This window comes from Bradyrhizobium sp. RDI18 (assembly GCF_043203335.1).
Lineage (GTDB): Bacteria > Pseudomonadota > Alphaproteobacteria > Rhizobiales > Xanthobacteraceae > Bradyrhizobium > Bradyrhizobium retamae.
In genome coordinates this window covers 1-46,413 of the sequence record NZ_JBICRN010000002.1, presented here as the reverse complement: position 1 = coordinate 46,413, position 46,413 = coordinate 1, and the positions used below count along the sequence as shown (strand labels likewise).

45 protein-coding genes and 9 pseudogenes are annotated in these 46,413 nt (G+C 58.4%); 28 read left to right on the top strand and 26 right to left on the bottom strand.

Going from position 1 to position 46,413, the window contains the following annotated elements; genetic code table 11:
- Window positions 1–824 precede the first annotated feature (824 nt).
- From ACFXS9_RS00585 to ACFXS9_RS00565, 5 genes and pseudogenes are all read left to right on the top strand, one after another.
- On the top strand, window positions 825–1,250 hold the full coding sequence (locus ACFXS9_RS00585; RefSeq protein ID WP_392683936.1) for an alpha/beta fold hydrolase: 426 nt from the start codon (window positions 825–827) through the stop codon (window positions 1,248–1,250).
- Window positions 1,251–2,664: 1,414 nt separating this feature from the next.
- On the top strand, window positions 2,665–2,913 hold the full coding sequence (locus ACFXS9_RS00580) for a hypothetical protein (protein ID WP_392683933.1): 249 nt from the start codon (window positions 2,665–2,667) through the stop codon (window positions 2,911–2,913).
- Window positions 2,914–3,047: 134 nt separating this feature from the next.
- Window positions 3,048–3,440 carry a hypothetical protein gene (locus tag ACFXS9_RS00575; protein WP_392683930.1) on the top strand — a complete coding sequence of 131 codons (393 nt, stop codon included), beginning with the start codon at window positions 3,048–3,050 and terminating at the stop codon, window positions 3,438–3,440.
- Window positions 3,441–3,686: 246 nt separating this feature from the next.
- The gene (locus tag ACFXS9_RS00570; protein ID WP_392683927.1) at window positions 3,687–3,878 is read left to right on the top strand and encodes a hypothetical protein; all 192 of its coding nucleotides are present in this window, start codon (window positions 3,687–3,689) and stop codon (window positions 3,876–3,878) included.
- A gap of 404 nt (window positions 3,879–4,282) precedes the next feature.
- Window positions 4,283–5,724: pseudogene (locus tag ACFXS9_RS00565) on the top strand (acetamidase/formamidase family protein).
- A 750-nt stretch (window positions 5,725–6,474) separates the two neighbouring features.
- Here the strand turns inward: ACFXS9_RS00565 and ACFXS9_RS00560 are convergent.
- From ACFXS9_RS00560 to ACFXS9_RS00550, 3 genes and pseudogenes are all read right to left on the bottom strand, one after another.
- On the bottom strand, window positions 6,475–6,774 hold the full coding sequence (locus ACFXS9_RS00560) for a VOC family protein (RefSeq protein ID WP_392683924.1): 300 nt from the start codon (window positions 6,772–6,774) through the stop codon (window positions 6,475–6,477).
- A 400-nt stretch (window positions 6,775–7,174) separates the two neighbouring features.
- Window positions 7,175–7,986, bottom strand: a pseudogene (locus tag ACFXS9_RS00555) (nickel-binding protein).
- A 1,299-nt stretch (window positions 7,987–9,285) separates the two neighbouring features.
- Complete coding sequence (locus tag ACFXS9_RS00550; protein WP_392683922.1) at window positions 9,286–9,534, bottom strand: hypothetical protein; 249 nt, start codon at window positions 9,532–9,534, stop codon at window positions 9,286–9,288.
- Between the two features lie 1,127 nt (window positions 9,535–10,661).
- Here ACFXS9_RS00550 and ACFXS9_RS00545 point away from each other — a divergent pair.
- The 8 genes and pseudogenes from ACFXS9_RS00545 to ACFXS9_RS00510 all read left to right on the top strand — a co-directional run.
- Complete coding sequence (locus tag ACFXS9_RS00545) at window positions 10,662–11,342, top strand: hypothetical protein (protein WP_392683960.1); 681 nt, start codon at window positions 10,662–10,664, stop codon at window positions 11,340–11,342.
- A complete protein-coding gene (locus tag ACFXS9_RS00540) occupies window positions 11,233–11,469 on the top strand; it encodes a HAMP domain-containing protein (RefSeq protein WP_392683951.1) in 237 nt (78 codons plus the stop codon). The genes ACFXS9_RS00545 and ACFXS9_RS00540 overlap by 110 nt, the downstream gene beginning before the upstream one ends.
- The gene (locus tag ACFXS9_RS00535) at window positions 11,424–11,591 is read left to right on the top strand and encodes a hypothetical protein (protein WP_392683957.1); all 168 of its coding nucleotides are present in this window, start codon (window positions 11,424–11,426) and stop codon (window positions 11,589–11,591) included. Before ACFXS9_RS00540 ends, ACFXS9_RS00535 begins: the two co-directional genes overlap by 46 nt.
- Before the next feature lie 311 nt (window positions 11,592–11,902).
- A complete protein-coding gene (locus ACFXS9_RS00530) occupies window positions 11,903–12,190 on the top strand; it encodes a hypothetical protein (protein ID WP_392683919.1) in 288 nt (95 codons plus the stop codon).
- Window positions 12,190–12,462, top strand: a complete 273-nt coding sequence (locus ACFXS9_RS00525; RefSeq protein ID WP_392683916.1) for a GAF domain-containing protein — start codon at window positions 12,190–12,192, stop codon at window positions 12,460–12,462. Before ACFXS9_RS00530 ends, ACFXS9_RS00525 begins: the two co-directional genes overlap by 1 nt.
- A 78-nt stretch (window positions 12,463–12,540) precedes the next feature.
- Window positions 12,541–12,819: a sensor histidine kinase gene (locus tag ACFXS9_RS00520; RefSeq protein ID WP_392683948.1), complete on the top strand. Its 279-nt coding sequence runs from the start codon at window positions 12,541–12,543 to the stop codon at window positions 12,817–12,819.
- Between the two features lie 48 nt (window positions 12,820–12,867).
- Window positions 12,868–13,353, top strand: a complete 486-nt coding sequence (locus tag ACFXS9_RS00515; protein WP_392683913.1) for an ATP-binding protein — start codon at window positions 12,868–12,870, stop codon at window positions 13,351–13,353.
- A 202-nt stretch (window positions 13,354–13,555) separates the two neighbouring features.
- Window positions 13,556–13,882, top strand: a pseudogene (locus ACFXS9_RS00510) (response regulator); the annotation flags it as partial.
- 100 nt (window positions 13,883–13,982) lie between these two features.
- Here ACFXS9_RS00510 and ACFXS9_RS00505 read toward each other — a convergent pair.
- From ACFXS9_RS00505 to ACFXS9_RS00470, 8 genes are all read right to left on the bottom strand, one after another.
- Window positions 13,983–14,183: a hypothetical protein gene (locus ACFXS9_RS00505; protein WP_392683954.1), complete on the bottom strand. Its 201-nt coding sequence runs from the start codon at window positions 14,181–14,183 to the stop codon at window positions 13,983–13,985.
- Window positions 14,184–14,912: 729 nt separating this feature from the next.
- A complete protein-coding gene (locus ACFXS9_RS00500; RefSeq protein WP_392683945.1) occupies window positions 14,913–15,056 on the bottom strand; it encodes an ABC transporter substrate binding protein in 144 nt (47 codons plus the stop codon).
- A gap of 1 nt (window position 15,057) precedes the next feature.
- On the bottom strand, window positions 15,058–15,756 hold the full coding sequence (locus ACFXS9_RS00495; RefSeq protein WP_392683910.1) for an ABC transporter substrate binding protein: 699 nt from the start codon (window positions 15,754–15,756) through the stop codon (window positions 15,058–15,060).
- A 445-nt stretch (window positions 15,757–16,201) separates the two neighbouring features.
- Entirely contained in the window at window positions 16,202–16,714 is a 513-nt protein-coding gene (locus ACFXS9_RS00490; protein WP_392683908.1) for a hypothetical protein, read from the bottom strand.
- Window positions 16,715–16,749: 35 nt separating this feature from the next.
- A complete protein-coding gene (locus ACFXS9_RS00485) occupies window positions 16,750–17,106 on the bottom strand; it encodes a hypothetical protein (protein ID WP_392683906.1) in 357 nt (118 codons plus the stop codon).
- Window positions 17,107–17,613: 507 nt separating this feature from the next.
- Window positions 17,614–18,153 (bottom strand): hypothetical protein, encoded by a 540-nt coding sequence (locus ACFXS9_RS00480; protein ID WP_392683903.1) that lies wholly within the window; start codon window positions 18,151–18,153, stop codon window positions 17,614–17,616.
- Window positions 18,154–18,215: 62 nt separating this feature from the next.
- Window positions 18,216–18,344: a hypothetical protein gene (locus tag ACFXS9_RS00475; protein WP_392683901.1), complete on the bottom strand. Its 129-nt coding sequence runs from the start codon at window positions 18,342–18,344 to the stop codon at window positions 18,216–18,218.
- A gap of 570 nt (window positions 18,345–18,914) precedes the next feature.
- Window positions 18,915–19,388 (bottom strand): hypothetical protein, encoded by a 474-nt coding sequence (locus ACFXS9_RS00470; protein WP_392683898.1) that lies wholly within the window; start codon window positions 19,386–19,388, stop codon window positions 18,915–18,917.
- 636 nt (window positions 19,389–20,024) lie between these two features.
- On the opposite strand from ACFXS9_RS00470, the gene ACFXS9_RS00465 reads away from it, so the two are divergent.
- The 3 genes from ACFXS9_RS00465 to ACFXS9_RS00455 all read left to right on the top strand — a co-directional run bounded on the left by ACFXS9_RS00465 (window position 20,025) and on the right by ACFXS9_RS00455 (window position 23,588).
- On the top strand, window positions 20,025–20,306 hold the full coding sequence (locus ACFXS9_RS00465; RefSeq protein WP_392683895.1) for a hypothetical protein: 282 nt from the start codon (window positions 20,025–20,027) through the stop codon (window positions 20,304–20,306).
- Window positions 20,307–22,292: 1,986 nt separating this feature from the next.
- Complete coding sequence (locus tag ACFXS9_RS00460) at window positions 22,293–22,433, top strand: hypothetical protein (protein WP_392683892.1); 141 nt, start codon at window positions 22,293–22,295, stop codon at window positions 22,431–22,433.
- 456 nt (window positions 22,434–22,889) lie between these two features.
- Window positions 22,890–23,588, top strand: a complete 699-nt coding sequence (locus ACFXS9_RS00455; protein ID WP_392683889.1) for a hypothetical protein — start codon at window positions 22,890–22,892, stop codon at window positions 23,586–23,588.
- A 766-nt stretch (window positions 23,589–24,354) separates the two neighbouring features.
- Here ACFXS9_RS00455 and ACFXS9_RS00450 read toward each other — a convergent pair.
- Window positions 24,355–24,813: an ABC transporter substrate binding protein gene (locus tag ACFXS9_RS00450; protein WP_392683942.1), complete on the bottom strand. Its 459-nt coding sequence runs from the start codon at window positions 24,811–24,813 to the stop codon at window positions 24,355–24,357.
- Between the two features lie 749 nt (window positions 24,814–25,562).
- Here ACFXS9_RS00450 and ACFXS9_RS00445 point away from each other — a divergent pair.
- Window positions 25,563–25,826: a hypothetical protein gene (locus ACFXS9_RS00445; protein ID WP_392683886.1), complete on the top strand. Its 264-nt coding sequence runs from the start codon at window positions 25,563–25,565 to the stop codon at window positions 25,824–25,826.
- Window positions 25,827–26,425: 599 nt separating this feature from the next.
- Here the strand turns inward: ACFXS9_RS00445 and ACFXS9_RS00440 are convergent.
- Both ACFXS9_RS00440 and ACFXS9_RS00435 read right to left on the bottom strand, forming a co-directional pair.
- A pseudogene (locus tag ACFXS9_RS00440) lies at window positions 26,426–26,693 on the bottom strand (ferritin-like domain-containing protein); the annotation flags it as partial.
- Between the two features lie 1,033 nt (window positions 26,694–27,726).
- The gene (locus tag ACFXS9_RS00435; RefSeq protein ID WP_392683883.1) at window positions 27,727–27,984 is read right to left on the bottom strand and encodes a hypothetical protein; all 258 of its coding nucleotides are present in this window, start codon (window positions 27,982–27,984) and stop codon (window positions 27,727–27,729) included.
- A 95-nt stretch (window positions 27,985–28,079) separates the two neighbouring features.
- On the opposite strand from ACFXS9_RS00435, the pseudogene rpoH reads away from it, so the two are divergent.
- Window positions 28,080–28,982: pseudogene (rpoH, locus tag ACFXS9_RS00430) on the top strand (RNA polymerase sigma factor RpoH).
- A gap of 101 nt (window positions 28,983–29,083) precedes the next feature.
- Window positions 29,084–29,398, top strand: coding sequence for a hypothetical protein (locus tag ACFXS9_RS00425; protein WP_392683881.1), 315 nt, complete (start codon window positions 29,084–29,086; stop codon window positions 29,396–29,398).
- Window positions 29,399–29,639: 241 nt separating this feature from the next.
- Here the strand turns inward: ACFXS9_RS00425 and ACFXS9_RS00420 are convergent.
- Window positions 29,640–29,886 (bottom strand): annotated as a pseudogene (locus tag ACFXS9_RS00420) (hypothetical protein).
- Between the two features lie 446 nt (window positions 29,887–30,332).
- Between ACFXS9_RS00420 and ACFXS9_RS00415 the strand changes: the two are divergent.
- The 7 genes from ACFXS9_RS00415 (at window position 30,333) to ACFXS9_RS00385 (ending at window position 33,476) form a co-directional block, all read left to right on the top strand.
- On the top strand, window positions 30,333–30,584 hold the full coding sequence (locus tag ACFXS9_RS00415; protein WP_057902425.1) for a DUF1488 family protein: 252 nt from the start codon (window positions 30,333–30,335) through the stop codon (window positions 30,582–30,584).
- 237 nt (window positions 30,585–30,821) lie between these two features.
- The gene (locus tag ACFXS9_RS00410) at window positions 30,822–30,962 is read left to right on the top strand and encodes a hypothetical protein (RefSeq protein ID WP_392683877.1); all 141 of its coding nucleotides are present in this window, start codon (window positions 30,822–30,824) and stop codon (window positions 30,960–30,962) included.
- Window positions 30,963–30,966: 4 nt separating this feature from the next.
- A complete protein-coding gene (locus ACFXS9_RS00405; protein WP_392683939.1) occupies window positions 30,967–31,185 on the top strand; it encodes a VOC family protein in 219 nt (72 codons plus the stop codon).
- A gap of 184 nt (window positions 31,186–31,369) precedes the next feature.
- Window positions 31,370–32,020: a cupin domain-containing protein gene (locus ACFXS9_RS00400; RefSeq protein WP_392683874.1), complete on the top strand. Its 651-nt coding sequence runs from the start codon at window positions 31,370–31,372 to the stop codon at window positions 32,018–32,020.
- Window positions 32,021–32,195: 175 nt separating this feature from the next.
- Window positions 32,196–32,408, top strand: a complete 213-nt coding sequence (locus tag ACFXS9_RS00395; protein ID WP_392683871.1) for a hypothetical protein — start codon at window positions 32,196–32,198, stop codon at window positions 32,406–32,408.
- 188 nt (window positions 32,409–32,596) lie between these two features.
- Window positions 32,597–33,268, top strand: a complete 672-nt coding sequence (locus ACFXS9_RS00390) for a hypothetical protein (protein WP_392683868.1) — start codon at window positions 32,597–32,599, stop codon at window positions 33,266–33,268.
- Complete coding sequence (locus ACFXS9_RS00385) at window positions 33,237–33,476, top strand: hypothetical protein (protein WP_392683865.1); 240 nt, start codon at window positions 33,237–33,239, stop codon at window positions 33,474–33,476. Before ACFXS9_RS00390 ends, ACFXS9_RS00385 begins: the two co-directional genes overlap by 32 nt.
- 264 nt (window positions 33,477–33,740) lie before the next feature.
- Here ACFXS9_RS00385 and ACFXS9_RS00380 read toward each other — a convergent pair whose 3' ends face one another.
- The 3 genes from ACFXS9_RS00380 to ACFXS9_RS00370 form a co-directional block, all read right to left on the bottom strand.
- The gene (locus tag ACFXS9_RS00380; RefSeq protein ID WP_392683862.1) at window positions 33,741–34,034 is read right to left on the bottom strand and encodes a sensor histidine kinase; all 294 of its coding nucleotides are present in this window, start codon (window positions 34,032–34,034) and stop codon (window positions 33,741–33,743) included.
- On the bottom strand, window positions 33,949–34,539 hold the full coding sequence (locus ACFXS9_RS00375; protein ID WP_392683859.1) for a histidine kinase dimerization/phospho-acceptor domain-containing protein: 591 nt from the start codon (window positions 34,537–34,539) through the stop codon (window positions 33,949–33,951). The genes ACFXS9_RS00380 and ACFXS9_RS00375 overlap by 86 nt, the downstream gene beginning before the upstream one ends.
- Window positions 34,540–34,780: 241 nt before the next feature.
- Window positions 34,781–35,173, bottom strand: a complete 393-nt coding sequence (locus tag ACFXS9_RS00370; protein WP_392683856.1) for a hypothetical protein — start codon at window positions 35,171–35,173, stop codon at window positions 34,781–34,783.
- A gap of 1,747 nt (window positions 35,174–36,920) precedes the next feature.
- On the opposite strand from ACFXS9_RS00370, the gene ACFXS9_RS00365 reads away from it, so the two are divergent.
- Window positions 36,921–37,589: a DNA-binding response regulator gene (locus ACFXS9_RS00365; protein ID WP_392683853.1), complete on the top strand. Its 669-nt coding sequence runs from the start codon at window positions 36,921–36,923 to the stop codon at window positions 37,587–37,589.
- A 132-nt stretch (window positions 37,590–37,721) separates the two neighbouring features.
- On the opposite strand, the gene ACFXS9_RS00360 is transcribed toward ACFXS9_RS00365, so the two are convergent.
- The 4 genes and pseudogenes from ACFXS9_RS00360 to ACFXS9_RS00345 all read right to left on the bottom strand — a co-directional run bounded on the left by ACFXS9_RS00360 (window position 37,722) and on the right by ACFXS9_RS00345 (window position 39,997).
- Window positions 37,722–38,306: a hypothetical protein gene (locus ACFXS9_RS00360; protein ID WP_392683850.1), complete on the bottom strand. Its 585-nt coding sequence runs from the start codon at window positions 38,304–38,306 to the stop codon at window positions 37,722–37,724.
- Window positions 38,285–38,812, bottom strand: coding sequence for an alpha/beta fold hydrolase (locus tag ACFXS9_RS00355; RefSeq protein WP_392683847.1), 528 nt, complete (start codon window positions 38,810–38,812; stop codon window positions 38,285–38,287). The genes ACFXS9_RS00360 and ACFXS9_RS00355 overlap by 22 nt, the downstream gene beginning before the upstream one ends.
- A gap of 91 nt (window positions 38,813–38,903) precedes the next feature.
- Window positions 38,904–38,957 (bottom strand): annotated as a pseudogene (locus ACFXS9_RS00350) (hypothetical protein); the annotation flags it as partial.
- A 743-nt stretch (window positions 38,958–39,700) separates the two neighbouring features.
- Window positions 39,701–39,997 carry a hypothetical protein gene (locus tag ACFXS9_RS00345; RefSeq protein ID WP_392683844.1) on the bottom strand — a complete coding sequence of 99 codons (297 nt, stop codon included), beginning with the start codon at window positions 39,995–39,997 and terminating at the stop codon, window positions 39,701–39,703.
- Window positions 39,998–40,549: 552 nt separating this feature from the next.
- Between ACFXS9_RS00345 and ACFXS9_RS00340 the strand changes: the two genes are divergently transcribed.
- Window positions 40,550–41,023: a hypothetical protein gene (locus ACFXS9_RS00340; RefSeq protein WP_392683841.1), complete on the top strand. Its 474-nt coding sequence runs from the start codon at window positions 40,550–40,552 to the stop codon at window positions 41,021–41,023.
- Between the two features lie 1,121 nt (window positions 41,024–42,144).
- On the opposite strand, the pseudogene ACFXS9_RS00335 reads toward ACFXS9_RS00340, so the two are convergent.
- From ACFXS9_RS00335 to ACFXS9_RS00320, 4 genes and pseudogenes are all read right to left on the bottom strand, one after another.
- A pseudogene (locus ACFXS9_RS00335) lies at window positions 42,145–42,953 on the bottom strand (nickel-binding protein).
- 1,080 nt (window positions 42,954–44,033) lie between these two features.
- Complete coding sequence (locus ACFXS9_RS00330; RefSeq protein WP_392683838.1) at window positions 44,034–44,150, bottom strand: BBE domain-containing protein; 117 nt, start codon at window positions 44,148–44,150, stop codon at window positions 44,034–44,036.
- 223 nt (window positions 44,151–44,373) lie between these two features.
- A complete protein-coding gene (locus tag ACFXS9_RS00325) occupies window positions 44,374–44,775 on the bottom strand; it encodes a hypothetical protein (RefSeq protein ID WP_392683835.1) in 402 nt (133 codons plus the stop codon).
- Between the two features lie 89 nt (window positions 44,776–44,864).
- A pseudogene (locus ACFXS9_RS00320) lies at window positions 44,865–45,288 on the bottom strand (FAD-binding oxidoreductase).
- Window positions 45,289–46,413 lie beyond the last annotated feature (1,125 nt).

Genomic DNA, 46,413 nt, shown 5'->3' with positions numbered 1-46,413 from the left:
GAGGACTAAACCGCTCGCGCGGTAGGACGCTGCGGCAGACGCCACGGCGAAGCAATAGGCGACAAGGCATCCGGACGAGCGGGGCAATTGCCCGTTGCGCGCGATGATCCCATGATTGAAGACGTGCTACTCTTGAGTTCGTGGCGGAGCACCAACCATTGCACAAGAGCCAACTCGAACCCCGGGCACTCTCGATCGCGATTGTGCGCACTGTCGCGCTAATTGCACCCAGTCCAGGATCTCGATGCAAGCAGAATTACAAATGCGGTGATGCTCTTGACGAGCAGCTCGAAACAGTTTCGGCTCACATAGCTCCGGGCTTTCCAGGTCGCGAGAGATTAGTTTGCCTCCGCGATCCAAACATCGGTGAACTCACGTCTAGATTGTGTGGTGTGTTATTTTTGCTACGGCCAAGCCATTGAAAGTACGGATGCCACGGAACATTAAATCCCCATGGGCGATCTTCCTGATCGTCTGAAGGTTGTTTGCGGGTGCGCCGCGACTTAGCTCGCGCACGCGGCACCATCCTACGTCCCCCCAGCGCGGTTTCCTCCTTTGGAGGCTTTCGGACGCCGGCCGCCGAACTCGCGGCGCCGTCCTTCAAGCGGCCGGCATCCGAAACCCTTCACACACCCGGACATCACTCAATTATCGCGTGCTGTCATCAAGTTGACTAACGAGACGTTGAACCCAAGTTCGCCCAGCTAGACCTACTCTCAAAGGGGATCAAAGGCAGGCGATCCGCGAACATGAGCTTTGTGAGGAGCCAACCTAAGCTGCTGAGGTGCCTGATCAAAATGATCCGAGCACAAAAGGAGACTGCAATGTTCCGCCTCCTCGTTAGTCTTGCCGCAGCCTCGTGTATTTTGGTCGAGGTCACCGCCGCCCATGCAGACGACATAAAGCGCGTCTCTGCGAACGGGACTGAGCTTTCCTACGTGGAAGTTGGCCAGGGCGAACCGGTCATATTTGTTCACGGCGGCCTTCAGGATTACCGCATGTGGCTGGCGCATCTTCCAAAATTCGCCGAGCGCTACCGCGCAATAGCCTACAGCCGCCGCAACCACTTTCCAGGCGAGGCAAGCCCCGAGGGGACGCCGTATGGAGCCGCGGATGCGCATGCCGAGGATCTTGCCGTTTTTGTACGGGTCTTAGGCTTGTCAAAAAGTGGCCGTCGTTGCGCATTTCGTCGGGCGCGCATACCGCGCTGTTTTTTGCCGCCGCACATCCAGAAATGGTGGTCAGCCTGATGCTGAATGAACCGCCCGCGACCGGACCTTTGGCCGCATCCCTGGTACCGCCGATATGTTGAAGAGTGTCGGCATGGCGCCGGCGAGAGAAGTTCAAGGCAGGCGACGCCGGCGCTGGGATACCGCTGTTCGTGAACGCAGTCGCCGGCCCGGGCGGTTATGAACGTCGCTCCGATGCCGACAAAAAGATGAACTGGACAATGCGGCATCCCATCAGGCCGATGCAACGACGAAGCGCCTGAGGCCGGTTTTCACGTGCGATATGGCCAAGGCGATCGTTGCGCCGAGTATTATCCAACGGAGAGTCCAAAATTTTTCCATTTAATTGTCGACCAGTTAGAGGTATGCCTGCCAAATCGCGAGAGGATTGTCACGCCAAAGTTCGCATACCGTGCCTGCCGAAGCTCCTGACGCTTACGATCAGGCTGTCCCCGCCGTTTCTGAGCAAACATTGACGCCGGTCTGCGTTGGGTCAAATTCGGAAGTCCGGGTGTCTTCAACTCGGCACTCCGCTTGACCCCTCAAGAACAGACATCATCAGTCGGGTCCATCCATCAGGTCCGAAAAGTGCCAGGAGCGGGCATTCAGTTCACCGCGCGGATGGCTAGCTCCGCCTGCGGGCCCTGCGGCGGCTCAGATTGTTGCCGGATTGGTATCGTACTTGGATATTCGCGATGAGCCTGCCAGCGGCGAGCGGCTGCAAGTCCGCCTCCAGTGCGTCAGCAATCTCCTGGCATAGACCTCCCGGTCGTCCACACAGAAATGTAAAGGATCTCAAATACTTTTCCTTCTTCGCCGGATTTTCGATCGTCGCCTTTGTCCACCGGTAGAGCGGATAGTTTTCGACGCCGTGCTCTTCGGCTGCGGCGACATACTCCGCAAAGGGCGTCGAACTGGCATTTCAGCGCAGCGCGATGCTCGGCGAGTGATATCGAACAGCGGCGCCAGTGCCGGAACACGGAGTTTTCGGCGTACCGATTCCGCCGTGGCAGAATCACCAGATCGAACCGAATCGGTACTGCCACTTGAGAAGTCACGCTAGTCTCGCATTCTGTCGCACCTCGTTTAATGCCCCTTTCCGACGCAAGGCGCTACCGCTTCCTCACGAGCAGGTCCGGCACGCGTGTGTCAAGAGCTGGCCGTAATGAACGAACGAAGATCGATCACGATTCGTTGGTAGGGCTACCGCTGGGATGCCTTATTGAAGTCCGGTTTCGCCCTCAATTGCGGTCATTGGCGCAGCGCGGTGAACGACGCGAAGGGCCAAAAGCCGAAGTAAGGCCAGAATTGCAAAATGTCGGACTCCGGTGGAGCCAACTCAACACGAGCGGCTCTTCCGGAAAGCCCGAAAAATCACTACCGTATGCCTTAAATTTTGTGCTTCGTCTGGCTCTCTCGGTTGAGAGGCGCAACTATGCTTCGAACCAACAATCTCAAGGTGCTTATCGCCGGCGGCGGCATCGGTGGCCTCACGACCCTGTTGGCGGTGCGGCCTCGCGGCATCGATGCTCAGGCTTTTCCGAGCAGACCGAAGCGTTCCGCCAAGTCGGGGCCGGCATCCAGCTCAAGCAACGCCACCCGCATCCTGCGCGCGCTCGGACTCGGCGAGGCCTTGGCGCGCGTCTGCGTGTATCCGGAAGGACGACTATCGCGCCTGGGATGATGGGGACCGCCTCTATTATACCCCGCTGGGCGCACGTGCGGAGGCACAGTTCGGCGCGCCGTACTATCACGCCCACCGCGCCGATCTGCTCGACGTTCTGCTCGGTGGGATCGCTAATAAAGGCTTCAGGCTCTATGCGCGCGTCGAGGGATTGCGCAGACCGCCCGGACCAGGTCACCGTCAGGCTGGCGGACGGCACAAAGCTCGCGGGCGACGTATTGATCGGCGCCGGACGGCATCCACTCGACGGTGCGCGGGCAGCTTTTCGGGAAGGAACTGCCCCGCTACACAGGAACATGTCGCCCTGGCGTGGGCTGGTGCCGGCCGAGCGGGTGGCTCATCTCGACCTCGGCCGCGTCACCGGCGTCTGGATGGGGCCGAACCGTAGCATCGTGCAGTATTTCGTGGCAGCCGGACGCACGTTCAACTGGATCGGCATCAGCCGCTCAGAGCAGCCGGCGCGTGAATCCTGGCTCGCCGAAGGGCGAATCGAGGATGCGCTCGCCGGTGCATTCGGGCTGGAATAGGACCGGTTCGCTCCATTATCGCCGCGACGCCGCGCGTGCTGCGGCAAGCTCTGTACGACCGCGAGCTGCTGGACTGGCAGGTCGGACGTGTCGTGCTGCTGGGCGATGCCGCGCGATCCGTTCTGGCCCAGGGCGCCGCTCAGAGCATCGAGGATGCTTACGTGCTGGCGGGCTGCTGGCGGCGAACCCGGCCGAACCGGAGGCCGCGTTACAACGCTACGTGCAGCTTCGTCAGCCGCGCACCGCATGGATGCAGGGATTTACCGCGCCGCGGAGGAGGAACTTTATCAGATGACCGATGCGGCTGCATCGCGCCCCGCAACGCCCGCATGCGGACCAATCGCAGCCCCGGAGTCCGGCAAGCTCCCGCTCGAGCAAATGCGACTCTATGGCTACGATGCCGAGGCGGTGCTGCGGGGAGGCGCGGGTACGGCATGACCGATCTTTCTCATCGCTTGGTCCTTTCGGACTTCCGGCTTTGTTCAATGTCCTCGTCGCGTCAACGACAGATTTCGCGGAGCACCACGTCCGGCACGCAGTAGTGTTGATGTTAGCACTTCAGCACCAATCCTTTTTGACCGTCTCAGAGTGACCGTTGCTAAGAATCTATATCATTGCGGCCTTGAGCATCTGCGCTCAAATAGTGTCCGTGTTTCTCAAAGTTTGAGCACGTAATGCTTAAGCAATGGGCGGGCCTACTTATCTCCAGGGCTTTGTTATGCGGCTACGCGGCGTTCGCCGTCCCACATCAAACTGACATCATATAGGGGTTTGACTGTTCCGATGAACTGCGACGGGATAAAGGTGCGCGTAGAATGCACGTTCAAGCCAGGAGAGATCCGATGTGCGCGGGTGACGACAAGAACCGTCTGGAATTCGAATTGCATCATCGTTCAAGGAAACGCTCGATCGGGAACGCCGGTCGTTCGAGGTTCAGCCGCGCCGGAGGCGCGGCGGCGATGACCGCGGGCGCTTCTTGTGACGCCGCAAGATGGCGGCTGCCGCCTGTGAGGAACCAACCAGCCAAAGCGGGCTCTCATCATTTTGCTCGGTGAACGCCGACACAGTGCATTGGGGCTATTTCAGCAAGAAGTTGAAACCGCAGGTCGAGATCGATTCCGGCGACCGCCATCACCATTGAGGCATTAACCCACCATGCCAACGACGACGCCGAGCGCATGGTGAAGGGCGATCCCGGCGCCGAGAGCGTGTTCCTGTGGACCAAGGAGAAGAAGGGCGTCAACCGACGCGGCGCAGGACCGATGGATGCGTCGCTGTTCGGGCGTGGTGCAGGTGAAGGCCTTGGCGTACACATCTGCACTGGCCCGGTCTACGTACGCGGCGCCCAGGAAGGTGATGTGATCGAGTTGCGCATAATCGACGTCGCGCCCCGGCCTTGCGCCAATCCGCAGTATCCCGGGAAGGCTTTCGGCAGCAACGCGGCCGCATGGTGGGGTTTCCACTACAAGGACTTGTTGACCGAGCCTAAACCGCGCGAAGTGATCACGATCTACGAGGTTGACGCGTCTGGCGAGCGCAACTGGGCGAAGGCCGTGTACAATTTCCGATGGACTCCACAGACCGATCCTTCGGGGTGGTGCACAAAACCATCGACTATCCCGGCGTTCCAGTCGATCACTCCACGATCAAGGAGAACCACGGCATCCTGAAGAATGTGCGCATTCCGATACGTCCGCATTTCGGCGTTATCGGCCTGGCGCCAAAAGAAGCCGATATCGTCGACTCAATTCCGCCAAGCTATACCGGCGGCAACATCGACAATTGGCGGATCGGCAAGGGCGCCACGATGTATTATCCGGTCGCGGTCGAAGGCGGCCTGCTGTCTGCTGGCGACCCGCACGCTTCGCAGGGAGATTCCGAGCTGTGCGGCACGGCCATCGAAAGCTCGCTGAATGGCACCTTCCAGATCATTCTGCACAAGAAAGCCGATCTCGTTGGGACGGCTCTCGAGGCTCTCGACTATCCGATGCTGGAAACCAGGGATGAGTGGCTGGTGCACGGCTTCAGCTTCGCCAATTATCTCAGCGAATTGGGAGACAAGGCGCAATCGGACATTTACTCGAAATCGTCCGTTGACCTTGCTTTGCGCGATGCGTTTCGGAAGATGCGCAAATTTTTGATGACAACCAAGAAGCTGACCGAGGATGAGGCGATCTCTTTGATTACGATTGGCGTCGACTTCGGCATCACCCAAGTGGTAGATGGAAATTGGGGCGTTCACGCGGTTATCAAGAAGGATATCTTCGCTGGCGGCGAGGCCTGATCAGTAACACTGACACGGGCGGCTTTGGGAGCTGGCCGCTTCGCGCTGCATCTCGGGGCAACCGCGCTAGGTTCGCTTCGGTCAGTCGCTATAAGGTGTTTGCCGCCAGGCCATAGGCGAAGTCCGCTTCGGACAGCGGCCCGTCTCAATGTAACCCCTGACGCGTGCTTCTCGTGCTCCGTAACTCGGCCGAGGAGTATGGTCATGCAGGATCTTAACCTCCCTCAGGAGAATTTTGCGCGCCATTATTTGGCGCGTTGGTGCTAGGCCACGTACTCGACTTCTGTTTATGTTGGCGACGGCGGATCGGTCCGGGAGTTGCCGATGCACTTCGAGAGTGACCTCAACTCCTGTGAAGGTTGGCGTCCAGATGATGAAGTGCGCTCAGATAGGCTAAAATCGCATCTTAGGGACGAGACAGGGGAGCCCTGATCTCCGGCCAAGTCCTCCGAGTCAATCGCGTTACTTGGCCATCGGCCGACCACTTCCGGTCTTTCCTTGTAAACGGACTTCTGTCGGAGTTTGTGCGGAGCATGTCTCAATAGAGCCATTAAGAGACAACGCCTTGGCAGTCATATGACCCAGGGGACACATCTTGCATGCATGTTAATCCAGCTGGACTTTCGTCCACTCGGAGCGCTTGAGCGACAGGGACACCAGGCTTGACCCAAACTACCTCGTGGCCGCCTCCGTCGGGGTCAGTGAAGTTAAGAAGGAGGAGCGAGCCCATGTCTGTAACGGCTCCATCGCTTACGCCCTCGGCAACGAGGCGACGCCGTACTTCCCGGAACGCCTCCTCGCTTGCGGCATTGAGCGCAAAGTGGTCGAGACGCCCGCGCTTGAACATGGGCTGGTGGCCAGGAGGTTCAATTCCAGGGACCTGAAATGGGCAGGACATTGTGCGGACCCACTGATGAAGGCGTGGCGCAGCCCCTCCTCCTCGAGATCGACCGTGACGCGCGCTCCGAAGATACGTTCGTAGAAACAGATCAATCGGTTCATGTCGGCGGTGATAAACGTCAGGTGATGTATGTCGTTGAGCAACTGCATGTCTACCTCCGTGGCTTTCATAACAATGAGCGACGACGCGCGCCTGCTCATTATTGAAGTGCCACTACCAGCGGGATTTAGCTCATGCAATGGATTTGGTGTTTTTCGTCCTCCTTGGCGGGCGAACCCGAACAATACGCCGCCGTGTGAACGGGCGCGCTTCGAAGCTCGTGAACGATATCGACGGGGTCAGATGTCACTATTCTGGAAGCAGTGCCTGTCTGAGAGCTCAACCTGAGCCTTGGTGTCAGCTCGGGGTCATTCGCATCGGTTTGGCCGGACATGGCGACTTCCGGTCTACACCGGTGAACGGACATTCTCAGGATAGGCGGGTATCTCAAAGGTGCCAACAGCGGACATCGTCGCCTCAATCGATACGTCGTCGGCAGAGTCGCGACAGTTAGCGCCATTCGATCCCGTATACGTCAACAGGCTGCAGGAAGCCTTTGAGATGGCACGGACCAATGTTTGTGACATGCAAGCGATCCCGGATGCGATCCTGAACGGCACTTGACACAAGAATGGCATCGGGCTCGGCCAACTGACAAAACAGCAGCCAGTTGAACGGTCGCACCAAAAAAGGTCGTTGCTGTCCGCAATCATTTCCGACGTCATCAACACCTGCACTCACAGCTTCTCCGTTTGCCAGATTGAAGGCTTCAAACGCTTGCTGGATGGAGCGGGCGGCATTGCACGGAGGCGGCCGCGTCGGCGAAGGATGCCATGGATGCCGTCGCCAGTGTGCTTCACCACATGCCCACCCTTGTCCTTCAATGCGGTGCGAACCAGCGCGTCATGCCCCCGAACCATCCTTTCTACAGATCGAGCATCGCCAAGACGCTCTGTCATGCTGGTAGAGCCAACGATGTCGCGCAACATAATGCCCCGCAGGGTCTAATCTACCCAGACGTTGTTTGCCTTGCCGCTCGGTTCCGGATCAGACACTCTCCCTAGAAATGCCTGTACGGCTGCGAGGCCCACTTCGATCACGTCTCCCGCCACCTTGCTGTGAGCTTCGCCGCGAACCTGCATCGCAGTTTGGATATCCGGTGCGTCAATGAGACAGAAGCCCAGGCCGCGCGATTCATCAAACCAATACGTCAACCCCCTCCCCCCGTATTGATCTTGCACTTCCAGGTGGGGTCGATGCGCCTCGGCGATATCGGAAGCTGTCAGGCCTGAGAGATCGTGTCGGTCGAGGAAAATTGGCACTGGTGTTGCTCCACCGTTTCTTCTGACGGACTCGATTGAAATCTGCACCAGCATGGCGTTTCGGCCGAAAGCGACATTTAACGTAACAGCTAAAGCTTTGAAGTGCAGTTTGAGCCGGGCAATTCCTGTGCCCTGATGTCCGCTTTCGCCAAATAATCGGTTTGACTGCGCACCGACTTTCCCCTGCAATTTCGTCAACGGACATCGAGGCGCGGCCCGGGAAGCAGCGACGCCGTTTAGCTATCGGTAGGCTGAGGACTGGCGTAACTCGACGAGGATAGCCAAATCCATGACCGACTTGCCCTGTCTGAGGGCCATAGCAGTTGCGTACTGGGCGACCGGTAGCATTCAAGCGCAGCAGTGTAGTTTGAAACCGATTACGACTGCCCGTGAGCGAGGCTTTCCTCAGGAGCCTTCCGACTTTCTCCGCGGGTCAGAAAGCGCCTCCTCATTTGCGGAACGCCTTCGCTTTTCGGCGATGCACGCTTTGTATCCTTCGGGGTCATTTACATCCGCGAACGCCCAGTAGCCCTTGGTCATATCGGTTCTCCCACTAGCGATTGTAACCCAGCTAACAAGGCGGCCCATGTCCGAGGGAGTGGGTCAGACCTGAAGTCAGGCGACGAATCACGACTTCCGCTCATCTCCCAACAACACTCATTCCTGCATCCGGTTGTGACGTCCGCGATAACCGGACCTTTGTTTTCACCATTTCTATCGGCACTCGCGACGAGCGCAGGAGGTACGGAAAGCCCTAGCTCTGGCTGTCTTGAGGCGATGGACGACTGGATTTGTTACCTGGTAGAACGGGATCTCACAGGCTTTGTCCCCGGAGAATTGCGGCGATAGTCGGCGACGCGCTTATACTAATTCGATCAGGTCGAAGGAGTAGGCCATCAAGCCCCCGGCCCCCCTCGACGGGGGGCAAAAATGCCGGAAGCTTCGCGTCGCCGACCAACTTAGCGATCAACGTGCTGTTTTGATCGACCTCAGGCAGATCGACGACCATGACTGCATTTGCACCGTCGCGGGAGAAGCTCTCGATCGCCGCCCGATAGTCTGCTTCGCTGGCACCAAATTCCACTAACGACACCGCGAGAGGGAGGCCTGCCGTTTCAGCCGCTGCGCGGATTGCGGGACCTGAGACTGGCCCATTCCATGACAATCGAAGAGCGAGACAGCCAAGTTTCGACATCGTCGGAATTATCTCGCGCAACAGTGCAATCCGTTTTCCATGAATGGATGGACCGGCGCGAGCCTTAACTCCCGTGAAATTACCCGGGTGAGCCAGACCGGCGATCAAGACATAACAAAGGGTCGCGTTATCACGACAATCGGTATACGCGATGTCAGCTTTTGAAAATCAATGCGCCAGAGGCCAACGACGAAGATAACATCCGGGTTGCGCCAACGATTTCCGTCGCCAGGGCTTGTGGTCCAGCCGTGTTTTGCTCTCGGCCAACGTTCGACCTTGAGGTTTTGTCCGTCGATCTGCCCCGGGGCAACAACGCTGAATAGAGCCGGGAAACCTGCTTTCGCTATGCTCATGCAAGTCCGCGCTCATTGTGATGGGCTGAAGATAGCAAGACGCTTGCGATTGGTGCCTGTTGTGTTGCCGCCGCGAGCGGCCATACGACCGCCGCACCGCCAAGAAGACTGATGAAATCGCGCCGTCAGCGTAGCCGGCAGGCGTCAGCAGGACCACGCTAAATCCAGGTCGAAGCGTACCACATCTCGGCATGAGAGTCCGGGGGTGTTGAGGCGCAAGATGTCGAGTGGCGATCCGCTATCTGCATTGCGCCGCGACCGCAAAGGCTCAACTCCTGACCTATGCACCGCAGCAAACTACGCCCTCATTGATCACGCGTCGACGCAGCTAACGCATGCGACGCGAGGTGGAGCGCTGTCCAGAGACCCCACATTACGAAGCCTCGGGCCGAGTATGGCTTCGAGATTGATTGCTGCCGCACTCGCCGCGGGCAACATCGCCGTGCTGCCAAGGAATGAGATGAATCCACTTCGTCACATGCGCCCTCCCTCGAGGACCGCGCCTGTGGCACAGAGCTTAGCAGCTTGGTGGTTGGCCGCCAGGGGTTGTAGCTTTCGGTAACTCTGAGCTGGGCGAGCAACCTCGGGTTCCGTCACCGCCTGCGGCTCCCGGTCCGCAAGAGCTGAGACAAGCTTCAGCATTGCTGCTAGATGGAGCAATGAGCATCTCCTCCACCGGACACGCCACGAGGCCGACGCTAGCAGAATCGCCGGTAGCGAGCGCGGGGTTGGCAGCGGTATCATCCGACGCACGGCAGCGCTATCATCCGACGCACGGAACCCGCGGCGGGCTCTTCATCAAGTACGTTGCGCTGTTTGTTGCCGTGGTTGGCGTCGCGCTGCGCAGCGGCAACGGAAGCTTCGAGTTTCTTCTTCTATTACCGCGAGCACAAGGCCTCTCGGATCGGATTCAGCAGGAACGGCGGTGGCTGCGGCGGCCGAGATCAGCCGGTTCATCAAGGAAATCGAGAGCCAGCTCGGATGGACCACCCAATTACCGTGGTCGGCGGATTCAATCGAACAAGCCGCTTTGACGCGCTGCGATTGCAGCGTCAGGTGCCGGCGATCACCGAACTCGCGCTGGTGGATTCTTGCCGGCGGAGCGGCTGCGCGTCTCGCGCTTGGCCATGAATGTGATCGACAGTGGCCTTGACCTTTCAAAGGAGCCGAAATTCACCGAGGCCGTCGCCCACAAGGTCTACTACGGGCCGGTCTACTTCCGCAGGGAATCCGAGCTCTATATGACGCTGGCGGTGGCCGGCACCGGCAGGGACGCCGGCGTCAGCATCGCCGAGGTCGACTTGAAGCTGATCTGGGACGTGGTGTCCCAGATCAAGGTTGGCGAGCACGGCCGCGCTTGTGTCGTTGCCATCGAGGCCGGCTTCGGGGTGCGCATCCCGACATCAGCCTTGCCCTGCGCACCTTGCGCGACATGTCCAAAGCGCGCAGGTGCAGGCGGCGCAAGCTGCAGGCAGGCGGGCGGCTGGGCCGACGAGCTGCAGGGCGCCCGCAACATCCAGGGCCAAGAGGTGTTGACCGCATCGGCGCCGATCTTTCCGCTCGGTTGGACCATGTTTGTCGAGCTGCCGGTCGAGGAAGCCTATGCCCCGCTCTACACCGCCTTGCAGCGGCTAGCGTTCGTGCTGCTTGCGCAATCAGTGCTCTGCTGTGCTTGCGGGAATCCTGCTGGCGCGACGCATGGTCGGCCTGATCCAGGCGCTGCGCGCGGGCGCCGCACGCATCGGCGCCGGCGATCTCGGCCAGCGCATCTCAATCAAGACTGGCGACGAACTGGAGAGCCTCGCTGACCAGTTCAACGAAATGGGCGCGCGGCTGCAGGAATCTTATGCCGACCTGGAAAACAAGGTCGAGCAGCGGACCGCAGAATTGTGTCCCTGCAGCAGCAGACGGCGACCGCGGAAGTGCTCAAGGTAATCAGCCGGTCGGCCTTTGACCTGCAGACGGTGCTCGATACGCTGGTCGAATCTGCCGTACGGCTGTGCGAAGCCGATTCCGCGCTTATCTCCAGCCTTGAGGAGCAGTTTATCGGGTGGTAGCGTCCTTTTCCTTTGCGCCTGAATACAACGCGCTCATTCGTGAGGTCGCGTTTTGCCCGTTGGGCGGAGCGTGACCGGACGGGTTGCATCTGACGGACAGGTCGTCCACATCGCCGACATCGCTTCCGACGAGGAATACTCCATAACCGAGACGGTGACGTTGGAAAAAACTCGCAACTCGGCGTGCCTCTACTGCGCGAGGGGGTCGTGGTCGGTACGATCAATCTCGACGTCATGCGGGTGCAACCCTTTACTGACAGGACCTCGAGCTGGCTTGACTTTCGCCGACCAGGCCGTGATCGCGATCGAGAATGTTCGGGCTGCTCGATGAGCTTCAGGCGCGAACGGAGGAGCTCGGGCGCTCGGTCCAGGAGCTGAAAGCGCTCGGCGACGTCACGCAGGCGGTGAACTCGACGCTCGATCTCGAAACCGTGCTTGCGACCATCGTCGCCAAGGCGGTGCAGCTCTCGGCACTACGCTGGGCGCTGAGCCTACGTGTTCGACGAGGCGCAACAGCACCCGGCCGAGCGCCACCTACGGAATGGACGGCGCTGATTGCAGCGATCCGCGACCACCTGATCGGCGCCGGTGAGAGCTGATGCAGCAGGCCGTTTCGGTTCGCGGACCCCTGCAGGTCCCCGACCTGCGTCAGGAGCCCTCCTCGCCGGCGCTGGAGCTCCTCCTCCTGCAAGCCGGCTATCGATCGCTGCTGGTTGTGCCGCGTTGTACCAGCCGCGACACCATCGTCGGCGCCCTGGTGGTGTACGGCGGCGCGACACCGCAGCCGTTCGCGGCTGGCAAGATCGACCTCCTGCAGACCTTCGCGGCCCATACCGTGCTCGCGATCCGTGAACGCCAGGCTGTTCCATGAGATCGAGGACAAGAGCCGGCAGCTCGAGATTGCGAGCAAGCACAAATCGCAGTTCCTTCGCCAACATGAAATCACGAGCTGCGCACGCCACTCAATGCCATCCTCGGCTACACCGAGCTGATCCTGGACAACATCTATGGTGACATGCCCGACAAGATGCGAGCGGTGCTCGAGCGCGTTCAGAGCAACGGCAAGCACCTTCTTGGTCTGATCAACGACGTCCTTGATCTGTCCAAGATCGAGGCGGGTCAGCTCACCCTGTCGCTGACCGACTACTCACTTAGAGACATCGTACGACGCCGTGGTCGTCGCGGTCGAATCGCTCGCGACCGAAAAGGATATGGCGCTCGATGTTGAAGTCGCCCTCGATTCGCCCATTGGCCGCGGCGATGAGCGTCGCCGCAGTTGCTGCTCAACCTTGTCGGCAATGCCATCAAGTTCTTGACCGGGGCTCGGTATCGATCAAGGCTTCGCGGCAGCGGATGCCACGCGTTTACGGTCGCTGTTCGTGATACCGGGCCCGGAATCCCAGCAGACCATCAAGCGAAGATCTTCGAGGAGTTTGCGCAGGCCGACACATCCTCGACCCGCAAGTTGGCGGACGGGGCTCGGCCTGTCGATTGCCAAGGACCATCGAACTGCACCAAGGCGAAGCCTGGGTGGACTCGCCCCTGGCGAGGGCGCGACATTTTCTTGCGGTTCCGGTGCGAGTCGAGCAACAGGCGAGGCAACCATGACCAAGCGCGCATCCTGGTGATCGAAGATCAGGGTGTACAACCGGCGCATCCTAGCGGGATTTGCTTCGAGCGTCGGCTACGAGCTGATCGAAGCCGAAAATGGCGAGGACGGCGTTGCGCCGCCGCCGCGGAGAGCGGCCCGATCTCATCCTGATGGATATACAGCTGCTGCTTTCTGGACGGCTACGAGGCGACGCGTCGGATCAAGGCTCAATCGGCACTCTCCGCAACCCCCATTATCGCGGTGACCTCCTACGCCCTGAGCGAGACGAGGACAAGGCGCGGGCTGCGGCTGCGAGAGCTATGTCACCAAGCCCTTTAGTCCGCGTGAGCCAAGCCCGCCAAGATCCGGGAATATGTGCCCTAACGAGCCGAGCTCCGATGCACCATCCTCCCCGCATTCTAATCGTCGACGACAGCGAGGCGTTCCTTGGATTCTCAGCGCACGGCTGGCGCCACACGGCTATGAGCTCATGCAAGCGGCCGACGGAGAGGAAGCGCTTGCTGCCGCGAGAGAAAGGGGCTTGTTTCCGATCTGGATCCTGCTCGACGTCATGATGCCCAAGATCGACGGCATCGAGGTCTGCCGCCGGCTCAAGCAGGATGCCGAGCTGCCGTTCATGCCCATCATTCTGGCCCCCGCCAGGCCCGATACCAGGGATGTCGTCACAGGGCTCGAGGCCGGGGCCGACGAATATCTGACCAAGCCGATCGATCAGTCCGCGCTGGTAGCGCGTGTGAAGTCGGTCCTGCGCCTCAAGGAACTTCATGACAGGTGCAAGGTCAGGGGTGCACGAACTCGCCGACTGGAACCGCACGCTCGAGCAGCGCGTCACGGAGCAAGTCGCCGAGATCGAACGCATGGGCCGGCTCAAGAGCTTCCTGGCGCCGCAGATTGCCGAGATCGTTCTGCTCTCGGGCGAAGAGCCCTGGACAGCCACCGCCGAGATGCCACCGTGTTGTTCTGGGTGCGTGGGGGTTCACGGCGCCTTTGCGGAGAGGTCTTCGAGCCGGAGGAGGTATTGGGGCGGTTCTGCGCGAGTACCACGCGGACCTCGGTGGGCTCATCCACGAGTTCGAAGGCACGCTGCACCGCTTTGCCGGCGATGGCATCATGGTCTTGTTCAATGATCCGCTGCCGTGTGTCGATCCTGCGCTTCGCGCCGTTCGGCTCGCCGTCGCGATGCGCGACCACGCTGCCGCGCTTGCAGCCAACTGGCGCAAGTTAGGTCACGAACTCGCCCTCTGGGGTAGGCATCGCCCACGGCTACGCCACGCTCGGCCGCATCGGTTGCGAGGGCCGGTACGACTATTCGGCCACCGGCTCGGTCGTCAATCTCGCCGCGCGACTGTGCGCCGAGGCGAAAAATGGACAGATCCTGATCGACAGCAAGGTGTTCGCGGCGATCGAGGAGCTTTTAGAGACCGAGCCCGTCGGCGGGCTCGCAGCTCAAGGGCCTTCACCGTCCGATCCAAGCCTTCAATGCGAATGTGCGCACTTCAGCCGTAACGAACATCCAAGACTTTGTCGATTGAATCTCCAGACCGGTCGCAATTGTGTCGCTACGCCGATCTGAATCCCATAGCCTATGCCGCGCCACTTTCATGCTCCGGTGGTTCCTTTGGAGGCTTGCGGACGCCGGCGCCGTGTGTGCGGCACCACCGTCATGGGGCCGGCATCCGCAAACCTTCACAAACCCGGAAGTGCCGAACTCATTCGATCACCTCGTCGGCGCGGACGAGTAATGAGGGCGGCATGGTGAGGCCGAGCGCTTTGGCCGTCTTCATATTGATGATTAACTCGAATTTGGTTGGCTGCTGTACCGGTAGATCGGCAGGCTTGGCGCCCTTGAGGATCTTATCGACGTAGCCGGCTGCACGACGGAACAGATCGGATATATCGGCCGTAGACCGACAATCCGCCGCCTTTGGCGGAGTGTCGGAAGAAGTAGTTTGCCGGCAGATGATACTTCGCCGCGAGCGCGATAACTCGCGGAGCCTCGACCCAGGTCAGAACATCGCCAACATCAACTATGGCATCGACGTGCTGAGCGGCGGCCGAGGCAAAGGCGACGTCGAGTTCCTCGGCCGTGGTGGCCTCAACTATCGGCAGAGCCATGCTCAGCTTGCGGGCTGTGCGGGACAGGTACTCCTCGGCTAATGTCAGCCTGTGCATTGGATTGCCCGGATTGACCAGGAGCGCAATTTTCGAGGCGCCAGGAACCAGTTCCCGGAGGATTTCTATACGTTTCCCGAGGAAGTCTTCAGGTACGACGGTCGTAAGACCCGTTATATTGCCACCTGGTCGCGATAGACTTTGCACGAGGCGGAAGCCCAGCAGGATCGCCGGCCATACAGGCGCACAATCGGAATGGTGGCAGTTGCCGATTTCAGGGCTGCGGTTGCCTGCGGTCCCGCGACGATGAGCGCATCCAGGGCTGAGAGCAATCAGGTCGGCGACTGAAGCTGGCAGTCGATCCGGGGGTTGGAAAAACGATACTCGATAATCAGGATTTCTGCATTCTATCCAGCCGTAGTTTTGCAGTCCATCAAGCAACGCACTCCCGGTTTGATTGATGGCCTGCCGCTCCCATCACCTGCAACCGCCCGAAAGCCAAACCGACGGCGTGTCTCCTGCGCCCACGAACGCCGTGGCGAAACGAGCAGCGCCGCATATGCCTATGAACTCCCGCCGCTTCATTCAATCCTCATCACCGGCAGGGGCGGGTGAGTATCAGGTTTCGATGGTCGTCGCACTCCAGTGCGCGTGTTTTGCGTCGCAAGCACGGCGCGGCGCATAACAGCTATGGGTCCATTTCCGGACCTTGGCGGATGGAGTAGGCGACGTCCGCTTAACACCGACGAACAGACATCATTGAGCGCGAACATCAGGTCGGAAAAAGTGCCGCCGGATGCGGACTCATGCGTTGCACGGTAATCACCCGCATTCAATCACTTCGGCGCGGCCAGTAATGAAGGCGGTACCGTAAGCCCCGAGGACCTTAGCGGTTTTGAGATTGATAACAAGTTCGAATTTCACAGGTTGCTCGATAGGCAAATCTGCCGGCTTCTCCCACGTTCAAGACCTTTTTTGCACATGCCCGCCAGACGTTTGGCCTCAAAATCCGACTCGGCCCAGGACAGCAACGACCGCTGTCTGCGAATTCCCGCCACGACGTAATCACCGGAAGACGACGCTCTTGGCCGTGTTGTGCGATTTTAGCGGCAATACTGTCATAGGCGCGACGAGATGACGAGCAGGCCACGGCGCCACTTGCACCCACCCCCTGCAGCGCTGCATCGAGATCGGCGATCTTGTTTATCGGGTGCGTCGTTAGCCTTGGCGCAGAGATCGGCCCGCGCCGTGCAAAAGTCACTTCGTCATCGAAATGCTGCGGATTGAATATCACCGCAACCTTCCTGACGTTGGCGCCACTTCCTTGAGCAGTTCCATCCGCTTTCGCCATTTCATCCGTAAGAAACGTGATCCCAGAAGCTCTTGCTTGGTCGAGCAAGAGACACGGCAATTCCCGACCGGATAGGGCTATCATTAACGCCACTGACGATGGGTATAAGCAATATTTACTGCTGCCTCAAACAGTGGCTTGATAACATCGCCGCCAACAGCGAGCAGGAGGTTCGGCCTTTGCGCGACCAGTTCGGTGGCCAATTCCGCAAGTCGATCCGGCATACCGTTGGCATAGCGGAAGACGATTTCGATGTTGCGGCCATCGAGAAGTCCGGCCTGTGCGAGTGCGTCCTTCAACGACTGATCGACTGGTCCCAATTTCTTGGCGTCGCCAAATACTAACCACCCAATCCGAGGCAGCGATTTCTGCGCACGCACGGCAAGCGGCCAAGCTGCCACCATACCGCCAAGAACTACTACGAACTCGCGCCGCTGCATCCGGACACGCTCATTTAGTTCATCTCAAAATCTAATCTAACACCTTGCGAATGAGCGGCGAACCAAAAATGGCAAGCAAACGCATCAAACGGTATCAGGGCTTGATGTCTCAGATGGGTCAAAGTGCCGTTTTGACGCTCTGCCAGCCACTTCCGGTCGGCCCCTAACAGCGGACCTCGTCAACCGGCCCGGTTGGTCCGCTGAGTGCCAACACCGGACCTTTGCCTGTTCACTCAATTACCTTATCGGCACTCACGAGGGGCCCAGGAGGTACGGAAAGCCCCAGCTGCTTGGCTGTCTTGAGGTTGATGGACAACTCCAATTTGGTTAGGTGGTAGAACGGGAAGTCGCCAGGCTTTGCTCCTCGGTAAATTAACCGATGTTATTGGCGGCGCGCTTAAGCACCTCGATCGAATCGAAGAAATAGGCCATTAAGCCGCCGGCTTCGACAGGTTCAGCATTTGTGAAAAATCGCCAAAAAAAACGCTTCGCCGACCAACCTTGAAATCAAAAGGCCCTTTGATGAGTCTCGAGCAGATCGACGACCATGACTGCATTACGCAATTTAACGGCAGATACTCTCGATCGCCGCCCGATAGTCTGCTTCGCTGGGAGCAAATTCCAGTAAAGATACCGCGAGAGAAAGCCACCCATTTCAGCAGCTGCGCAGGGCGCCAGACTTTTTCCCCCCCATTCCATTGAGATCGAAAAGGCGAGACAGCCAAGTTTCGACATCGTCGGAACCATCTCGCCTAACAGTGCAATCCGTTTTCCATGAATGGACAGACCGGCGTCGATACTGGCTCCCGTGAAATTGCCGCCCGGGTGAGCCAGACTTTCGGCGATCCCTTGCTTAACAGGATGCGGTAGTAATCGCCACAATCGGAATACCAATCTTAGCTTTTTGAAGATGACTGCGCCAGGACCAAACACGTGGACGACATCCGGGTTGCTCCGGACGATTTCCGTCGCCAGCGCTTCAGGCCCGGACGCATTTTGCTCTCGGCCATAACTTTCGACCTTGAGAGGTTGTGTCCCTCGATCCATCTAAACCGCCGAAGGTCGGCGAAAAGGCTCAGTACTTTTTGCTTTCGCTATACTCATGCAAGTCAGCGCTTGGCTTCTGATAGGCTGAAGATAGCAAGACGCTTGCTATTGGCGCTCTGCTGTGCCGCCGCAACGAGCAGCCACGCGATCGCCGCACGGCCAAAAAGACTGATAAAATCGCGCCGTCTCATGCAGCCCTCAAGAAGAGCTCCGGAACTTCGCCCCCTCAAAGTTGAAGCATATACCACATCACGCAGCATAGGAGTCCGGGGAGTTGAGGCGCAAGATGTCGAGCGCGGCGACAACAGCATTCTGCGTTGCGCCATGACCGCTAAGGGTCAATCGCGTCAGTTTGGCGATTTCCGAGCCACTTCCGCTTTACCCTCATAGCCGACGTTCGCTGCGAGGATCGGCAGGTCCGAAAGGTGTGCCAAAACCGGAAGTGACAAGCCTTATTCGATCACCTCGTCAGCACCGGCGAGAACGGACGCCGAATCTGATACCGAGCAGTTTCGCTGTCTTGAGATTAATGAGAAGCAGGAATTTGGTGGGCTGCTCAATAGGAAGCTCGGCCGGTTTAGCGCCTTTGAGAGATTCGATCGACATAGTAGGCGCCGCGCCGCGCCAAGGCCGCGGTCAGGCCGAAAGAAAGTAATCCACCGGCTTCCACCTCTTCTCGGGAGCCCGCCAAGTAGATCGACGGCAGCCTAGCTTGCGCCGCAAGTTCGGACACGCGGCTCGTTGGGGAGTTCAGCATCGGGTCACCCGCTATGTATAAAGCTTTCCGCCCCTCGGGCTTTAGCGGCGGCAATTGCGCCAGGAATTTCCTCAGCCTTCCGCATCTCGATAATGTCGAGCTGAAAGCCGAGCTGGTCGGCCGCAGAGTAGGTAAACTCTTGGGAAAGCCAGCCGATGGATGTCGTTTGAAGGATTGATGAGAAAGCTGCCACGCGCTTCGCTTGTGGCCAGAGTTCCCCGAAGAAAGCCAAAGGGCCTTCCCGCCGAAACCGCCCGGAACCAGCGTGGCGACACCAGTCAGATTTCCGCCAGGGCGAGCCAGGCTTGACGCAAAGATCCCAGCCGACCGGATCGGCGACGAAGAGCATCACAATTGGTATCTCGGAGGTCGCGTTCTTAGCGGCGCGCACGGGCTGGTAAAGCGAAGGCGACCAAGAGATCAGGTTTCGATCGCACAAGATCGGCGGCAAGCGCCGGTAGCTGATCGAAGCGACCACCCGCACCCTTACGCTCGATAACGATGGTGCTACCCTCGACCCAGCCAGCCTGGCTCGTCCAAAAAAAGCGTCATTAATGTTGCCGCTGCACGAGTGGAGTGCACAGCATTCCTCGGCGCTGCCCAGGTTTCGGCAGCCGACGCGAAAACAAGCACAACTCGAGAAAGGATCAGAACCGTGGCGGCAGATCGTCTCATTCGATCACCGTGTCTTTTCGTACAGGAAAGTCCCGCGCTCGCGAGGCCGTGCGCCTTGGCCCCGAGAAGTCTAAATTATGCAGCGCCCACCGGCGGATCACACCGTCCGTGCTGGATAATCTACGACCTGATGACCCGAAAACTTTCGCTCTTCCCCGAAAGCGGACTCAAGTCGGTCATTGGGCCATGCCCGAGACGTGCCAATTTCAGACCGTGCTTCGCGACGAAGAGCCCCTATTCGATCACTTGGTCCGCTCGCGCGACAAGGACGGGTGGAAGATCGAGCCCAATTGCTTTCGCCCCCTCAAGGTTGACGATCAGTTCAAATCGGCGAGGCCGCTGGATCGGCAGGCCTCTTAGACTAGAACCCTGCAAAATTCTTGTCGACCTTAGCGACCGCATTCTGCACAAGCTCTCGATTTGTGGGTCCGTAAAACAGATGCAGATCGAGCGGCGCGGCGAAGGATGTCCGAACATCAACATCGGCGATAGTGGGCAGGCCTTTGCCCATGGCAAGGCATCACGACCGACCTCGCCTTCTCGCTTAAAAAGAGGTCAGTGGGGCGCCGCCTGGTTTCACTCCGTCGATCTCGGCGAGCGCAGCCTGTGGCTGATCGGAGTTCGCGACCTCGACGATGGGAAGCTCCAGGTTAAGCGAGCGTGGCGCGCTATTGAGCTCAGCGTAGGCTGGCTCGATCTCCTCTTAGGAAACGTGGTATGACGTAACTCCACAAGGCGGCGACTCGTTTGATGCCCGGCTTGGCCTCGCGGAGCAAGGTTTAACATCTTGCCCCAGACCCCCGTCTCCGTATAGATCGCGTTGCCTGTGACATTCCTTCCGGCTTCTGGCGAGGCCGTCAGCCGCGCCAGCCTCGACCGGGTATCCAGAACCCAGCATCACAATAGGAATTGACCCCGTTGCGCGTTGCAGAGCGAGCGCGTAGGCGGTTGTGGTAGTGAAAACGAGGTCTGACTTGTTCTCTACCACGCGCTGTGCGGCTTCATCTAATGAGCCGCGGCTTCCCAGCTCTTTCCCTGACTGCACAATGACGAAGTCCCGCCCCTCGATCCAGCCGAGGACGCATTTCTGCCCGCCAGGCTTCGAGCGTTGCCGGGTGGAGATCTGGCAGGAAGGTGATCCGTCTGCGAGCTTTGTTGGTATTCTGCGCGTGAGCGACAAACGGGGCTGCGAAAGTTCACCCGCGAAAAGCGCAATAACGTCTCGTCGCTTCATGCCTGCCTCGAGGATCAGAATGCGGCAGAGTATCAACCTAGACCCGATACTTGGAAGACTTTGGGACCGGTCCGGTGCGATACCCCAGGGGTGCCCAATGTCTCAGTTGGGTCAATTGCGCCATTCTGACTGGGTGCCGACGACTTCCGGTCTACCCCGATAAGCAGACAATTTCAAAGTCCGTCCGCATTCCTTTCAAAGGAAGTGCCAGGAACGGACCTGGCACCGCAGGAATTGTCGTTGTTGCTGTTCGATCCCTCGTCGGCGCGGCCGAGCAGCGCAAGTGGAATGTCGAGGCCGAGAGCGTTAGCGGTCTTGAGGTTGATACTCAGGGTACTGTCCGTCGCCTACTCGACGGGAAGCTCCGCCGGACGCGCGCCTTTGAGGATGCGATCAACACAGCCCGCGGCGCGTTGCCATAGCTTGAAAGGTTGGTCGAGTACGACATTAGTCCCCCTCGCCGGACCGAGTCCGGTGAATGGATAGATCGCCGGCAAGCGCCGCTCTGGGGTGAGCGCGATCAGCCGGGGGATGAGGGGTAACAGAGATGGATCGTCGGTGACGATGAGGCCGTCGAGGCCCGTCTGCCAGAGCGGGCAAGCTGTTCTCGATGTCCGCCAGCCGCACCGAGCGCTGTCAGCTCGAGACCGAGCGCGGGTGCCGCTGCACAAGTTCGACTTGGATTTAGCATTCATCGGATTGTCCAGGGTCTGCGCGGGCCAACCGGCGACACGACACCTTCGGGGCTGCCTCCTTCAGCAGTTCCAACCACTTGACGCCATATTCGCCGAGAGGACAGCCCAGTATATTCGGTCGAGCAAGACGCCACAAATCCGCAAAATGGTTCTGACGGACTCAGCTGGTGGTGACGATCGGCACCGTGGATGTTGCACGTTGCGCAGCCAGTTGAGCGGGCGTGCCGGAGTCACGAGAACATCGACATTGAGCGTGAGAAGTTCGGCGATCAGCGCAGGTGCGCGCTCCGGCTTCCGTCGGCGTAGCGTTCTTCTAAACCAGGTTGCGCCGACGACGCGCCCCCGGTCCGCAAGTCCCTGACGGAATCCGGTCTGGGTATACACGCCCGTCCCGCGGGCGCCGCTCCAGACGTAGCCGATCCGTGGTTGCTGCGCGCGTTTTGCGAGTGGCCACGCTACCGCGCTGATCCGCGTGGCAAAATCGCGGCGATTCATTCGTCACCTCGCGGCGCGCCTTACCGCCACATTATGAACCCGTAACTCGGAATTTTGAATGGGTGAGTGGCTGTTGGGCCAACTGGGAGTCCGAGATGGATCATTCGCGTCGGTTTGGCCGACCACGGCGACTTCCGGTCAACCCGGTGAACGGACATTCTCAGGATAGGCGGGCATGTCTCAAAGGTGCCCAACAGGGGACATTGAGCCGTTCCCGACAATCTAAGCTGCTGCTATAGTTCCGGCCGGCCGGAAAGTCCCGGCAAGCGTGGGTGGTCCGTCAATGCAGCCAGACACCCGGTACGCCAAGAGCGGCGACGTTCACATCGCCTATCAAGTGTTCGGCGAGGGTCCGCTCAACGTTGTTTTCGCTCCGCCGGGCTTTACCAACGTCGAGCACTGGTGGGTTGAAGACCCGAGGTGAGTCCGTGGCTGCTGCGCCTGGCGCGCTACGGCCGGGTGGTGATGTTCGACAAGCGCGGCACGGGCCTATCTGGATCAGGTCGCCGGCTTTATGGGCCTAAGACCCGCGCATGGACGACCTGCGTGCGGTTACGGACGCCGCCGGCATGGAACAGGCGGCGCTTTTCTATTGCCCCTAGAAGGAAGCAAGCTGTCCGGCGCTGAACTCCCGACCTATCCCAGTCGCGCTGCCGCGCGCTGTAGCGCTCTCTACAGCATATCACACATCAACATTTGCTCTGTCGACGCTGGCGCAGTCTCTCGACTATATCGAGCGTGACTGGGGCAGCGGCGGTAGCTTCCCACGGGTTTGCGCCCTCCGCGTCAATGACTGCGCGTTCAAACGCTGGTGGGGCAAGAACGGCGAGTGTCAATAGCCCTGCTGGCTCCGCCGCGTACGCGCGCATGAACCGTCTGATTGACATCAGCGACATCGTCGACGATCCGGGTCCGACCCTCGTCATCCATCGGACGGACGACAGGAACATCAGCGTCGAGGCGCCCGGTTCTGGCCACGCATACTCCAGGTGCTCGCTATCTCGAGTTCCCAGGGGTCGACTACATCCCCTTCGTCGGCGACAATGCCGACGACATCGCTGATGCGATCGAGGAGTTTCTGACCGGCTCGCTTGCGCCTGTCGCGGTCGACCTGGTGCCGCCACGGTGCCTACAGACATCGTTGCCGACCGAGAAAGCCGCCGCGCTCGGCGACCATCGTTGGCACAACCTCTGGACACCCATCACATGGATACGCGGCGCACCCTTCCTCACGCTTCCGCGGCCACGAATCAAGACGACCGGCGACGGCGTTCTTGCCACTTTCGACGGTCCGGCACGCGGCGTGCGCTGCGCTTGCGCCATCGCCGACGAAATCAGGCCGCTGGGCATTGAAGTCCGCGCCGGGCTTCATACCGGCGAGCGCGAAGTGATCGGCGATGATATCGGCGGCATTGCCGTTCACATCGAGCGCGTGTGCGCGCTCGCCGGCGCGAAGGAGGTGTTGGTGTCGGGCACGGTCAAGGACCCAGCGGCGGGTTCCGGCTTGCGTTTCGGTGATCGCGGCAATCATTCGCCTGGCGCGTCCCCGGAGATTGGCGCATCTTGCAGCGAACGGTGAATGCGCGGTTCTGACCAATTCGGATTGACACTCCTTGGCTTTTTCTCTCGCGCCAAATGTCTCTTGCGGGTCAATCGCGCAATTTTGGTCGCCGGCCGACTACCGCCGCTCTTCCCCGATACTGTTGCAAAAAAGTCTTTTCGCGGATGGGGATTCAAATTCTCCGAGCTGTAGGCGCGGCGATTGAAAAAATGATGTGGGGGAGAACGCTCTCCATGCGCCAAACTCACAGGCGATTCCGGTAGTTGGTTTTAGGCCGCATTTATCGGCGACTATCGCTTGTTTCGTGCTTATGGGGGAAAATTCGCTGCAGCGCCTTTCTGGGACTTTTGCAACACTATTATCCCCTGGAAACGGACATCGTCAGGGTCGGTCCCCTATGCCTCAAAGGTGCTAAAACCGGACTCATGCGCGCCACAGCGATAAAACGCTATTCGATCCGGTTATCCGCGCGCGTAAGCAGCGACGGAGGAATGGTGATGCCAAGCGTTTTTGGCGGTCTTGAGATCTTCACGATTAGCTCAAACCGGGTCGGTTGCGCGACTGGCAAATCGGCCGGGCGTATTCTTTTCAGTATCTTGTCCCCGTTTATGGCGCTACTTCCCGCCACTGGTCGGGATCAGAGGCGCCGTACGGACATCAGACTCCCGAAGAAGGAAACGAACCAACCATCGAGAACGAAGGCATCTGATGCTTCAGTGTGAGTTCGATGACATCCCTCCGTACCAAGCTGGTTGAATAATAACTGCATCCACCTTGCTTTGGCTCATTCCCCGTACGACCTCGGCATTTCCGTTGATGCATCATTATTACCCGATTGATCTGATGCTGGCGGGCTGGTGCTGCGAGCTCGATCTGGATCGAGAAAGGGCTTGCCAAGGTCCACCGTGTTCGCCAGAACTGCAACGCGGCGAGCGGCCGGCAACGTCTCACGAATGAGTTCGACGTTCTTAGCCATGACTTCTGCAGCGATGGCCGTATTTCCGGTGATGTTACCTTCAGGCCGTGCCAGGTTCTTCACAAGTCCGGTAGCAACCGCATCGCCGACTGCCGCCATGATGATGGGAATGCTGTTCGTGGCTTGCTTCGCCGCCATGGCAGATGGCGTTTGCCAAGCGACAATAACGTCGGCTTTGAGGCGAACCAATTCACTAGCCAAATCTCCAAGGGCTGCCGCATCGCCACCCGCGGATCGCAGCTCTAGGCGAAAACTCTGGCCTTCGATGTGGCTTAATTTTTTCCCCAGCGCTTCTCGAAGGAGCTTTCAAAAAGGACCGGGATTAAGTTCCCCAAAACGAGTACGCCGATTGTCGGAACTTTGATTTGCTGCCCCAAACGCAGCAAGGGACATGGCTCCGCCGAGCTTAAGAAATTCACGCCGTTTCATCGCGCAATCTGAGAGCAATGGTACCCGGCTATTCATTTATTGCCCGGCCCAACGTGGTTTCCGGTGCCTGTTTTAACCGCTTAACGGCTACCTGTATATCCAATTGGACCCTGCGTGTCCGGGGTTGGGTCCGTCGTCGTCGCATTGACCGCGTGCAGCTCACTTCCGGTCTAACCCGCAAACGAAGCGCGGACCGTCGGCATGTCTCAAAAGTGCCAATTCAGTATTCATGCCCCACAGCAAACGGCGGTACGTAGGATTGCAGTGATTTTACTCGATGTGCACTTTGAATTGATCAATTCTTTTGGTGCTTGGGGGCGTATTAATATTTAGTCCTCGCATCGTAGTGGGAACTGCGATGCAAGTTTTATCTACCAGCAGCTTGATGCTTAAGAGCGCCCACCGCATGGTCTTCACGGTCGGGATCATCGCATTGATCTTCATGGTATCGATGACAATTCCTTTTGCCTGGCTACTGATCGGCGCTGTTCTACTGCGTCACGCTCGATGGAAGAGATAGTGCTGGTATCAGGCCTGGGCGATGCGACGGGCGGGAACCGCCGATTGGTCTTGGCGCTGAAGAGCGGATGGTCGATACGAAAGCGATGGAGGTCGTCGTGGAGGAAGGCGACCGGCTTGTCTCTGGTCTCCATCTCCTCGAGAAAGCGATCGAGTTCGCGCAACGCTGGGGCGAACGTAAACGCAACTACATTGCGCTCGATTCAGAGATCACTCAGGATATTGCCGCGCTCCCGCGAAGATCGTTCAGCTCTACCAATCGAGAGCCAATCACGTTCCGTCAGCCCCGGCGACGGCGTTTTTATCCCCGCATTTTCGTTTCCAGGATTTGACTCAATACCGGGAATCGCACTGGCCAAACACCGACAAATTCCCAACCGCTCTGCGTGGGCTTCACCTGCAAGTCCGCCTTAAAGCAGGATCGCTAATACTGGCAAGGACTGGCCTTGAGACTTCAAGCAGTGGCCCAAAGAACCATACCACCCATGCGAACCGGATAGAAATTAGTCCCAACCAAAACAAGACTTGAGGTAACATTTTCATTTTTTCCTCCTTGTCGGAGCGTTCAGTCATTCAGCGCGAGTGCCCTGAATGGAGGCCCCTACTAGACCATTACTTGCTAGGCTCCTCCCTGTGCCGTCGTGCTGCGTCTTCTCAGTTTGACCGGAGCCGTTGCCGGAACGCCGCGAGCCGCTTTTTCAATTCCGGATCTCCCTCCGAGGGCGATCATGACGCCAATCCGGCGCGGCTGCAGCGCCGTCGAGCAGCGTGATGAACGCGCGTCGTTTCACTAGCACCTGGTCGGCCTCTTGTCCTCCAGGAAAGGATAGCACACCTCGGTGGTGCAGGAGACCCTGCGCTGCGGAATTTCAACCCGTTGCGGCTTCCTGGTCGAGCGTGCAGGCAAGAAATCCCCACCGCCAGGTCGCAAGTCAAGCACCTCTTTGACGTTCTGACCGATGCGCAGGGGATCGAGCAATTGCAGGTTCGGGAAACCTTCGAGGAAAATGATCTGCACGACCAGCTTGTCAGCGTGCTCCATTTATTCAGATCGATTCCTTACGCTACATTGCTTGGCAAGATCCCTGTAACCCCAATTGTCCGGTAGCCAGTAGTGCAACCAAATATTGGTTGACCGCGGTCAATTCTGGCCGCAGCGCCTTGTTGAGAAGTTCGACGACCTCCTCCCCACCCTTCATAGCCACGCTCCTGTTTTAGCCATGGTTCAGACTCTAGAAGAGCTAGTCTGAACGATGCCACTGGATGGCAACACCGTAGAAGCCTAGGGCTGCTTGTCCGCGGGCGCTAAGAGAACGGCGCCGCCTCCCGCCCCCCCGACTTTCGCTCCGTCAAAAACCTCGTCCGCCGCCTTCTCGGATGTTGCGGGCGCAGCGACCGCAGCGAATACGCTTTTCCCCAGGGCAGCTATAGACATAGCTGGTGGTTTCAGCGCATCGCGATGGTGGCGACAGTTCGCACCTCGGTGTCGCTTAGGACGTTGCAGCAACAAACGATCATCAGAGGCCAGCCAGCTCCATTCCTATGTCTGCTTTATCGCAGTCACCTTCGGACTTTCGGCGCAAATCCCAGCGATTTCCGCTCTACCTGAAAGAACGGACATCGGCGCCAGCCGATGCGATGTCCGTCTCGTGCCAGATTTTGAGAACTCATGCACCACCTTAAACAACTAAAATTATTCGATCTCTTCGGCGAGCAGAAAATGCGGGGTTGTGATCTCGCCCAGGTGTCCCGCGTGAAGAGCGTAAGATTTCCAAAAAGCGGTTGCGCGCGTGAGCGACAGAAATCACCCCAAAGCTCTGCGCCCTCTCGTTGACGACGAAGGTCCGGTCAGCGTCCTTTCAGCAGATCGCAGTGGTGAACCTCATGAATGCCGTAATTCGATGCAGTTGCTCGTTCATTAGTTGAAAATGGACGCACAGAAGACAAAAGTCCTCTGGCTGAATCCAGTTACCGAAGAACGGGCATTCAGCGGCCGAGGGGCCCGTGCTCAACGAGACCGCCGCACATCTCTTCGCGAAATTGCGATACGGTCCTGGGGGGGAACGGGGCGCCGATGCGCCCCACTCGTTTTCCCGTGGACGGCATCTAGTGCAGGGCGCGACCCATCGCAGTTCGCTCTGTCAGCTCTGGCATTGAATCCACGGCGCGCACCAGAACTTCGAACGGATCGCGTGCAAGGGCTTTTTAGCCCTTGCTCGTCAGTCGCAGACTTTACGCTTCGCCCGTCCGTCTTGAATGGCTGTCGGACCAAGTACCGCCCGCTTCAAGCGCCTTAATGGCTTGTGTTGCGGTGCCGCGGGTTGTCGCTTGAAATTCCGCGAATGCCGACGGGGTCCGCGAGAACGCGTTGGCACGGGCGAAGAAGCGGAGCGCCATCCATTGGGCCGGACTGAGCTCGCCGTCATAGCCCTCAGCTTGTACGAGCCGTCCCGCCTGCAGCAGGAGCTCTGCCGTTTCGCGCGCTGACATGTTTGCCTCTTCGAGATATAATAGCGTTTCGAAATTAACTTGACAACCGACTGGATGCAGATAATTTGTTTCGAAACTAGTTTGAGGGCTTGATCATGGCCCGCAACGCGGCCCTGCCGATCCTTACAGCCGAACCCGGCCTCACCCGTTATCTTGAGGAAATCCGGCGGTTCCCGATGTTGGAACGCCGGGAAGAATACATGCTGGCCAAGCGCTGGCGCGAGCACGGCGATCGCGACGCGGCGCACAAGCTGGTTACCAGCCATCTGCGGCTCGTGACCAAGATCGCCAGGGACCATCGCGGCTACGGCCTGCCGATCTCCGGGCGATATCCTCGAGGGCAATGTCGGCCTGATGCAGGCGGTCGAGCGCTTCGAGCCGGAGAAGGTCTTCCGGTTCGCCACGTACGCCGTGTGGTGGATCAAGGCGGCGATCCAGGAATACATCCTGCGCTCGTGGTCGCTGGTGAAGATGGGCACCACGGCCAACCAGAAGAAGGTGTTCTTCAACTCCTCCGCAAGGCCCAGAGCAAAATCTCCATCCTCGACGATGGCGATATGCGGCTGGACCAGGTGAAGATCATCGCCCGGCGGATCGGCGTCACCGAAACGGACGTGATTTGCATGAACCGGCGGCTCGGCGGCGACGCCTCGCTCAACGCTGCGATCCGCGAGGACGGCGATTCCGGCGAGTGGCAAGACTGGCTGGTGGACGAATCCCCGGACCAGGAGACGACGCTCGCCGCGGGCGAGGAGTTCGATAACCGCCGCAAGACGCTGTCCGATGCGCTCACCGTGCTCAACAGCGCGAGCGGCGCATCTTCGAGACGCGCCGGCTCGCCGAGGAACATGATCACGCTTGTGGAGCTGGCCGAGGTACCTGGCGTCTCGCGCGAGCGCGTGCGCCAGATCGAGGTGAGCGCCTTCGAGAAGGTGCAGAACGCAGTGAAGCACCCTGTCGCGGCGATGGCGACCCTGGCGTCTCTACAGGTGCGTTAGCTTCCAACCTCTCCCTTGGTGGGAGAAACTGACGATGGACGTGTCGCTATGGGTACGTTTTACGGCAACCGAACGACGCGAGAGGGGCGCCGCTCACCGCGGTGCTGATCGAGCCCTCGTTCGACGATCCATGCACGGCACTTCGCATCATCGATCGGGCGCCTAAGCCGCGCACTGCAGATGGAAAGTTATCGACGTTTCATAACGAAGTCGGGGTGCCGATCGTCCGCATTGGCTGCCGCGAGTTCAAGTGCATTGGGGATAAACCGTCACAAGATCACCCACACATCTTCCACAAGACGGGCGATGCCAGTGAGATCGTCTGCCCTATTGCTCTACGCTATTCCGCTTCGATCCGAGCTTGGGCGCACACGAAGCTGATCCGGCAGATTGTGCTTACGGGTGACAGGGACTGAGTCAAAAAAGCAGCACCGCTGCTTCCTTCGTCATGCCGGCCGCAGCCAACCAGCCTCAGGCGCCATCGTCCCGCAGTTTCGGGGCGGTTCACCATGACCACGAACGATCCGAATTCGGCAGGATGCAAGCCGGCAGGATGCAAGCGTCACGACGGCCGAAGCTAGAGCTGCGGCAGCAGCGGCAATTTCCACAGGTCTCTTCATGCACGATGCGACTATCTGATTTCGGGGTCGTCCCCGTTCAGACTGCCGTTCGCAGCCGCCTCATCGTGAACTCGATCTCCCCGCCTGGCAGCTCGCGCCAGTGCTCGACCTCGCTCATGTAGGCCGGCTTCGGGTAGTGATCGAGGAACTCCCCTGACCGTTTGGCGGGCGTCGTCACGGCGCTGGGTGAAGGTCCCTCGCACGAAACCATCGCGGGCGCGGTGCTGCGCGCGATGATCGCGCATCCGGTCCGCCAGCTGACGCGGGGTCTTGAGCCCTGCCATCGCTGCTACTCCATATAAAGCGATGCCTATTAGATTGGTGCGATTCGGTCCGGGCAAGTCCGGAGCAACCCATTACTGCAAAGAAAAAGGCGCGCCACGGCACCCCGCAGCACTCCCGAAGCCGGAGAACCTTGATGGAGAGACGCCGCATAAATCCGCAGCCGAACTTTTGGCCGAGTGCCTTCGGCTTCTGGCGATGGATCCGCACACGCGATGCATTTAGCGCGTTAATTCGCCTGTTCCCTAAAGGAACGGGGCCGAATTGGACCTACGGCAGGCTTGATCCGATGCCGACGCGAGCGGGCTTGGCCATTGCCCAAACGCTTATCGCGGCGGTCTAGGGAAGATGGGCGCTGGCAGATTGATGCGCTCATGCAGCCCTCGCTTGTAGGAGGCCGGATAAACCACCATATGTTAGTCTTTACCCCCGTCTGAGGACCATTCTCATGGTTGTTGCTGGCGGCGATTACGTCCATTTCGTGGTGGAGTACGGCGGCAAAATCGAAAAGTGCCGGGTAACGGAGACTGCCCTTCTGAACAGAGAGCGTATGAGCAGAAGGGACGCAGGCCATGCACAACTCATCGCTATCTTTGTAAGGCACCGAGCCGAGATCGAACATCTCGCTCGCGCGAAGTTGCAGCGGGAGGGGCACTCTGACCGCGGTGTTGTAGTGACCACTGAGGATCTGAACCCCTGATGCAGGCTGGCTGTTCGACGCCAACTCTTGCGCAAGCGACGACGTGGCCACCAGCTGTTGAGCGCCGTTCGTTTAGGTTATCCGATGAACCGGCTTCGTCCATTGCGGTTATTCCTGCCCCAGTCGATCCATGAGGCGACGGTCAGCCCGTACGTCGCGCACTTGGCTTTGTTCTGGACATGTGGAGAAGTGTCGGCTACAAGCGGCGCGGGGAAATGAAACAGGAGAGTTCTGTCCATGATCGAGGGGATCAGCGCGGTCACACTGGGCACCCACGAAATGCCACGAGCTGTCCGGTTCTACGGCGCGCTGGGTTTGAGGTCCTGCATGGCGGCGAAGGGTCGTCCCTCACCAGCTTTCGAGCAGGGCGAGCTTTAACCTCATCGCCCAGCCAGCCGAGCGGCGCTGGTCCTGGTGGGGGCGGGTAATCTTCTACGTTGCCGATGTTGACGCACTTTACGACCGTGCGCTCGCAGCGGGATGCCAGCCAGCTACCGTGCCCCGCGATGCCGAATGGGGTGAGCGCTTCTTCCACCTAATTGACCCCGACGGCCACGAACTCAGTTTCGCTCGGCCTTTGCTCCCGGTTTCCGTCCAATAGCAGCTCGAAGCGGCCTCCCATTCCAAGAAGCGCTGGGAGAGCGTATGGTGCTCCGATTATCCGCTGAACCTGGGAGGCAATCATGCAATTCAGGACAACCGGACCACTGTTGCTCGGCGCGATGGCGCTTCCCGCCTCCGGGACCGCACAAATCACCCCCGCTCCACCGGCAATTACACGAACAGTGATCGCCGCAACCAAACTGCCGACCGTCACAGACGTGCCGCTCCATTTCAAAGCAGTGAGCGTCACTCTTCAGCCGGATGAGAAGAGCGGCGTTTTGGGAGCCAACGGCATCCTCTACCAGATGTCAGGATCGACCGAGGTCGCGCTCGATGGCGAGGCCAAAATGCTCAACGCCGGAGAGGGGCTGTTCATCGCCGGCGGAAAGACCGCGGCGCTAACGGCGGGCAGCGGAGGGCCATCGACTTTCCTCCACTTCTTCCTCGCGCCCGCCGTGGACTTGGGTCGGCCTGCCGAGACGGCACCTGCCGCCGTGAGAGGATTGTATCGCACAGCGAATCCGATCCCCGACCTGAAGCCAGGCGGTTATGATCTCAATCTCACGCGAGTCACATTTCCGGCGCGGATGCCCTCCAACCCTCCACACCATCGGTCAGGCGCGGCTCTATATTTTATCATCTCCGGCACCGGGGCCAACACGGTCGACGGTAAGACAGAAGCAAGGGGACCGGGTTCTTTGATCTATGAACCCTACGGCCTCGTGCACCAATGGGGAAACCCAGGCGACGAGCCGTTGATATTCTTGGCCTTCAACATCAATCCGGAAGGTGTGGCAGCCGTGCTTCCGGGCGCACCAGCAAAGAATCAATAGCTACCGACGGGCGGCCAACAGTGTCATGCCCGCATTCCACTCCTGGAGGGCGCGATGGACGACGACAAGGATAAAAACGTAATCGAGAAGTTGGTCGATAAGATCAACGACGCCGTCGAAAAACATAACAACCACGGTATCGGACGCCGTGCAACATGCAATGGAGCCAGACCCCGTGAAGCCGGGCGAACAACCCGTTACCTATATGCCGATGGCCGGTGACGGTTTACTAGCCGACCCTATGATGCCGCCATTTGTGGTAATTCCTCGTCGAAAGAAATCAACTTCGAAGAACGCGCCAAAAGAGGCTGGTAAGAACGCGGCTAAGAAAACCGTCAAGAAGTCAGCAACGACCGCTAAGAAGGTTGCAAAGAAAACGAAGCGATGAAGTCGAGGCGAAAGTGAACTCGACCCTCAAAGTTTGGACGCCGGGAACACGGACTTTGATCGATAAGATTAAGGCCGATCTCAAGAAGCGTGCGGAGAAGAAGGCCAAACGAATGCTCCAGAAGGAGCCCAAATGGCAGGCGAAACGTTAAGGGTTAATCGATCACCTCGTCGGAAGCGCTGCGTTCTTTGAACAGCGTTCTCAGCAAGCGTTATCCGACCGAAATACCGACGGCTTTTGCGCGGGGGAAGATCCGATGGGAGTCGAGCAGTGCAGATTTTTCGACGATACTAAACCGCATTCTTGATACGGCGGCGGACAACCTCAGGATCGCAAAGATTCTGGTTCAGATGGGCCTCGATCCCAACAGCATCACCTACGACGCACTATTCAATCGGCTGCTGGAAATTGTGCTAGCCAACATTACGCTTGCCAACATGTTCGCTCTGGTTGGCGCCATCTTTCTTGTCGCTACCTTGCTGATGCACACAATGGTGCCGCTGCGCGTCGCGAACATGGCCGGCTGTACATTCTTCGTCGCCTTTGGCGCGCTTTCAGGAAACGTCGCGACTTTTATCTTGTATCTGCTGTTGCTGCCTATCAATGCAATTCGCCTCCGTCAAATGCTCAATCTGATCAAGAGGGCACGTATCGCGACGGAGGGCGATACCTCATTGGAATGGCTCAAACCTTTCATGACCGAGCGCAAATATCGCCGGGGCGATAAATTGTTCAAGAAGGATGATGCGGCCACCGAAATGTTCTTGACGGTCAGCAGGAAAGTTTTTGGTCAGGGAAATCGATGTCGAACTTCCGCCGGGACGACTGATGGGCGAGCTTGGTTTCCTTACTCCCAATAAACGGCGAACCGCGACCGTCGAATGCATTGAAGACGGGCAGGTGATGACTATAACTTATGATAGGCTGCTCGAGATCTACTTTCAAAATCCGCAATTCGGTTACTACTTTCTCGTGCTGACCAGCCAGCGCCTGCTGGAGAACATCTCGCGGCTAGAAGGAATTATCGCACAAGAAAAAAGCCGCGCGGCAGACTCCAGCCACGGATGATATAGCTGAACCGTTGGCTTTTGATGTCCGCACTTTGGGTAACAGGACGTCCCCACGCAGTGCGGGTCTCGCGACGCAACGATATCCGGTGGGTCATTCGCGGCGATTTGCCGGTGCACTGACCACTTCCGATCTACCCCGATAAGCAGACATTCGCAGGGTGCGTCGGCATGTCTCAAAGGTGCCACAAGCAGACTTTTCCCTTTCGCCTCGCTTTGCGTTAGCAACCGGTACGAAGGTGTTTTCTAACCAAGATCTGCCGAGTTACCTGATGAGCGGCAGCCTCACGATAACGATAGCTCCGCCGCTCGATCGGTTCTGAATATTTATTATCCCTCCGTGAAATTCCACAATCGTTCGAGCGATCGACAAGCCCATGCCCATCCCGTTGGGCTTTGTTGAGAAGAACGGCTCGAATATTCTTGACAATTGTTCAGGGGGTACGCCGGGACCGGTATCTGCAGTCGAAAATTCAGCCCAATTGTCCGAGCGCTTCGTTTGGACAGTAATGACCCGCTCGTTTACCGCCTTGTGGGCGGTGGCATCTAACGCGTTCACAACGAGATTTAGAAGCACCTGCTGAAGTTGCGTAATCACCTTTCACGGGCAGGGGCAGCTCAGCAAGACTGTGGCGGATTTGCACTCTTCGGGCGATTGCAAGGCTGGATAAGAAATCCAACGTTTCGCTGACGACCTCATTGAGATCAAGCGGCCTAACATCAATGGGAACCCTTCTGACCAAGCTGCGAATGTGCTGAAGCACTTTGCCAGCTCGTTCATCGTCTCTTCTTATTTCAGAGACAATTCCAAGCAGTTCAGTTGCATCTGACAGCGGAGATGATCGCAACATCTGCTCCATCGTTTCTGCGTTAAGCAGAATAGCACCGAGCGGTTGATTTAGCTCGTGTGCGATAGATGTGCATAATTCGCCTGCCATAGAGTAGCGGTTGATACGCGCCAGTTCGACATCCGCTGGCGTGCCTGAACCTCGGCCAAAAACCGCCGACGCCTCTGATAAAGCAGGCCCGTGATCATAGCCGCCTGCGACAATACTGCTGCGCAAATTGCAAGGATTTGCCAGCGGTAAAGCTCCCAAAGGGTTGGCTCGCGAAAGAGGATCTCACTTCCTTTGGGCAACCGACTTTCAGGAATGGCCCAGCGTCTGAGCTCACGCCAATCATATTTTGCCGGACCGTATTGCAGAACCGGCGTCTCGATCGCTCGGGGCTTCGTGCCTCCAAGTATCTTGGCGGCGACTGCGGCAGCAGTTTGGGAACCCTGTGAGACCGACGTCATCGGCCCGCCTACAATCTCGCCAGCAAAGAATGAGTCGTCGGGGAAAAGATTGGCGAGTTCGCCACGGCATAAAGCCTTTTTAGAGCTCGCTCGCCCTCGTGAACGGCACCAGTCACATCGATCTGAGGCTGAATCCAAAAGATAGCGCTGTCCTTTGGAAGCGTTGCCGCCTGTTTCAAGATTTCCTCGAACGAGAGTTCATTCCAAAAGAGAAGGTCAACCCGACCCTTCAGGGGTTCGAGCTGGTTCTTCATCTCCTGCACCCAAAACTGCTCGTTCGGCGAGCTTCCGATCACTACAGCAATGGTTTTCGTCCTCGGCAGCACCTTTAGAATGTTCTCAAAGAGAGCCGGGACGTCTATCCAAACGGCCACCACGGTATCATTTTCGGTGACGTTCATTTGCTGGACACGCCGCTGATCGATAGCCGTAAGCAGCATTGGTGTAGAGGGGGAAATAGGTCGCGTCGATGCCGCTGCGCGAACGCCGCGGCTGGCGCCCCAAAGGCTACGATCAGGTCGCGGGCGGATGGCTGGAGAACAGCGCATTCAGATACTCCGCAAGTCGGTTCTCAGCACTTTCGCTACCGGAAGCAATTACTACAGGGGAAGCTCTGCACTTCGATCGGTATGGGTGACTGACGTTCCAGCTCTTGCCGGAAACCTTTCACGTATTCGCTCCAGGGCTTGAAATTCTGACCGCTCGACTGAAGGATCATGATCCGCTTAGGATTAGCGGTTGCAGAACTGATTGATGCTGTAAGTACAGCGACAATGGCGATAAATCTTAGGAACCAATTCATATCGCATTCCGCGGACCGATCGGGCTTGCCACGTTACAACAATTCGCAACTGGGGCGGTCCGAATAATAATGCGTGACATGGCCGCCCGAGCGCATGCCGACAACGCAAAGTCGCTGAAATAAGCTAGGTACGCGCTTGCAAGCGCCCCATATGTCCGCTTCGGGTCAAACTCGGAAGTGTCCCCGCTTGCACCGCACATCCGTTGTACCCTCAAGAGCGGACGTCGCCAGGGCCGCCCCGGCAGGGCCGGTTCCTGACAGTGGCGGACATGGGGCATACGAATTGACGCCGGCGCTCCAGCGGTCTCTTGGGATCGGAGCGCACGCTTCGCAACGATGTTCAGCAATGCCGTGATGAGGACGGTGGAATTGCGTCGACATTAACCATGCAAAGCTTGCCGCGGCGAAAGGCCGGGCGTTTAGCAAGCAGTTAATGGTTTTGCGCAAATGATAGACGACCAGCGCAACATTATTAGATCGCCGCAAGAAGTGCGAGCGGCCCTCAGGCCCCTCATGAGGGATTAGCATGAGAACGCTTCTCATTGGTGTTCTGGCTGCGACCCTGGTTGGCTGTAGCAACCCTTTATCGCCGCAAGCCAGCATGGAAGCATGCGCGGACCCAAACGGGTTCGGCGGTCTCAACAAGATGGCGGCCAGTCGGCCGATTGAACCGGCGCCAGCGTCGTCCAAGGCCAATTCCGCGGCAACAAAAGTCAAGTCCACTATCGCGGCGAGGGCGGAAGAGCGGTCGACTGCCGCCGTCCGCGACAGGCCGGGGCCCCCGAAAAAAGCCGACGTCCACCGTGATCGAAGCGAAAGTCGAAGCTCCCGGCATCAGGTCGGCCTGCCGAGACGTCCGACCCAGTCATTGTCAAGGCCAAGACCACGATTGCCGCGAAGTTGAAGGACCCGGCGTCCGCCGAGTTCGTTGAGATGAAACGAGCCATTCGAAAAAATATGGTCGGACAGCCCGTCGACACCATTTGCGGCCGCGTCAAAGCAAGAATTACGTCGGACGAAGAAGCCGGAAATAGGCCGTTTCTGTATTTCGTGAAGAACGATGCCGGATTTGTCGTCTATGGACCCGCTGGTTCAGCGACGGACACGGCGTATCGCAATATTTGCAGCGAGCCTGGAACGACAGAACCGCCGCCAGGATCCGTTGCAACCGACCGGAAGGTCCCATGAGCCACGCTCCGGCTCGCTCGAAAATCGAGAGCAACGCAGCGATCAGCAGCAATTCGCTGCAGTGCATGTAAGGCAGGCTTTATTCCATAGAAATAGAAATTGGAAATGGAAATGGAAATGGTGTGGAAACCCAGCATTCTTCTCAATTCGGGGACATCATGGACGACTTTACCCATCCTGTAGAACCAGCCCAGGGCCTACAAAATTCGCCGGTGCTCGTGATCATCGCACAACATGTGCTGGCGCGTACCTCCATCCTCAATATCCTCAAGAGAGAACTCACTGGATCCGAAATCGTCGAAATGGCAACGACGAGTGATCTGAACTGGCTATCAGGCAGAGATATCCGCTTGATCGCGTTAAATGTCGGGGGCAAGGAGATCACTGACCCTTCGATTGAGGATAGTCTCGCGTTTCTCGCAAAATCCTGTCCGAACGCAGCGGTTGCCTATGTTGTCAAATCGCGACGACGAGGCGACCCTTCGGCTTCGGCCGCGATGCAACGGGGAGTCCGTGGCTTTTTTCCGACATCGATCCCGGTCGAAGTTGCTATCGCCGGATTACGCCTGGTTCTTGCCGGTGGGGTCTACCGACCCTTACCGATCGTTGGGCAAAATGGGGCGTCGAGCCTCAAGACGATATCGGAACACGACGACGTTCCCGAGCCATCCGGAATGCACGACGGCAACGGCGCCGCCAAGCCTGTGCCGGAGCGGACGATGGTCGACCTTACGCCACGCGAACACCCACGTGCTCGAGGCGCTGAAGCTCGGCCTTCCCAACAAGTTGATTGCCGTCAGGCTCAACCTTTCGGAAAACACCCATAAAAATCCATCTTCAGCGTATCATGCGAAAATGTTCGGCGCATAATCGCACCGAGGCGGTCCTTCGTTGGAGACCGGCGACCTAACGGCCATGCGCCGCCCTCACGAGTGCGGTTATCTTGAGGGCTTTGTTTTCTACGCTGCCCATCTCACCCGCCCGTAAGAGCCCGGCGCGTCTTCGATAATCGTGAGCTTGCCACCGCCAGGTTCACGCGCAGGAACGCGGCCTGAATCGAGTTGCGTTACCCATTCGTCCCAGACCGGCCACCACGACCCTTGATGAGACGTCGCGCCGGCGAACCATTCGTCGGGACTGAGCGGCAAATTGTCGTTCGCCCAGTGTCCATATTTGCTGCCCGGTGGGCTGATCACGCCAGCCATATGGCCCGCATCGCCCAGAACGAATTTGATCGGCCCGGAGTACAAGCGTGTCGCGGCATAGGTCGATTTCCACGGCGCAATGTGGTCTTCGCGCGTAGCCAGAATGAAGGTCGGGGTCCTGATTTTCGATAGATCGATCGGCGCATCCGCCAACGTGATGCCGCCGGGTTTTGCCAGGAGATTTTGCCGATACATCCTACGCAAATAAAACGAATGCATCGCCGCTGGCATGCGCGTCGGATCGGAATTCCAGAACAAAAGATCAACGGGAATTTGCTCCTTGCCGAGCAGGTAATTGCTGACGACGAAGGACCAGATCAGGTCATTGGCGCGCAACATATTGAACGTACCGCCGCCATATCCTGCGCTTCCAAATAGCCGCGCTCGCGCATTCGTCTTTCGAGAGACGCCAGCTGCCCTTCGTCGATGAAGACGGCCATATCCCCGACTTCGGTAAAATCGACAAGCGTCGCGAAGTAGGTGGCGCTTGCAATCCGGTCGTCGCCCTTCGCGGCCGAATATGCCGCCGTCGAGGCGAGCAGGGTTCCGCCGAGGCAATAGCCAATTGCGTTGACGTTATGCTCACCGGTCGCGGACTCGATCGCGTCCAGTGCCGCCAAAGGTCCCTCGAGCATGTAATTTTCAAAGCCCTTTTCAGCGAGCTTCTCATCGGGATTCACCCAGGAGATGGCGAACACCGTATGTCCCTGATCGACGGCCCATTTGATGAAGGAGTTCTTCGGCTGTAGATCGAGAACATAGCAATTGTTGATCCATGGCGGGACGATCAGCAGTGGCCGCCTCCGGACTTCTCTTGTCGACTGTGTATACTGGATCAATTGCATGAGCTCTCGTTCTGGTAGACGATTTTTCACTGGGCTCGTTTGCGATGTTTTCGCCGAGGCGGAAAGCCGTAATGTCGGTCATTGTAATCGCAAGCCGGCCATTGCCGCGCTTCAGATCGGCAAGAAGGTTCTCCAAACCACGCAGTAGGTTCTGTCCGCCGGATTCCAGGGTTGCGGTGAGGACCTCCGGATTGGTGGTGACGAGGAATTGGAAGGCGACAAGGCATCAACGAACTGGCGCGTGTAGAAATCGACCCTGCGAGCAGAGGCCTCGTCCATGCCTTTGACTTCGCGGATAGCAGAAAAGAGATCGACTTGGCAGCAACGAGATAACTGTCCTTCACAAAGTCGAAGATAGCATTCTCGCTCCAGTCCGGATGCCTGAAGCGTTTGTCTTTCGGGGCATCGGCCTCGCGTGCACTTAGCATGAGCATGCGTTCCCGCCATTTTTCTGCCAGATACCTAGAGTCGTAGAATAGGTCGATCTGGGCGCGGGCGACTGCCACCGGGTCGGTCATCATCCTGGTCATGAGCTCGAAAAAATCGAACATGAGCGTTGACGTGCCGCCCATTTCGAAATTGATCGCGCCCGGCTGGATGAGACGCGAAGCGCTGCATCAGTAGCTGGTTTTGTTCCGCGATATTCCGCACGGTTGCACCGCAAGGGCAGTCGGATCCCAAAAAGGGCTGCATCCGTTCTTGTCGGCCAAAGCTCTCTCCTGCTGTTGACAGGCCTGACCAGAGCCGTTTGGGTAACTTCAAAGAAAACTAACATCTCACTGGATGCGGTTGGATACACACGGTCGGCAGGTAGGGTTGATTAGTTATGTTAAAACCGGGTCTTCCATGCACGCAGCTCCTGTTCGAGAGAAAAAGCCCCCGGCGCGCTTATGGCCCCCTAAGATCTTCCACCTGCATCCGCATGAGTTGGTGGTGGCGTATCAATAGAATGCGACGGCGATTGTTTTTCTTTACGCCAGACGACTGAACAGCGACGCGGGCCACCGTCCGGAATGACCAGTCAGCGAATTCGTCGGGAATCTTTTCATCTCCAGCAATATCAAGGGCGGCACCTCCTGTTGCGCAGAGATGCTGCGAGATCAAAAGCCAATCTGCTTTCGGAACGGCCGAAGCCAATTGAGCCCGAGTTTTGGGATGCGTCGAATGAGAACTTTTCTGCTCCATAGTTTTTCTCCGAGTAAAGGGTTCACCCCCGCAGAGCGCAAATCGATTGTCGTCCGGCACCTCCTGCCATCAAAACGAGCTCGTCAAAATCCCAGAAGCCGATCCTTTAAATGCCATTAAAATACCACATTAAAGGTATGAATTAAACTTAAAATATAAAAAAATTAAATAAAAATTAAATGGGCGGCCAGGGTCTGGGCCGAAGTTCTCCCCAAAGGCTTGCCTCTACTGCAATTTTAGCGCCGATTGCATTCGTCCTCCTCAAAATGGCTGCACCATTGGCATTTGATCCAAGCGACCTTTAGATCGCTCATACAACCGTCGTGCTTATTTATTTCGATCCCGCGGGGGCCGCGTCGCACTTGTTAATCTCGGCGTCCGCCGACCGGGGACCGGACCGACGGGGTCGATGCCGATTGCTGACAGGCGCGCTACTCTGATGCGCTTGCGCCAGATCGTGAACGACCGCGTCCCAACCCAGTTGGTGGCCTGCTATTCTCAGCAGTCGCGCAAAGCCACAAACGCTTACAATCCTGAAACCAACATCATCTGGTGGGGCACGGCGAATCTCTGCACCGCCTTTACGCCGACTGGTCCGGCGCGGAATGGCAGAAAAAGCGGGCCGCGGCCCGGCAGCAACATCACAGGATTCTTGATTTCCAGGAATATGGTATGAGTGGAAAATCGCTGGAGTTGCTCAACGAGGTTGCACCCGATGTGACGGGCGGCGATCCTTCGGGATGCCACGCTGCCCGCAGGGACTGGCCAATTCGGCGCTATTCAAGCGGTGGCGCCGTCGTTTCGGGCGAGTTGAGCCCAGTCAACGTGAGTGACTACGAAGGGACGGCTTTCGCGCGACAGTCGAATGGCGGTCTAATTCCGACCGCGAGCACTTTGGCCGGATTCATCGCGAGCGCTCCCGACAAACCTTCCTTCGCCGTGCTGACCGTTTCAGTAACATGTCGGGCGACCCCAAGCAGGAATTATGGCGAATTCGGATACGGCCAGGTCCGGGCCCATGGTTGAACACTTTGCTGACCTTCGCCATTTCCCCGACCGCCCCACCGCGATAACGCCCACTAAGCATCTAGTGGCGAAATAGGCTTTGTCCAAAACTGCAGCTTGTTCGGCGATCGGCCCGAAGTCTGGGTCAGAAGGCGACATCGGCGGCCGATTAGTCGAAGTCTCCTTTACCCCTGATAGCGTTGAAAAAGTCCTCTTTGGGGTGACGAACGAAAATTTTAAGAGCCGCTGATGCGTTTCCCGCGCGGCGATATGAGGGAACCACATCGTTTCACACAAAAACGACCCCCGGCGCTTCGCAAGGCGCTACGGAGTATTGCCGTGGCGCTAAGTCGGCTGAAAATCAACTTTGGTGCGCGATAATTTGTCGTTCGATTTTCGACTTTGCAACACTATCCTCTAGGAGCGGATGATCCTCAGGACGGCCAGCCATGTCCGTTTGGTGCCAAAGGACTAAACCGCTCGCGCGGTAGGACGCTGCGGCAGACGCCACGGCGAACGGCTGGGCGACAAGGCATCCGGAGCGGGGCAATTGCCCATTGCGCGCGATGATCCCACGATCGAAGACGTGCTACTCTTGAGTTCGTGGCGGAGCACCAACCGTAGCACAAAATTCAACTCGAACCCCGGGCACTCGATCCGCGATTGTGCGCACTGTCGCTAATTGCCCCAGTCCAGGATCTCGATGCAAGCAGAATTAAAATGGTGATGCGCATTGCGAGCAGCTCGAAACAGTTTCGGCTCACATAGCTCCGGGCTTTCCAGGTCGCGAGATTAGTTTGCCTCCGCGATCCAAACATCGGTGAACTCACGTCTAGGATTGTGTGGTGTGTTATTTTTGCTACGGCCAAGCCATTGAAAGTACGGATGCCACGGAACATTGGGGGAATCCCCATGGGCGATCTTCCTGATCGTCTGAAGGTTGTTTGCGGGTGCGCCGCGACTTAGCTCGCGCACGCGGCACCATCCTACGTCCCCCCCAGCGCGTTTCCTCCTTTGAGGCTTTCGGACGCCGGCCGCCGAACTCGCGGCGCCGTCCTTCAAGCGGCCGGCATCCGAAACCCTTCTCAACAGCGGACATCGTCGCCTCCCAATCGAGACGTCGTCGCGCAGAGTCGCGACAGTTAGCGCCATTCGATCCCGTATACGTCAACAGGCTGCAGGAAGCCTTTGAGATGGCAGGGACCAATGTTTGTGACATCAAGCGATCCCGGATGATCCTGAACGGCACTTGACACAAGAATGGCATCGGGCTCGGCCAACCGACACAAGCGAGCAGCCAGTTGAACCCGTCGCACCAAAAAGGTCGTTGCTGTCCGCAATCGGCTCGACGTCAATACCAATTCGCACCTGAAGCTTCTCCTGCTTGCCAGATTGAAGGCTTCAAACGCTCTCTGGATGGAGCGGGCGCATTGCACGGAGGCAGCCGCGTCGGCGAGGATGCCATGATGCCGTCGCCAGTGTGCTTCACCACATGCCCACCCTTGTCCTTCAATGCGCGGCGAACCAAGCGCGTCGTAGCCCCGAACCATCTCTGCAGATCGAGCATCGCCAAGACGCTCTGTCATGCTGGTAGAGCCAACGATGTCGGTGAACATAATGGCCCGCAGGGCCAGATCGATTCTGACGTTGTTTGCCTCGCCGCTCGGTTCAGATCAGACACTCTCCCCAAGAAATGCCTGGACGGCTGAGAGGTCCCACTTCGATCACGTCTTTCGCCACCTCGCCGTGAGCTTCGTCATGAACCCGCATCGCAGTTTGGATATCCGGTGCGTCAATGCGAGACAGAAGCCCGTGCCGCGCGATTCATGCAAACCAATACGTCAAGAAACGAACTCCGTATTGATCTTGCACTTCCAGGTCTTTTCGATGCATCGGCGATATCGGAAGCTGTCAGGCCCGAGAGATCGTGTCGGTCGAGGAAAATTGGCACTGGTGTTGCTCCACCGTTTCTTCTGACCGGACTCGATTGAAATCTGCACTAAGCATGGCGTTTCGCCGAAAGCGACATTAAAGCGACATTTAATGTAACAGCTTGGTAAAGCTTTGGAAGTGCAGTAAGCCCGGGCAGGTGTAATTCCTGTGCCCTGATGTCCGCTGGGGGTCAATCGCGTCACTTTAGCCGTCGGCCCACTACTTCCGGTCTTCCCCTGGAAACGGACATCGTCAGGGTCGGTCGGCATGTCTCAAAAGGTGCCAACGGACTAAACCGCTCGCGCGGTAGGACGCTGCGGCGAACGCCACGGCAACAATAGGCGACAAGGCATCCGAGACCCCGAGCAGGGCAATTGCCCGTTGCGCGCCATGATCCCATGATTGAAGACGTGCTACTCTTGAGTTCGTGGCGGAGCACCAACCATTGCACAAGAGCCAACTCAGCAGGCACTCTCGATCGCGATTGTGCGCACTGTCGCTAATTGCCAGTCAGAATCTCGATGCAAGCAAATTACAAATGCGGTGATGCTCTTGACGAACCGCTCGAAACAGTTTCCTGGCTCACATAGCTCCGGGCTTTCCAGGTCGCGAGAGATTAGTTTGCCTCCGCGATCCAAACATCGGTGAACTCACGTCTGGAACAAGATTGTGTGGTGTGTTATTTTTGCTACGGCCAAGCCAACGAACGAACTGGATGCCACGGAACATTAAATCCCCATGGGCGATCTTCCTGATCGTCTGAAGGTTGTACGGGTGCGCGCCGACTTAGCTCGCGCACGCGGCACCATCCTACGTCCCCCAGCGCGGTTTCCTCCTTTGGAGGCTTTCGGACGCCGGCCGCCGAACTCGCGGCGCCGTCCTTCAAGCGGCCGGCATCGAAACCCTTCACAGCAGCGGTCATTCGAGATTGGACCGAAGTCGTGTCCTGGAAGGGCGTTGACGCGAGCAGCGATGACCTCCGCCATCTCGACGCGTTGCTCTCGACGTCTCCGCGCGGGCGAGTTGCGCTCGTTAGTAAACCCGAGCGCGAGGGCAATGGACGGCACCCGGTCTATAGGCCAAGGGCCGATGTTCTGGTTCATGCGGAAGAAGTTTTCGGATCGTACTTCTCCTTGATCCGCTGCAGCCGCCGGTAGTTGGCGCCATACGCCGCGGCGACGGCATCTGCTGTCTCGTCGTCGTCGAGATAGTTCACATACCGGCCTGGGGCGTAGAAGGACTTGCATCAGTTCGTAGGTACTCGCCCGCGACGCAGCAGCTCGTGTCGGCCGGCCGCATCCATTGCGCGAGCACGAGGAAGTTGGCCTTCCTGCGATGTGGAACGCCGTGTCACCGACCCCGACGCAGTCGCTGCACCATCGAGATATGCTCGAGGAGCAGGTAGCCCATGGGCGCAGGACAGCGCGCGAAACAGTCGATCATCGCGCTGATTGCAGCGTCACTGAGCTCCGTGAGGAAATTCGATTTCCAGTAGTTGAGGGCGCCCTGGGAAAGCCGGCATCGAGCATGCTGTTGAGCTGGCAGTAGGGCATCGGACCGACTCCATCCAACGCGGGCGACCCGAACTCCTTCAGCGGCCGCACGGCCTTCTCGGCATCGGCAGGCGGACCGCAATGACAGGTCACCAGCGCCGCCACTTCCGTGCCAGACCCATCAGGGGCATGCGCGAGGGTTGCAAACAGCGCGTGCTCATCGGGTAGCGATCGGGTCTTGTCGCGGTAGAACTCGAGCAGGTCGCGCGCACGATCAATCGCGTGGACGATGAGGCCGGCCGTGACGGTTGGCCCCACCGGATGCAGCTGATATTCGAACGAGGTCACGACGCCAAAGTTTCCACCCCCGCCACGAACAGCCCAAAAGAGGTCGGGCTCTTCTTCCTGGGCTAGCGCGGAGAATTTGCCGTCAGCTGTCACGAGGTCGACAGCGAATTGTCGAGGGCAAGGCCATACTTGCCCATAAGCCAGCCAAGCCCGCCACCGAGCGTGAGCCCTGCGATCCCCGTGCTGGAGACCACCCCGCCCGTGACCGCTAAGCCATGCAGCTGCGTCTCGCGATTGAATTCGGCCCAGGTCACGCCCGCTTGCGCGCGCGCCAGATGGCTCTTAGCGTCAACGTGAACCCTTCATTGGGCTTAGGTCGATCATCACCCCGCCATCAATCGTGGCGCGGCCCGCAACGTTGTGGCCGCCGCCACGAACCGCCGCTTCCAAGCCAAGCCTGCGAGTTAGGTTGACGGCGTCAACGACGTCGGCAACGCCGCGACATCTGACTATCAACGCGGGGCGTTTGTCGACGAGGCCATTGAACCTTGCGGGCTTCCTCGTACCCGGCATCGGCAGGTTTCTGGAGCTGTCCCCAAAGTTGGCCGCGAGCTCGGCTGCGGCACGGTCAACGGATGCGATCGACGACATGGTGCGCTCCTGGTGACTGGCCCTCCCCTCGAGGCGGTGAAGAAGTCAGGCTCACGCGCGCGTTCCATCGGCATGCTGACCCTTCACCCCCCCCTTTTGCTGAGGCTGCGACCAATCAGTTTCCTGGCGCGCGAGTTCTTAGGATCAATCAGCAGCATTGACCGATTGCTCTGATGTTAACGCGTTTCCGAGAATACCGGCGATGGGCTCTTCCGTAGCTGAATTTTCACCTGCAAAGCACTCCGATGCCTGAAACGTGATGAAACGTCCGCTGTGGGTCTTTCACACGGTCAGGGTCATTCGCGTCGCTCCCGACAGCGTCCCAGCAGTCCCGCTGGCCGCCCGCCAACGGACGTAGCCCGTGGCCGCGTAAGGTGCCACGATCGGCCATCAGATGGTTTACCGAAAGCGGTCGGCAAACAGCCCAACGCAATTGCTTGATTCGCTGATCAAGCGGCCGGCGGGCGCTCACTCCCGATCCAGCTACTTGTACACGCGACCACTTTCCATCTCGACAGGCCCGCCAGCGGCGGAATCTTGAAGTCTCGAAATTCGGCCTGCGGGACGCGCAATGCGTTGCACGATCACCGATCAAGGTTGGGGACCCATTCCTCCGCGGTTGAGGTCCCAATGATGGGTGTCGTCCGAGTGTTTCCAAAGTGGCCGCCTTGGTTTGCTTTCACCCTTCTGCCGTTTTGCGTTCAGCGCGCTGGAGTTGGACGACGAGCGCCCCAGCCATCGTCATCACCATCCGCGAGCGCTGTATCGGGAGTTCCATTTGATTGTCGCGAGCATCGGATGCCTCTTCAAAGTAAGAAGCTCTTCGCCGTCTTAGCCCGGGCACAAGAACACATATTGATGTAAGTAATTTCCGCGTCAGGCCAACATCTTCGGCATAGCCGCGGGCGATCCTATCAGGTCATGCGTCTGGCGGGGCTGCCAGAGGGCTAAGTGTCCCAGATCATGTCCTCTCTATCACAATGACCGGACATCATCGGCGAGGTCGGGCAGGTCCGAGAAGTGCCAGAAGGCGGCATCGACGGCCAA

Excerpts from the sequence above, each read along its gene's own strand:
- ACFXS9_RS00530 (WP_392683919.1), top strand. The coding sequence starts at position 11,903 with ATGTTCGGGCTGCTCGATGAGCTTCAGGCGCGAACGGAGGAGCTCGGG.
- ACFXS9_RS00545 (WP_392683960.1), top strand. The coding sequence starts at position 10,662 with ATGAATGTGATCGACAGTGGCCTTGACCTTTCAAAGGAGCCGAAATTC.
- ACFXS9_RS00365 (WP_392683853.1), top strand. The coding sequence starts at position 36,921 with ATGGACGACTTTACCCATCCTGTAGAACCAGCCCAGGGCCTACAAAAT.
- ACFXS9_RS00360 (WP_392683850.1), bottom strand. The coding sequence starts at position 38,306 with ATGTTGCGCGCCAATGACCTGATCTGGTCCTTCGTCGTCAGCAATTAC.
- ACFXS9_RS00580 (WP_392683933.1), top strand. The coding sequence starts at position 2,665 with ATGCTTCGAACCAACAATCTCAAGGTGCTTATCGCCGGCGGCGGCATC.
- ACFXS9_RS00485 (WP_392683906.1), bottom strand. The coding sequence starts at position 17,106 with ATGCAGCGGCGCGAGTTCGTAGTAGTTCTTGGCGGTATGGTGGCAGCT.
- ACFXS9_RS00345 (WP_392683844.1), bottom strand. The coding sequence starts at position 39,997 with ATGGAGCAGAAAAGTTCTCATTCGACGCATCCCAAAACTCGGGCTCAA.
- ACFXS9_RS00475 (WP_392683901.1), bottom strand. The coding sequence starts at position 18,344 with ATGAGACGGCGCGATTTTATCAGTCTTTTTGGCCGTGCGGCGATCGCG.
- ACFXS9_RS00410 (WP_392683877.1), top strand. The coding sequence starts at position 30,822 with ATGATCGAGGGGATCAGCGCGGTCACACTGGGCACCCACGAAATGCCA.
- ACFXS9_RS00385 (WP_392683865.1), top strand. The coding sequence starts at position 33,237 with ATGGGCGAGCTTGGTTTCCTTACTCCCAATAAACGGCGAACCGCGACC.
- ACFXS9_RS00460 (WP_392683892.1), top strand. The coding sequence starts at position 22,293 with ATGCAGCCAGACACCCGGTACGCCAAGAGCGGCGACGTTCACATCGCC.
- ACFXS9_RS00370 (WP_392683856.1), bottom strand. The coding sequence starts at position 35,173 with ATGAACGTCACCGAAAATGATACCGTGGTGGCCGTTTGGATAGACGTC.
- ACFXS9_RS00585 (WP_392683936.1), top strand. The coding sequence starts at position 825 with ATGTTCCGCCTCCTCGTTAGTCTTGCCGCAGCCTCGTGTATTTTGGTC.
- ACFXS9_RS00465 (WP_392683895.1), top strand. The coding sequence starts at position 20,025 with ATGCAGATCGAGCGGCGCGGCGAAGGATGTCCGAACATCAACATCGGC.
- ACFXS9_RS00480 (WP_392683903.1), bottom strand. The coding sequence starts at position 18,153 with ATGGATCGAGGGACACAACCTCTCAAGGTCGAAAGTTATGGCCGAGAG.
- ACFXS9_RS00575 (WP_392683930.1), top strand. The coding sequence starts at position 3,048 with ATGCGCGCGTCGAGGGATTGCGCAGACCGCCCGGACCAGGTCACCGTC.
- ACFXS9_RS00435 (WP_392683883.1), bottom strand. The coding sequence starts at position 27,984 with ATGTCAGCGCGCGAAACGGCAGAGCTCCTGCTGCAGGCGGGACGGCTC.
- ACFXS9_RS00560 (WP_392683924.1), bottom strand. The coding sequence starts at position 6,774 with ATGCAGTTGCTCAACGACATACATCACCTGACGTTTATCACCGCCGAC.
- ACFXS9_RS00540 (WP_392683951.1), top strand. The coding sequence starts at position 11,233 with ATGGTCGGCCTGATCCAGGCGCTGCGCGCGGGCGCCGCACGCATCGGC.
- ACFXS9_RS00550 (WP_392683922.1), bottom strand. The coding sequence starts at position 9,534 with ATGAGCATAGCGAAAGCAGGTTTCCCGGCTCTATTCAGCGTTGTTGCC.
- ACFXS9_RS00415 (WP_057902425.1), top strand. The coding sequence starts at position 30,333 with ATGGTTGTTGCTGGCGGCGATTACGTCCATTTCGTGGTGGAGTACGGC.
- ACFXS9_RS00570 (WP_392683927.1), top strand. The coding sequence starts at position 3,687 with ATGGATGCAGGGATTTACCGCGCCGCGGAGGAGGAACTTTATCAGATG.
- ACFXS9_RS00445 (WP_392683886.1), top strand. The coding sequence starts at position 25,563 with ATGGTCGATACGAAAGCGATGGAGGTCGTCGTGGAGGAAGGCGACCGG.
- ACFXS9_RS00355 (WP_392683847.1), bottom strand. The coding sequence starts at position 38,812 with ATGCAATTGATCCAGTATACACAGTCGACAAGAGAAGTCCGGAGGCGG.
- ACFXS9_RS00525 (WP_392683916.1), top strand. The coding sequence starts at position 12,190 with ATGCAGCAGGCCGTTTCGGTTCGCGGACCCCTGCAGGTCCCCGACCTG.